Annotated in this window: 55 protein-coding genes and 1 tRNA gene (2 of these 56 running past the window's edge); 24 read left to right on the forward strand and 32 right to left on the reverse strand. The window is 67.0% G+C overall.

The annotated features are described in order from the left end of the window. The 3 genes in view from M4578_RS05545 to M4578_RS05555 are tightly spaced (at most 39 nt apart) and all read right to left on the reverse strand, a layout consistent with a single transcriptional unit that may run on beyond the window. Window positions 1-37, reverse strand: the start of a protein-coding gene (locus M4578_RS05545) for an acyl carrier protein (RefSeq protein ID WP_258092446.1). 224 nt of this gene lie to the left of the window's left edge; 37 of the gene's 261 nt are visible here — the first part of the coding sequence; the start codon lies at window positions 35-37; its stop codon lies beyond the left edge, outside the window. 39 nt (window positions 38-76) lie between these two features. After that, the gene (lpxD, locus tag M4578_RS05550) at window positions 77-1,165 is read right to left on the reverse strand and encodes a UDP-3-O-(3-hydroxymyristoyl)glucosamine N-acyltransferase (RefSeq protein ID WP_258092447.1); all 1,089 of its coding nucleotides are present in this window, start codon (window positions 1,163-1,165) and stop codon (window positions 77-79) included. A 31-nt stretch (window positions 1,166-1,196) separates the two neighbouring features. Beyond that, a complete protein-coding gene (locus M4578_RS05555) occupies window positions 1,197-2,831 on the reverse strand; it encodes a L,D-transpeptidase family protein (RefSeq protein WP_258092448.1) in 1,635 nt (544 codons plus the stop codon). Window positions 2,832-3,164: 333 nt separating this feature from the next. Between M4578_RS05555 and mepK the strand changes: the two genes are divergently transcribed. Next, window positions 3,165-3,734 carry a peptidoglycan L,D-endopeptidase MepK gene (gene mepK / locus M4578_RS05560; RefSeq protein ID WP_258092449.1) on the forward strand — a complete coding sequence of 190 codons (570 nt, stop codon included), beginning with the start codon at window positions 3,165-3,167 and terminating at the stop codon, window positions 3,732-3,734. 146 nt (window positions 3,735-3,880) lie between these two features. Here mepK and M4578_RS05565 read toward each other — a convergent pair whose 3' ends face one another. The 4 genes from M4578_RS05565 to M4578_RS05580 all read right to left on the reverse strand — a co-directional run bounded on the left by M4578_RS05565 (window position 3,881) and on the right by M4578_RS05580 (window position 6,457). After that, the gene (locus tag M4578_RS05565; RefSeq protein WP_258092546.1) at window positions 3,881-4,426 is read right to left on the reverse strand and encodes a GNAT family N-acetyltransferase; all 546 of its coding nucleotides are present in this window, start codon (window positions 4,424-4,426) and stop codon (window positions 3,881-3,883) included. Between the two features lie 134 nt (window positions 4,427-4,560). Continuing rightward, entirely contained in the window at window positions 4,561-4,830 is a 270-nt protein-coding gene (rpmA, locus tag M4578_RS05570; protein WP_258092450.1) for a 50S ribosomal protein L27, read from the reverse strand. An 18-nt stretch (window positions 4,831-4,848) separates the two neighbouring features. Beyond that, on the reverse strand, window positions 4,849-5,445 hold the full coding sequence (locus tag M4578_RS05575) for a 50S ribosomal protein L21 (protein ID WP_258092547.1): 597 nt from the start codon (window positions 5,443-5,445) through the stop codon (window positions 4,849-4,851). A 193-nt stretch (window positions 5,446-5,638) separates the two neighbouring features. Continuing rightward, the gene (locus tag M4578_RS05580) at window positions 5,639-6,457 is read right to left on the reverse strand and encodes a DUF2059 domain-containing protein (protein WP_258092451.1); all 819 of its coding nucleotides are present in this window, start codon (window positions 6,455-6,457) and stop codon (window positions 5,639-5,641) included. 169 nt (window positions 6,458-6,626) lie between these two features. Here M4578_RS05580 and M4578_RS05585 point away from each other — a divergent pair. After that, window positions 6,627-6,716, forward strand: a tRNA-Ser gene (locus tag M4578_RS05585). A gap of 258 nt (window positions 6,717-6,974) precedes the next feature. On the opposite strand, the gene M4578_RS25690 is transcribed toward M4578_RS05585, so the two are convergent. Together M4578_RS25690 and M4578_RS05595 are read right to left on the reverse strand one after the other, a co-directional pair. Further along, window positions 6,975-11,417 (reverse strand): DUF4214 domain-containing protein, encoded by a 4,443-nt coding sequence (locus tag M4578_RS25690; protein WP_274705552.1) that lies wholly within the window; start codon window positions 11,415-11,417, stop codon window positions 6,975-6,977. 152 nt (window positions 11,418-11,569) lie between these two features. Further along, window positions 11,570-12,487, reverse strand: coding sequence for a DMT family transporter (locus tag M4578_RS05595; protein WP_258092452.1), 918 nt, complete (start codon window positions 12,485-12,487; stop codon window positions 11,570-11,572). Window positions 12,488-12,583: 96 nt separating this feature from the next. Between M4578_RS05595 and M4578_RS05600 the strand changes: the two genes are divergently transcribed. Then, on the forward strand, window positions 12,584-13,450 hold the full coding sequence (locus tag M4578_RS05600; protein WP_258092453.1) for a LysR family transcriptional regulator: 867 nt from the start codon (window positions 12,584-12,586) through the stop codon (window positions 13,448-13,450). Between the two features lie 164 nt (window positions 13,451-13,614). Here M4578_RS05600 and M4578_RS05605 read toward each other — a convergent pair whose 3' ends face one another. Genes M4578_RS05605 through M4578_RS05615 form a run of 3 tightly spaced genes read right to left on the reverse strand, consistent with a single transcriptional unit; the run spans window position 13,615 to window position 15,790 of the window. After that, complete coding sequence (locus M4578_RS05605) at window positions 13,615-14,649, reverse strand: patatin-like phospholipase family protein (RefSeq protein WP_258092454.1); 1,035 nt, start codon at window positions 14,647-14,649, stop codon at window positions 13,615-13,617. Window positions 14,650-14,690: 41 nt separating this feature from the next. Then, window positions 14,691-15,020, reverse strand: a complete 330-nt coding sequence (locus tag M4578_RS05610; RefSeq protein ID WP_258092455.1) for a pentapeptide repeat-containing protein — start codon at window positions 15,018-15,020, stop codon at window positions 14,691-14,693. Continuing rightward, window positions 15,017-15,790, reverse strand: coding sequence for a 3-hydroxybutyrate dehydrogenase (locus tag M4578_RS05615; RefSeq protein ID WP_258092456.1), 774 nt, complete (start codon window positions 15,788-15,790; stop codon window positions 15,017-15,019). The genes M4578_RS05610 and M4578_RS05615 overlap by 4 nt, the downstream gene beginning before the upstream one ends. Before the next feature lie 399 nt (window positions 15,791-16,189). Here M4578_RS05615 and M4578_RS05620 point away from each other — a divergent pair, with 399 nt between their 5' ends. The 5 genes from M4578_RS05620 to M4578_RS05640 all read left to right on the forward strand — a co-directional run bounded on the left by M4578_RS05620 (window position 16,190) and on the right by M4578_RS05640 (window position 22,386). Continuing rightward, on the forward strand, window positions 16,190-18,010 hold the full coding sequence (locus M4578_RS05620) for an extracellular solute-binding protein (RefSeq protein ID WP_258092457.1): 1,821 nt from the start codon (window positions 16,190-16,192) through the stop codon (window positions 18,008-18,010). Between the two features lie 39 nt (window positions 18,011-18,049). Continuing rightward, entirely contained in the window at window positions 18,050-18,166 is a 117-nt protein-coding gene (locus tag M4578_RS05625; protein ID WP_258092458.1) for an entericidin EcnA/B family protein, read from the forward strand. Window positions 18,167-18,250: 84 nt separating this feature from the next. After that, a complete protein-coding gene (locus tag M4578_RS05630; RefSeq protein ID WP_258092459.1) occupies window positions 18,251-18,955 on the forward strand; it encodes a response regulator in 705 nt (234 codons plus the stop codon). 33 nt (window positions 18,956-18,988) lie between these two features. After that, on the forward strand, window positions 18,989-20,179 hold the full coding sequence (locus M4578_RS05635) for an FIST N-terminal domain-containing protein (RefSeq protein ID WP_258092460.1): 1,191 nt from the start codon (window positions 18,989-18,991) through the stop codon (window positions 20,177-20,179). After that, window positions 20,170-22,386: a hybrid sensor histidine kinase/response regulator gene (locus M4578_RS05640; protein WP_258092461.1), complete on the forward strand. Its 2,217-nt coding sequence runs from the start codon at window positions 20,170-20,172 to the stop codon at window positions 22,384-22,386. The genes M4578_RS05635 and M4578_RS05640 overlap by 10 nt, the downstream gene beginning before the upstream one ends. A 30-nt stretch (window positions 22,387-22,416) precedes the next feature. Here the strand turns inward: M4578_RS05640 and M4578_RS05645 are convergent, their stop codons facing one another. Then, the gene (locus M4578_RS05645; RefSeq protein ID WP_258092462.1) at window positions 22,417-24,003 is read right to left on the reverse strand and encodes a DUF853 domain-containing protein; all 1,587 of its coding nucleotides are present in this window, start codon (window positions 24,001-24,003) and stop codon (window positions 22,417-22,419) included. 405 nt (window positions 24,004-24,408) lie between these two features. On the opposite strand from M4578_RS05645, the gene M4578_RS05650 reads away from it, so the two are divergent. Further along, entirely contained in the window at window positions 24,409-25,065 is a 657-nt protein-coding gene (locus tag M4578_RS05650; protein ID WP_258092463.1) for an invasion associated locus B family protein, read from the forward strand. 105 nt (window positions 25,066-25,170) lie between these two features. Here the strand turns inward: M4578_RS05650 and lpxB are convergent, their stop codons facing one another. From lpxB to pyrH, 13 genes are all read right to left on the reverse strand, one after another. After that, complete coding sequence (lpxB, locus tag M4578_RS05655; protein ID WP_258092464.1) at window positions 25,171-26,337, reverse strand: lipid-A-disaccharide synthase; 1,167 nt, start codon at window positions 26,335-26,337, stop codon at window positions 25,171-25,173. Further along, window positions 26,337-27,119, reverse strand: a complete 783-nt coding sequence (locus tag M4578_RS05660) for an LpxI family protein (RefSeq protein ID WP_258092465.1) — start codon at window positions 27,117-27,119, stop codon at window positions 26,337-26,339. Before M4578_RS05660 ends, lpxB begins: the two co-directional genes overlap by 1 nt. A gap of 5 nt (window positions 27,120-27,124) precedes the next feature. Next, on the reverse strand, window positions 27,125-27,913 hold the full coding sequence (gene lpxA, locus M4578_RS05665; RefSeq protein ID WP_258092466.1) for an acyl-ACP--UDP-N-acetylglucosamine O-acyltransferase: 789 nt from the start codon (window positions 27,911-27,913) through the stop codon (window positions 27,125-27,127). Further along, the gene (gene fabZ / locus M4578_RS05670; RefSeq protein WP_258092467.1) at window positions 27,910-28,371 is read right to left on the reverse strand and encodes a 3-hydroxyacyl-ACP dehydratase FabZ; all 462 of its coding nucleotides are present in this window, start codon (window positions 28,369-28,371) and stop codon (window positions 27,910-27,912) included. Before fabZ ends, lpxA begins: the two co-directional genes overlap by 4 nt. A 72-nt stretch (window positions 28,372-28,443) precedes the next feature. After that, a complete protein-coding gene (locus tag M4578_RS05675; protein ID WP_258092468.1) occupies window positions 28,444-29,031 on the reverse strand; it encodes an OmpH/Skp family outer membrane protein in 588 nt (195 codons plus the stop codon). A 1-nt stretch (window position 29,032) separates the two neighbouring features. Continuing rightward, a complete protein-coding gene (bamA, locus tag M4578_RS05680) occupies window positions 29,033-31,396 on the reverse strand; it encodes an outer membrane protein assembly factor BamA (RefSeq protein ID WP_476748712.1) in 2,364 nt (787 codons plus the stop codon). An 80-nt stretch (window positions 31,397-31,476) separates the two neighbouring features. Next, a complete protein-coding gene (locus M4578_RS05685) occupies window positions 31,477-31,608 on the reverse strand; it encodes a hypothetical protein (protein WP_258092550.1) in 132 nt (43 codons plus the stop codon). A 106-nt stretch (window positions 31,609-31,714) separates the two neighbouring features. After that, on the reverse strand, window positions 31,715-33,058 hold the full coding sequence (gene rseP / locus M4578_RS05690) for an RIP metalloprotease RseP (RefSeq protein ID WP_258092470.1): 1,344 nt from the start codon (window positions 33,056-33,058) through the stop codon (window positions 31,715-31,717). A gap of 15 nt (window positions 33,059-33,073) precedes the next feature. After that, window positions 33,074-34,237 carry a 1-deoxy-D-xylulose-5-phosphate reductoisomerase gene (dxr, locus tag M4578_RS05695; protein ID WP_258092471.1) on the reverse strand — a complete coding sequence of 388 codons (1,164 nt, stop codon included), beginning with the start codon at window positions 34,235-34,237 and terminating at the stop codon, window positions 33,074-33,076. Beyond that, window positions 34,234-35,022 (reverse strand): phosphatidate cytidylyltransferase, encoded by a 789-nt coding sequence (locus M4578_RS05700; protein WP_258092472.1) that lies wholly within the window; start codon window positions 35,020-35,022, stop codon window positions 34,234-34,236. The genes dxr and M4578_RS05700 overlap by 4 nt, the downstream gene beginning before the upstream one ends. Further along, entirely contained in the window at window positions 35,019-35,744 is a 726-nt protein-coding gene (gene uppS, locus M4578_RS05705) for a polyprenyl diphosphate synthase (protein WP_258092473.1), read from the reverse strand. Before uppS ends, M4578_RS05700 begins: the two co-directional genes overlap by 4 nt. A 41-nt stretch (window positions 35,745-35,785) precedes the next feature. After that, window positions 35,786-36,349 (reverse strand): ribosome recycling factor, encoded by a 564-nt coding sequence (gene frr, locus M4578_RS05710; protein ID WP_258092474.1) that lies wholly within the window; start codon window positions 36,347-36,349, stop codon window positions 35,786-35,788. A gap of 170 nt (window positions 36,350-36,519) precedes the next feature. Then, on the reverse strand, window positions 36,520-37,245 hold the full coding sequence (pyrH, locus tag M4578_RS05715; protein WP_258092475.1) for a UMP kinase: 726 nt from the start codon (window positions 37,243-37,245) through the stop codon (window positions 36,520-36,522). 88 nt (window positions 37,246-37,333) lie between these two features. Between pyrH and miaA the strand changes: the two genes are divergently transcribed. From miaA to M4578_RS05730, 3 genes are all read left to right on the forward strand, one after another. Then, the gene (miaA, locus tag M4578_RS05720; protein WP_258092476.1) at window positions 37,334-38,242 is read left to right on the forward strand and encodes a tRNA (adenosine(37)-N6)-dimethylallyltransferase MiaA; all 909 of its coding nucleotides are present in this window, start codon (window positions 37,334-37,336) and stop codon (window positions 38,240-38,242) included. Continuing rightward, window positions 38,239-39,063 (forward strand): helix-turn-helix transcriptional regulator, encoded by an 825-nt coding sequence (locus tag M4578_RS05725; protein WP_258092477.1) that lies wholly within the window; start codon window positions 38,239-38,241, stop codon window positions 39,061-39,063. Before miaA ends, M4578_RS05725 begins: the two co-directional genes overlap by 4 nt. A gap of 116 nt (window positions 39,064-39,179) precedes the next feature. Beyond that, window positions 39,180-40,859, forward strand: coding sequence for an ABC transporter substrate-binding protein (locus M4578_RS05730; RefSeq protein WP_258092478.1), 1,680 nt, complete (start codon window positions 39,180-39,182; stop codon window positions 40,857-40,859). 21 nt (window positions 40,860-40,880) lie between these two features. Here the strand turns inward: M4578_RS05730 and M4578_RS05735 are convergent, their stop codons facing one another. Both M4578_RS05735 and M4578_RS05740 read right to left on the reverse strand, forming a co-directional pair. After that, window positions 40,881-42,029 (reverse strand): cytochrome-c peroxidase, encoded by a 1,149-nt coding sequence (locus tag M4578_RS05735; protein ID WP_258092479.1) that lies wholly within the window; start codon window positions 42,027-42,029, stop codon window positions 40,881-40,883. 137 nt (window positions 42,030-42,166) lie between these two features. Then, window positions 42,167-42,784 carry a lytic transglycosylase domain-containing protein gene (locus M4578_RS05740; RefSeq protein ID WP_258092480.1) on the reverse strand — a complete coding sequence of 206 codons (618 nt, stop codon included), beginning with the start codon at window positions 42,782-42,784 and terminating at the stop codon, window positions 42,167-42,169. A 218-nt stretch (window positions 42,785-43,002) separates the two neighbouring features. On the opposite strand from M4578_RS05740, the gene ssb reads away from it, so the two are divergent. After that, complete coding sequence (ssb, locus tag M4578_RS05745) at window positions 43,003-43,521, forward strand: single-stranded DNA-binding protein (protein WP_258092481.1); 519 nt, start codon at window positions 43,003-43,005, stop codon at window positions 43,519-43,521. A 177-nt stretch (window positions 43,522-43,698) separates the two neighbouring features. On the opposite strand, the gene M4578_RS05750 is transcribed toward ssb, so the two are convergent. Both M4578_RS05750 and M4578_RS05755 read right to left on the reverse strand, forming a co-directional pair. Continuing rightward, window positions 43,699-44,811, reverse strand: coding sequence for a Ppx/GppA phosphatase family protein (locus M4578_RS05750; RefSeq protein WP_258092482.1), 1,113 nt, complete (start codon window positions 44,809-44,811; stop codon window positions 43,699-43,701). Between the two features lie 32 nt (window positions 44,812-44,843). Continuing rightward, on the reverse strand, window positions 44,844-45,542 hold the full coding sequence (locus tag M4578_RS05755; protein WP_258092483.1) for a sulfotransferase family protein: 699 nt from the start codon (window positions 45,540-45,542) through the stop codon (window positions 44,844-44,846). Between the two features lie 188 nt (window positions 45,543-45,730). On the opposite strand from M4578_RS05755, the gene M4578_RS05760 reads away from it, so the two are divergent. The 6 genes from M4578_RS05760 (at window position 45,731) to M4578_RS05785 (ending at window position 50,217) form a co-directional block, all read left to right on the forward strand. Continuing rightward, entirely contained in the window at window positions 45,731-46,027 is a 297-nt protein-coding gene (locus M4578_RS05760; protein ID WP_258092484.1) for a virulence factor, read from the forward strand. Between the two features lie 28 nt (window positions 46,028-46,055). Next, complete coding sequence (locus M4578_RS05765; RefSeq protein WP_258092485.1) at window positions 46,056-46,979, forward strand: methylenetetrahydrofolate reductase; 924 nt, start codon at window positions 46,056-46,058, stop codon at window positions 46,977-46,979. Window positions 46,980-47,002: 23 nt separating this feature from the next. Further along, the gene (locus tag M4578_RS05770; RefSeq protein WP_258092486.1) at window positions 47,003-47,665 is read left to right on the forward strand and encodes an HAD family hydrolase; all 663 of its coding nucleotides are present in this window, start codon (window positions 47,003-47,005) and stop codon (window positions 47,663-47,665) included. Beyond that, on the forward strand, window positions 47,662-48,723 hold the full coding sequence (locus M4578_RS05775) for a dihydropteroate synthase (RefSeq protein ID WP_258092487.1): 1,062 nt from the start codon (window positions 47,662-47,664) through the stop codon (window positions 48,721-48,723). The genes M4578_RS05770 and M4578_RS05775 overlap by 4 nt, the downstream gene beginning before the upstream one ends. 194 nt (window positions 48,724-48,917) lie before the next feature. After that, the gene (gene bmt / locus M4578_RS05780) at window positions 48,918-49,934 is read left to right on the forward strand and encodes a betaine--homocysteine S-methyltransferase (protein ID WP_258092488.1); all 1,017 of its coding nucleotides are present in this window, start codon (window positions 48,918-48,920) and stop codon (window positions 49,932-49,934) included. A 52-nt stretch (window positions 49,935-49,986) separates the two neighbouring features. Next, complete coding sequence (locus M4578_RS05785; protein WP_258092489.1) at window positions 49,987-50,217, forward strand: N-(5'-phosphoribosyl)anthranilate isomerase; 231 nt, start codon at window positions 49,987-49,989, stop codon at window positions 50,215-50,217. A 65-nt stretch (window positions 50,218-50,282) separates the two neighbouring features. On the opposite strand, the gene M4578_RS05790 is transcribed toward M4578_RS05785, so the two are convergent. Further along, complete coding sequence (locus M4578_RS05790; RefSeq protein WP_258092490.1) at window positions 50,283-51,368, reverse strand: PA0069 family radical SAM protein; 1,086 nt, start codon at window positions 51,366-51,368, stop codon at window positions 50,283-50,285. Between the two features lie 163 nt (window positions 51,369-51,531). Between M4578_RS05790 and M4578_RS05795 the strand changes: the two genes are divergently transcribed. The 3 genes from M4578_RS05795 to M4578_RS05805 all read left to right on the forward strand — a co-directional run bounded on the left by M4578_RS05795 (window position 51,532) and on the right by M4578_RS05805 (window position 53,240). Continuing rightward, window positions 51,532-52,236 carry a corrinoid protein gene (locus tag M4578_RS05795; protein WP_258092491.1) on the forward strand — a complete coding sequence of 235 codons (705 nt, stop codon included), beginning with the start codon at window positions 51,532-51,534 and terminating at the stop codon, window positions 52,234-52,236. 202 nt (window positions 52,237-52,438) lie between these two features. Next, window positions 52,439-52,612 carry a hypothetical protein gene (locus tag M4578_RS05800; protein WP_258092492.1) on the forward strand — a complete coding sequence of 58 codons (174 nt, stop codon included), beginning with the start codon at window positions 52,439-52,441 and terminating at the stop codon, window positions 52,610-52,612. After that, window positions 52,596-53,240, forward strand: coding sequence for a DUF1638 domain-containing protein (locus M4578_RS05805; RefSeq protein WP_258092493.1), 645 nt, complete (start codon window positions 52,596-52,598; stop codon window positions 53,238-53,240). The genes M4578_RS05800 and M4578_RS05805 overlap by 17 nt, the downstream gene beginning before the upstream one ends. Window positions 53,241-53,258: 18 nt before the next feature. Here the strand turns inward: M4578_RS05805 and M4578_RS05810 are convergent, their stop codons facing one another. Then, entirely contained in the window at window positions 53,259-54,698 is a 1,440-nt protein-coding gene (locus M4578_RS05810) for a divergent polysaccharide deacetylase family protein (RefSeq protein WP_258092494.1), read from the reverse strand. A gap of 132 nt (window positions 54,699-54,830) precedes the next feature. On the opposite strand from M4578_RS05810, the gene M4578_RS05815 reads away from it, so the two are divergent. Together M4578_RS05815 and trpD are read left to right on the forward strand one after the other, a co-directional pair. Continuing rightward, complete coding sequence (locus M4578_RS05815; RefSeq protein ID WP_258092495.1) at window positions 54,831-55,412, forward strand: anthranilate synthase component II; 582 nt, start codon at window positions 54,831-54,833, stop codon at window positions 55,410-55,412. Next, on the forward strand, window positions 55,409-55,710 hold the beginning of the coding sequence (gene trpD / locus M4578_RS05820) for an anthranilate phosphoribosyltransferase (protein WP_258092496.1). 721 nt of this gene lie beyond the right edge of the window; 302 of the gene's 1,023 nt are visible here — the first part of the coding sequence; the start codon lies at window positions 55,409-55,411; its stop codon lies off the right edge, out of view. The genes M4578_RS05815 and trpD overlap by 4 nt, the downstream gene beginning before the upstream one ends.

Genomic DNA, 55,710 nt, shown 5'->3' on the forward strand with positions numbered 1-55,710 from the left:
CGGCGATGATCGCGATCACACGGTCCTTCACACTCATGGCGCGGCGCTCCCTCTTCGTCGCTCGATCAGCGTCCGTCTACCCATTCCCCGCCAGCTTGGAAACCGCTTTCTTCAGCTCCGCCACGTCGCGGAAGAGGCGCGGCAGACGGCGCAGCCCCTTGTAGCTTTCCACATGGCTGTCCATCTTCGTCGCGGGGTAGCCAAGCATCGCCCGGCCCGCCGGAACATTGGCCATCAGCATGGTGCCGGCGCCGGTGATCACGTTGTCGCCGACAAAGATATTATCGACCACGCCGGTCTGCCCGCCCAGCACCACGTTGTTGCCAAGCCGGGTGGAGCCGGCAATGCCCACCTGGCCGCAGAGCAGGCAGTTTTCGCCCACCACCACGTTGTGGCCGACCTGCACGAGATTGTCGATCTTGGTGCCGCTGCCGATCTTCGTATCGCGCACGGTGCCCCGGTCGATACAGGCGTTGGCGCCGATCTCCACATCGTCGCCGATGGTCACGCCGCCCAGCGAATGGATGCGCGCCCAGACCTGCGCCGCGTCATCGCCTTCGCGACCCAGCGTCTCGCGCACCTTTTCCACGCCCGAAGGTTCGGGCGTCACAAAGGAAAAACCGTCGCCGCCGATCACGGCACCCGGCTGCGCAATAAGCCGCGCGCCGATGGTGACCCGGGCGCCGATCCGCACGCCGGGATGCAGCAGCGCTCCCGGCCCCAGCTCGGCCTGCCAGCCGATATGGCATTGCGGCCCGATCACCGCGCCCGCGCCGATGCGCGCCTCGGGACCGATCACCGTGAAGGGGCCGACCGACACGTCGGCGCCCAGCTCTGCCGTGGGGTCGATCACCGCCGAGGGGTGAATGCCCGGCGCAAAGCCCGCACCGGGATCCATCATCGCCGACAGGCCCGACAGCGCGTGGCGCGGGCGCTTGGCGAGGATCGCGGCCTTGAGCCCGAAATCCCGCCAGTCGGCCCCCGCCCAAAGCATCGCCGCCTGCGCCTGCCCCTGCGCGATCTGCGCGGCGAAATCAGGCTTCATCGCCAGCGCCAGCGACTGCGGGCCGGCCATGGCCGGTTCGGCCACGCCGTTCACGCGGAGAGAGGTCTCGCCCTGCGCCTCGAGCCCGAGCGCCTTGGCGATGTCTGCGATGCTGTACATGAAAAGCCTCCGGGATCACTCCCGGAGGGATTTAGCTCCGCGGCGCGGCCAGCGCCACCCCTGCGGCAGAAAGCGCGTTCCAAAGCTTGGCGTCGCGGCCGTAAACGTCGTTGCGGTAGTTCACCTTGCCCTTCGCCTTGGTAAAGGCAGTACGGTAGATCAGGTGCACCGGCACCGGCGCGTCGAGATTGACGCGGGTCTCGGCGCCCGAACGCAGGCGGGACTGGAAGAAGCCGACCGGATCGTCGGTCTGCGCCGCCAGAAGCGCATAGGCGAAATCCTTCGGATCGCTGAGCCGGACGCAACCGTGCGAATAGGTGCGTTGCGTGTGATCGAAGAGACTTTTCGACGGCGTATCATGCAGATAGATGTTGTACTTGTTGGGGAACATGAACTTCACCTGCCCCAGCGCATTGCGCGGCCCCGGGGGCTGGCGCATGGCATAGGGGAAGCTGGCCGCGCTATATTGCGAGAATCCCCGCGACCGGTTCACCACCCGGCCCCGGCTGTCGGTGATCTGGAGATGCCCCGCCGCGCCCGGGTTGCGGCGCAGCAGCGGCAGGTATTCGTTCACGATGATCGACCGCGGCACGTACCAGGACGGGTTGATCACCATGAATTCCATCACGTCCGAAAATTCGGGCGTGCGGCGGTCGGGATCCTGATGGCCCACCACCGAGCGGGTCTCGAAGCTGACCTTGCCCGCGTCGATGATCCGGGCATGGAAATCGGTGAGATTGACCAGGATATGCCGCGTACCCAGCCCGTCGGGCAGGTTCAGCCAGCGTTCGCGCTCCATGGCGACCAGCACCGATTTCAGCCGCTCCTCGGGCGCGATGTTGATCGCGCTCAGCGTCGCGGCCCCGGCCACGCCATCGGCCTCGAGCCCGTGATCGTCCTGAAAGGCGGCAACCGCCATGCGCATCGGCTCGTCATAGCGGGCCGACAGCGAGGTGCCGAGATAGCCCATCGCGATCAGCCGGTCGCGCAGCGCCACAACCGCCGCGCCGCTTTGCCCCGGCTCCAGCTTGCCACTGCGAATCGTCTCGCCCCAGCCGCCATGCGCAATGCGGTGTTCGAGCGTGAGCTTCTCGCGCATCAGCCGGGTATATTCGGGGCTTTTGGGCGCCAGATCGCGGAAGACCGTGCGCGGATCCTGATCTGCCAGCGCCTCGAGCAGCGGCTGCGACGGCAGGCGCTGCGGCTCGCGCTTGATGCCGGAATCGACCCGGCGCCCGTCGAGCAGACCGCCGTTCAGATCGTGGGCATAACGCAGGAAGACCTGGCTGAGTTCGACTTCGAGCAGACCGCGCGCCCGGTCGCCGCGCACCGCGCGCATCTGCGCCATCAGCCCGGCGAGATCGTAGCGTGCCGCCGGAAGCCCGTGGGCATCGGCCCCCGACAGCGCCGCGATCAGCGCGGCGCGGCGGTCGGCTGCGGCGGGCGACTCGGCGGTCCAGAGAGGCTCGAATCCGCGCTCCCGGTAGAAGGCGGCAAGGCCCTCGTCCTCGGCCAGCGACTCGGCCACCGCCTGTTTGTAGGCGGTCAGCGACAGGGTCTGCGCCGCAGCGCCCTGCGGTGCGGCTGCCAGGATCCACCCGGCGGCCAGCGCCACCGCCATGCCCGCCTTCACTCCAACTGCGATCTGCCTGCGCGAATTTGTCATACCCATCCCGAAATAATACTGTCTGAAGCTCTAAACTATTCTTGTTCATCAAGCGCCTAGCCTGTCTATTCACTTTTCCGCCAAATGACAAATTATGCAAGCCGCGCGCTCTCTCTGCATCGCGCCCGTTTGCTCGGCGCATTTGCGCCACAGGTGCGCGAGGATTTGCGCAGAAAATCGCCGAAACCTCTTGATAGTTCCGATTCGCGGGAAAAGACGCTTTCGGCACGATTCGAGATATGGCATATAATTGGTGCATCTGGGGAGAGATGGCAGGTCCGTCCAACGAGGCGGCGAAACAGGTACAGCGACTATACGGGACAGGCGCTTCACATGACTGATACGACTGCAGGCGGCCTCACGCGCCGCGGCCTTCTTGGCGCATTTGCCGCCACATTCGTCACCGCAGCTCCGACTTACGCAAACGCCGCAGGATTCCTGCGCGGCGCGGGCGACATCCGGCGGCTCAGGATGTATTCCGGACGCACCGGCGAAAAGATCGACATGATCTACTGGATCGAGGGCGAGTACATTTCGGAATCCCTCAAGCAGATCAATTACTTCATGCGCGACTGGCGCACCAACGATGTCAAATCCATCGACGCGCGCACCGTGGACATCATGACCGCCGCGCACAATCTGATGGACTGCTCCGAGCCCTACATGCTGGTCTCGGGCTACCGCTCGCCCAAGACCAACGCCATGCTGCGGGCCCGCAGCTCGGGTGTGGCCAAGAACTCGCGCCACCTGCGCGGCGAGGCGGCGGATCTTCACCTCAACTCGCGCTCGGTCAACCAGATGGCCCGTGCCGCTCAGGCCTGCCGCGCCGGCGGTGTCGGCCGTTACTCCGGCTCGAGCTTCGTGCATATGGACTGCGGCCCGGTCCGCACCTGGGGGAGCTAAGCGCTCCCCCTCCCTGCCCGTCTGTACAAGAGAAACGTCCCGCGAGGCGCCCGGTTCCGGGCGCCTTTCTGTTTTTTTTGATCTTTCAAGATCCGCCTGCCGGTCACGTCGGCAGGAATCGGGGGAAACCGGGCGCTCGGCCCGGCTCAGCTCATGCGGCGCAGATAGGTCCAGGTCGGCACGGTCGCGTTGCGGGCCACCGAAAACGCCTCGGCATCGCCGATATATTCGAAACCGCTGTTGGTCAGCACCCGGGCCGAGGCCGGATTGTCCTGGAACACGCTCGCGAACATCGTGGCCGAGCCATAGGGGTTGGCTTCGAGCAGCGCCCGCACCGCCTCGGATGCGTGGCCGGTGTTCCAGTACGGCGGCGCGATCCAGTAACCGATCTCGCTCTGGTTGCGGTCGAGCCGCTCCAGCGAGATCAGCCCCATGATCTCGGCCCCGCCATGCGCCGAGGCGTCCAACACCCAGACCTCGTCCTGCCGGTCGGCCTCGCCCGCGCGGGCGATGAACGCCTCGATGGTACCGGGCGGCAGCGGATGGGGAATCGAGGTGGTCATGCGCGCCACCCGCTCGTCGCCGGCGTAAAGCGCGATCAGCCCGGCATCCGACCGGCGCAGCGGGCGCAGGACAAAGCGTTCGGCCGCGATCTCGGGCTGCAGCACGGGAGGCGCCGGCGGAACGGGCATTTTCATCTGGTCGAGGCTCATGTGCATACTCCTCTCATGCACTTGCATCGGGCAATCGGCGCCGTCCCCTCCTGAAACGCCGAAGGGGACCGGCTTGCGCCGATCCCCCTAAGTTCGCTCATCGCGAGATCGGCTTATTCGGCAGCCTCCGCCACCGGAAGCACGGATACGAAGGTGCGGCCCTTGAGGCCCTTATGGAAGGTCACGGCACCCTCTTCGGTTGCGAAGATGGTGTGATCGCGGCCCATGCCAACGCCTTCGCCCGGCCAGAACTTGGTGCCGCGCTGACGGATGATGATGTTGCCGGGGATGGCCGCCTGGCCACCGTAGAGTTTCACGCCAAGACGGCGGCCCGCGGAGTCGCGGCCGTTACGGGATGAACCGCCTGCTTTTTTATGTGCCATGGGTCAGTCTCCTATAACTTAGTTGCCGGCCAGCTCTTTGGCCTGCTCGATCCAGCCTTCGCGCTCGATGCGGCCCTTGAAGGACAGCTTCTCGTCGAATTCGGCCACATCGGCTTCGGTCCAGGCGGCGATCTGAGCGAAGCTCGTCACACCAGCGGCGATCAGTTTCTTCTGCAGCGCCGGGCCAACGCCCGAGAGCTTGGTCAGGTCGTCGCCAGCGGCAGCGGCCGGTGCGGCGGCCTTCGGCGCGGCAGCAACCGAGCCCGCGCCCACGGCGGCCTTGACGCCCGAGGCATCGGCGCCCGAGGCGAGGATTTCGGTCACGCGCACGAGCGTCAGCTTCTGGCGGTGGCCCTTGGTGCGCTGCGAGCTGTGCTTGCGGCGGCGCTTGACGAAGTGGATGACCTTGTCACCCTTCACCTGGTCGATCACCTCGGCCTGAACGGCGGCACCCGCGACCAGCGGCGCGCCCACGACGACCTGGTCGCCGCCGAGCATGAGAATATCGTTGAACTGCACGGTTTCACCCGCGTCTGCGGCCAGCTTTTCCACCCGGAGCGTATCGCCCGACTGGACCTTGTATTGCTTGCCGCCGGTTTTCATCACCGCGAACATCTGCGTCATCCTTGCGTTTCCCGCGTCCTGTGGCGCCCTTTCGGGTCTTTCCGGGCCTTTGGCCCGCCTCGGACAGCGCGCCCTTCCGGGCTGTCGTTGATATATGAATCGAAACCGGGGCCGCAATAGCCCCGTTCCGAGCCACGCTTATCGGGGCATACCCTTCAAATGTCAACCCGGCCTTTAGACCGGGCTACAAGTCCTGCGCGATCATCTGCTGCGCCGCCGCCAGACCCAGCGCGTAGGAAATATCGTCATACATCGCGTTGAACCCGGCAAAGAGCGCCTGGTTCATCGCCCTGCCCTCGGCGCTCGAGGACAGCGCCACATAGGCCTTGAGATCGGCGTCCGACACCGGGCCATAGGCCATGAGCAGATAGGCATAGAGCCATTCACGCGTGTCGGCGCGGGTGTCGGGCTCCTGCGACCAGACCTCGTCGAGAATGTCGCGTTCGGACATCTCCATCGCGCCGCCATTCACCAGCCCCAGATAGAACTGGTAGCTCGCGTTGAGCGCCCCCACCACATTCGTCTCGATCAGGTCGTTGGCCTGCACGAAGGCGCTGATCGTGCCGAGCCGCGGATCGGAGGATCCGTCGAGCCCGCGGAACGCCTCGCGCGCGGCGTTTTCGACGTCGTTGTCGATCATGGTGCGGCGCGCCGAAAGCTCGACATCGACGATGCGCGCCCCTGTCTCGCCCGAGAAGAAGGCCAGCAGCGGCGTGGCATCGGTATCGCCGAAGCTCTCGGAGAAGCGGGCGCGCACCACCTCTTCCATGGCGTCGGTGTCATAGATGGTCGAGACGGCGGCCTGCCAGCCCTGGCTGGCGCCGCCGGGCAGCAGATCGACCGCCATTTCGCGCCCGTAATCCATACCCTCCTCGCGCATGATCTGCACGATCTCGGGCAGGCCCAGAAGATCGAGCAGCGCATCCGCCGGATCGGCCGGATCGGCGGCGGCCGGCAGGGCAAGGACAGCGGCAAAGAGACAGGCGGCAAAGCGCAGGGCCATTCGGGAGATTCTCCGGTTCGCGGGTTATCCGCAGCCTAAGCCCGAGCCGGGTCTTTTCCAAGGCCGCAAGGGGCGTGCGTTGCCATGTGGCGGGTTGTGGCGCAGTTGGCGAAATTTCCCTGTTGCACCGGGCGGCGCATCCCGCTAAACGGCCCCTCACGACCCCCGCGGAGAGGTGCCGGAGTGGTCGAACGGGGCGGTCTCGAAAACCGTTGTGGGCGCAAGTCCACCCAGGGTTCGAATCCCTGTCTCTCCGCCACTTGCCCTTGGTTTCGCATCGAAATCGGGCAAGTTGCCCACACGCCAGACATCCTTGCAGCGGCGCTGTCCGCATCCTCGGGGTTCCGGAAACAGGGCCAGCGAAAAGGATGCGCCCGGCACTGTCCCGGACAGCGCGGCGATGCACCGCGCCGGAAGACCGGCACGGTCCGAAAGATCGGCCATCTCCTGCCCTGCGTGACAGGGACACAGGCGACGGCCAACCAGGGCCCCCGCCCGCAAGCGCTCAAGGCCGGGCCTAGAGGATCATCGTCGCCGTGATGTCGGTAAGATCGACGTCCACAAAGGTGACCACGACCCCCTGGTCCTCGAACACCACATCCGCGCCGACCTCGGTCATATGCGCGATGGCATCCGCACCGTGGGCATAGCCGAAGCGGCTGAAGACGAGGCTGTCCCAGCTCTCGAGATCCATCACCCGATGCGCCCCCGGCCGTTCCGCGTCGAAGACGAACGTATCGCTCAGCAGACCGCCGTACAGCGTGTTCGAGCCCATGCCGGCCTCCAGCACGTCATCGGTGCCCTGCGCGCGAATCCAGCTCTCCAGCCCGGCGGTGGTGGCGTTGATGAACTCCTGGCTCTGGATGAAGCCGCGGACCACATCGGCCCGGGACGCCCCGCTGGCCAGCTCGCCCGTCCAGCGGTCGAAACCGGCGGGATCGGGGGCGCGGTCCATCACGTTGTCATAGAGCATCGTCACAAAATCGGCGTCGTCCAGATCGCCATAGATGCTCTGGAACTCGCGGCTGTTCACGAAGCTCTCGATCACCGTGTCGAAGGACATGCCGCTGCCCAGACGGGTGCTCCAGTTCTGGAACCCGCCGAGATCGGGCGCCCGGTCGAGCGTCGCCTGATAGAGCCGGAAGACCTCGTCCGACCAGTCGGAGGCGAGATCGTCGAGCGCAAAGGCGATGGCCCGGTCGTTGGTGGCGGCGATGAATTGCGGGCTTTGCGAAAAGCCCAGCAGCACCTCGGCGCGGCTGCTCCCGCTTTCGAGCTCGCCGACCCAGCGCGCCAGCCCGGTCGGATCCGGGGCGCGGTCCAGAACGTTCTGATAGAGCAGTTCCACGAAGGCGACATCGTCGAGCGCGCCATAGGTCTTCTGGAACTGGGGTGCGTTCACGAAGCGCTCGGCCACCTGAAGCAGCGTCAGCTCGTCGGTCGCGATCCGCCCGGACCAGGCGGTATAACCGCCCGCGTCGGGGGTGCTGTCGAAGGCCGACTGGTAGAGACGGAAGACCTGGTTCGCGACGGTCAGCCCGTAAGAGGCCGCCACCGTCCCCTCGCCCGACAGCCAGTCGTTGCCCGGCCCGCCCAGCAGGTAGTCGGCACCCGAGACCCCGACCAGCACATCGTTGCCCGCCAGCCCGAAAAGCGCCTCTGCACCGGTGGTGCCGATCAGGATGTCACCGGACGGGGAACCCGAAACCGTCGCGATCTCGGTGCTCTCGAGGCTCTCGGGCGTGCCGAACCCGTCGGTATAGGAGACGGTCACGGTGATCTCATGCCCGGAATCGGCGGCAACGGGCTGGTAGGTGGCCCCCGTCGCCCCCGCGATCGGCGCGCCGTCGCGCAGCCATTGGTAGGACAGCGCGCCCAGACCGTCGGGATCCTGAAGGCCGACGATATGACTCCCCAGCCCGCCGGCCGGAATGTCATAGATCAGGATCGCGCCCGTCGGGGCGTCGTTCACATTGGCAACCGGCACGCTGGCGTCCGAGAGAACATGCTCGAGGCGCCCCGCGCCATCACGGTAGGACACCAGGACGGTGATCGCGTGGCCGACATCCTGCTGCGTCAGCTCGTAGGTCGCCGATGTGGCGCCCTCGATCTTGGTCCCGTCGCGCCACCAGTTGAATTGCAGATCGGTCATGCCATCGGCATCCACGATCTGCGAGGTGTCGGCCAGCAGCGTGTTGCCCTGCGCCAGCGCGCCCAGAATCTCGGGCTGTCCTTCCGGCGCCGCATTCAGTTCGTAGTTCTCGATGACCAGCCGGTAGGTGCCGTTCTCGGTCTCGACGAATACCGGCGACGAGAGGATCCCATCCGCCAGCAGCCCCGTGTCGCTCAGATAATCCGGGCTCGGGTCGTTGCGCTCGAACACCGGCAGCTCGAAGGAAGACACCACTTCGGGTTCGGGGCCGCTGAGGTCCAGCACCACACGCTGAACAAAAGGCGCCACGTCGTAATATGCGGTGGTCTTGGCGACATCCAGATAGTAGAGCCCGTCATCCCCTTCCTGCAGGTAGATCTCGGAGACGTGGTAGTGCTCGCCATATCTCGAAGCGGCCTGATCGCCCAGATCAATCTCGATCACCAGATCGCTGGACAGGCTCCGGATCTGCGCGGAAAAGACCGGGGTGAACCAATAGGAATTGGCAACCGCGAGAATATAGAGATCGTCCGTGAGCGGAATGACCTTCGGAGTCACATAAATGGGATCTTGCAAAAAGGTGAACGTGTCAGCGATTTCGAGCCCATCGGCACCGATCTTGACAAGCTGGGCATAAGATCCATGCGTGACGAGAAGCGCATCGTCCGAAATCGCGTTCACGAATTTCCGATCGAAGCTCAGACCGGCGAAGTCTTTGGGCACAATCCCGAGGTTGATGTCTTCGAAAACGAGCGCGCCGTCTTCGAGCGTGAAGACCCGGAGATAGGTGTCCGCAACGGCGTCGGGATCGTTTCTGTCGAACTCCCACGCGGGGTCGTCATACAGAGCGTAGCCATAGTCCCCCACACTTCCGGTGCGGCGAATGCTCATGTGAATGGGAAATTCCCACGCCGGGTCGAACGCGCCGCTTGCGAGCTCCGTCCCGGTGGTCAGGTCGAACGCCGCGAAGGTCACCTCGTTCTCGCCATAGAACAGCGCGTAGGCCGTGTCTTCCTCCGTCCGGATAACGGCGTCCGGCTCCACAGGATACAGAAGCTCGGTCTCGATCACCTCGGACAACAGCAGCTCTCGCGGTCTGTCGTCCACCGTGCCACCGCTCTGCACCTGAAAGACCGTCTCTTCGCCGGCATTGTCGATGACGGTCACGGTCGCGGTAACCTCCAGCCCGTAATGGGCTTGCAGCAGCCGCAGCATCGGTCCGGTGGCGCCCGGCAGCGGGATGTTTCCGACGGCCCAAGCGTATTGGATCTCGGCAATGCCGTCGATGTCGCTCACCGAGGACACGTCCACCGCCAGCACCTGCCCCACCCGGAGCTCACCGGTAAGCTCCGGCAGGCCCGCGCCCGGGTTCTCCACATTGACCACGCTGTCGGTGGCCGGGCTTTCGATCAGATCGACAAACCCGTCCAGATCGGTATGCGCCACCACGACCGAGATCGCCGCGCCGACATCGTCCTGCGTCAGCGCATAGGTCGCCTGGTCCGAGTCCTGTACAAGCTGATCGTCGCGATACCAGCGATAGCTCAGCGTCCCGATCCCATTGCCGTCCTCTAGCATCGCGACGGCGGTTAGAACCTGCTCTTCCTCGGCGGTCCCGGAAATCTCCACCGTGCCGGTTGTCGGTTGATTCAAAACGATAATCTGTCTGAAGATCCCGTATCCGTCGCCATCCTGCGTGTTGCTCTGCCAGCTCACCATGGCATTGCCGTCATCGAGAATATCGACCACGGGCGCGCTCTGGATGCTGCTGTCGAAACTGTTGATCTGCTGCGCCCGGCCGATCCTTTGCCCGGCGCTGTCGTAGAGCTTGCCGAAGACCTCGACATCGCCCGTGGCAGAATCGCCATCCTGATACACGACGAGGAACCCGCCGGTCGGCACCGCCACCACGCTGGGAAGCGCCGCCTGATCGCCCACATCCGAATCGATGCGGAACTCCGATCCGAGCGGCGCGCCGGACGTGTCGAACATCCGCCCGAAGATCCCTCCGGTCGTATCGTCCTGCCACACCGCGACCAGCCCGCCATCGGCCAGCACCGCGACATCCGGGGCCGCCCGCAGCCCGGTCGCGCTCTCGTTGACCTGGATCTCGGCACCGATCGGCAAGCCGTCCGCATCGAGGAACCGCGCGACGATGTCCACCGTCGTGCCATCCGCCGAGGCCGAGGACCAGACCGCCAGAAGCCGCCCGTCCGCCAGCGCCGTGACCGCCGGTTCGGCCTGGGCATTCAGGACGGTGGCGTTGATCTGATATTCGGCACCGGAGACCGCGCCCAACGAATCCACCTGCCGCGCGAAAATCCCCCAGTTCGAGCCGTCCTGATCCAGCACCTGCCAAACCACGGTCAGACCGCCATCCGCGCGTTCGATCACGCTGGGATTGCTGCGAACACTGTCCGAGGGGGCCGAGACCTCGACCGCGCTCCCGACCGCCTGCCCGTCCGCATCGAAGCGCTGAACAAGGATCGCGCCGAAGGGGCTGTCGCCGGAGCTGTCTTTCCAGGACAGGGCGAATCCACCATCCGCGAGCGGCGTGACAAAGGGCGACTGCGCGTCTTCGGACGCGCCGGCGATCGCGAATTCGCCGCCGACAGGGGCGCCCGAAGCGTCGAAAACCTGTCCAAACAGGCCCGATTGCGCCGGATCCGACGCCGCGCTTTGCCAGATTTCGACGACACCACCGCCGGAAAGAACCGTTATGGACGGCGTGCGCTGATTCCCCGCCGTTTCCGAATTGACCTGGAATTCATCCGCAACCGCGGCAAAACCCGTAAGCGATATAGACATGTCGTAAAGCCCAAACCTGAACAAAACCCTAATTTCCAATTATGGGTATAATTCAGCCTATTGTCGCGCAACTTATAATAGAGGGCTGAGCGGGTTCCCGCTGTTCCGCTTCCGGCACCCATCCGGCCTTAAGGACGACAGGACACGCCCGCTCATCGCCTGAGACGGGGCCAGGCGCCGCTGGCCAGCAGCACGCCGCCGATGGCCAGCGCCACACCGGCCCATTGCGACAGCGCGGGCATCCTTCCGAACCCCATGGCGATCAGCAGCGCCGAGACCGGCACCAGATTGAACAGGACCGAGGTCGGGCCCGGGCCGCGCTGGCGGATGCCGGTCTGCCAGAAGGCGAAAGCGGCGGTCGATCCCGCCAGCGCCATCCAGAGCGTGGCCCCCCAGACGGCGGGCGCCGCCGAGGCGAAGGTGGTCAGCGGCGCCTCGAAGATCCAGGCGGCGAGGCCAAGCGCCGCCGTGCCCGACAGCATCGTCCAGGCGGTGGTTTCCAACGGCGTCGCCTCGTGAACCCAATGGCGGCAGCCCACCGTGTAAAGCGCCCAGCACAGGCTGCCCGCGAGGATGATCAGGTCGCCGCCGGTCAGCACCGCCCCCGAGAAGGCCCCGACCGTCAGGGCGATGCCGCAGAGGCTGATGGCCATACCCAGCAACATGCGCGGCGCCGGGCGGCGGCGCAGCAAGAGCGCCTCCATCAAGGTCGTCGTCAGTGGGCTGGTGCCCATGATCAGCGCCCCCGTCACCGGGCTGGCGCTGCGCATCCCCAGGAAAAGCGCCGCATTGAACGCCGCGATCCCGATCAGGCCAAGAAGCGCGAAAGCCGCGAGATTGCGGCGCAACGCGCCCAGGCCCGGCCCGACCGAGAGCCGCATCCAGAGCAGCGTCACCACAGCCGCCAGCGCAAAACGCCCTGCGGCGGCACTCAAAGGCGGGCTGCCCTCGAGCACGATGCGGGTGGCCTCGAAATTCGAGCCCCAGAAAATCGCGGCAAGCGCGCTGAGAACAAAGGCCCGGCGATCGGCCCCGCCTCCGCGCGGTGCGGTCAGGTCGGCATTGGTCATAAAGACTCTCCTGCAAGATCGCGGCCAGGCTCGCATTCCGAAAATCGTGCGGATATAGCCAGAATACCCGATCCGTTTTCCAAAAATGGAACACTCATGGACCGATTGAACTGGGACGATGTCCGTCTGTTCCTTGCCCTGGCCCGCGAGGGCACGCTTTCCGGGGCCGCCCGGCAGCTCGGGCTGGGGGTCGCGACGATGTCGCGGCGGATCGAGCGCATGGAACAGGTGATGCAGAGCCCGTTGTTCCTGCGTCATCAGCAGGGCGTGGATCTGACGGATCAGGGGGCGGCGCTGCTGCCGCGCGCCGAGGCGGTGGAGCTTTCCATGCTGGCACTGCGCCAGGATGCGGCGGCCGAGGCGGAGATCCGCGGAATGGTCCGGCTTGCCAGCATCGAGAGCCTGATTTCGCCCGTGGTCCTGCCGGCGCTGGCGCCCCTGCTCGCGCAGAACCCCGGGCTCGACATCGAGGTGCGCTATGGGCCGGGGCCGGTCAACCTGCACCGGCACGATGCCGATCTCGCCCTGCGCATGATCGCGCCGGACAGCGGCAATCTGACGGTGCGGCGGGTGGCCACGGTGGGCTTCGGCCTTTACGGCCCGCCCGATGCGCCGCGGCCCACGCGCGGCGTGACCTGGCCCGACACCGAAACCTTCGACCTGCTGAGAACCTGGACGCGGGCCATGCTGCCCGACGCGGCGGGGCAGCTCATGCTCAACACGCTGGAGGCGCAGGTCGCGGCGGTGCGGGACGGGCTTGGCATCGGCATCCTGCCGCATTTCCTTGCGCGACGGGCAGGATTGCACCTGCTGGCGGCTGCGCTGCCGGACGGCAGCCTCATGGAGCGCCCGGTGCTGCTGGTCACCCATGCCGACCTTGCCGCCTCAAGGCGCATCCAGGCCGTCGCCGAGGCGATCACGCGGCAGCTTCGGGAGATGCGGCAGGAGCTGATAGAAGGATAAAAGGTATTAAAAAATCATATAAAACAGAATGTTGAAACGAAAATCTCATCTATCAAACTCAATTTCCAACATAACAATCTGAAAATGCGTTATTATGTGGCGAATACGGTCTCTCCGCCCGGAAGATCCGACGCAGGCGGATCGCGCCCCGGACCGCCCGAGCGTCAGGAGAACATCGCGCGCAGATCGGCGGTCTGGCGTTCGCCCAGATGCGCGCCGTGATCGGTGAGGAACGATCCGGCGGCGCGGCGTCCCGCGGCCTTGAGCTGCGCGATGACCGAGGGCAGCGGCACCATCTTGGTCGCCACCGAAAGCTCGTTCATCAGCGTGTCGTCGGCGATCATATGCACGCGCAGACGCTTCATCGCGCCCTTCTTGATCGCGCCGCTTTCGATCAGCCGCTGCACGAATTCGATGGCCCGCAGGTCGCGCAGGAGCCCCGCGTTGAAGCTGATCTCATTGATCCGGTTCTGGATTTCCGGCGGCGTCACCGGCAGCGCCTCGCGCTCGAGCGGGTTGATATTGACGATCACCAGATCCTCGGGCAGCTCGGGCTTGTAGAGCGGGAACAGCGCCGGGTTGCCGGTATAGCCGCCGTCCCAGAACGCCTCGATCACACCGGTCTGCGGGTCCTCCAGCTCGACCGCCTGGAACAGCGTCGGCAGGCAGGCAGAGGCGAGGATCGCCTTGGGGCACAGCTTGTCCCCTTCAAAGACCCGCACCTTGCCGTCGCGCACCGAGGTCGCGCAGACAAAGAACTCGGGGCCCTCATGGGCGCAGATCGACCCGAAATCGAGCTTCTCCACAATCCGTTCCAGCGGGTTCTGGTAGAGCGGCCCCCAGATATAGGGCGAGAGCATGCGCCCCACCGCCTCGCCGGCAGTATAGGGCAGCGAATATTGCACTGTCCGGCTGACCAGCCCGGGATCCGGCAGCCAGGCATGCATCCAGTCCGGCACCGACATGTCGCGCAGCCCCGCCACCTCGTGCCAGAGCCAGTCCAGCGTCTCGCGCGCGCCGGCGCGCCCGCCGCGCACCAGCCCCGCCTTCAGCGCGGCGCCGTTCAGTGCCCCCGCCGAGGTGCCCGAGATCGCCGCGATCTCGATCTCTTCCTCTTCCAGAAGCCGGTCGAGGACTCCCCAGGTGAAGGCGCCATGCGCACCGCCACCTTGCAGCGCGATCGTAATCCGCAACGTCATCTCTTACCCCTAACAGATTGAACCAGCGCGGGAATCGCGCCTCATCCCTGTTCCCATTTCTCGAGCAATGCGGTCACCGGAATACCGTTGATCGTCATCCCCTCGAGATTGGCGTCGGTGATCGCCAGCCCCGTCAGGTTGGCGTTGCTGATCTCGGCCCCCTGAAACGAGACATTGGCGAACCGTCCCTCGGCGAGCGTGACATTCTCCACCAGGACGCCCGCCATGTTCACATCGTTGAACCGAGCGCCCGCGAGCACGGATTCCGAAAAATCCGCGCCCTTCAGGCTCACGCGGCTGAAGCGCGACCCGCAGAGATACATATTGTCGATCTCGAGCCGGTCGCGCCCCGCCTCGGCCTCGCCGCTCAAAGCGCCGTCCAGCCGCCGTCCACGCTGATCGTGGTGCCGGTGATCTGCGCTGCCGCGTCGGAACACAGGAACACCGCCGTGCCGCCGATCTGTTCGACGGTGGCGAATTCCTTGGAGGGCTGGCGTTGCAGGATCACCTGTTCGACCACCTCTTCCTCGGTCATGTTGTATTCCTTGGCGGTGTCGGGGATCTGCGCCTCGACCAGCGGGGTCAGCACATAGCCCGGGCAGATCGCGTTGCAGGTGATCTGCTCTTTCGCCGTCTCCAGCGCCACCACCTTGGTCATGCCCACCACGCCGTGCTTGGCCGAGACATAGGCGGATTTGTAGGGCGAGGCGGTCAGCCCGTGCGCCGAGGCGATGTTCACCACCCGGCCCCAGCCGGCCTGGCGCATCAGCGGCAGTGCGGCGGCGGTGCAATGGAAGGCCGAGTTCATGTTGATCGCGATGATGCGGTCCCAGGTCTCGACCGGGAATTCGTCGATCGGCGCCACGTGCTGGATGCCGGCGTTGTTCACCAGGATGTCGCAGGCGCCCGCCTGTTCGATCAGCGCGCGGCATTCGTCGCCCTTGGACATATCGGCCTTGATATAGCGGACATCGACGCCGAATTCGCGGCCCATATCCTCGGCCAGCTTGTGATCCTCGTCGCGGTCGGTGAACGAGTTCAGGACGACCGCGGCCCCGGCCCGCGCCAGTTCGCGCGCGACGCCCAGACCGATGCCGGAATTCGACCCGGTGACGATGGCGGTTTTGCCTTTGAGCGACATGGTGGAAAACTCCTCAATGATTTGCGGGCAGCATACCATGCTGCACCTGCAAGATAAGGGGGCTTTTGACGCGCGGGTTCCCGCCTCCGCGTTCACGGTTTCGGGATTGGACCCGCGGCACCGACCCGCTTACACGGCGCAGGGCCGGTACGGGTCCGGGCACCGGCCCCCCGGCCACCAGCGGCACAGCAAAGATGGCGTGAAACCCAAAAAAAACGCCGGCACGAGGCCGGCGTTCAGTCATTGAGGCAGGTTTCATACAGGCAAGAAACCTATCGAGCAGTGCCCTCTTTATACGCGCTTCTCCGCCGGAGTCCAAGCTAAAAGTTTGAAAAGACGTAAAAGCCCCGGTACGCTCCGGACCCAAGAAAACAAGGGCAGATTGGGATTGTTTCGAAAATGATGGCTGATTTTTTCCGCCGCCGCACGCTCGGCACGGCGCTTTTGACGCTGGGACTCGGCCTTTCGGGATTCGCCTGGGCCGAGCCGCAGCATGGCATAGCTATGTATGGCGCCCCTGCCCTGCCCCCAGATTTTGATCACCTGCCCTATGCCAACCCCGATGCCCCCAAGGGCGGGCGCATCGTCACCGGCGAGGTGGGCAGCTTCGACAGCCTCAATCCGCATATCCTCAAGGGCTCGGTGCCCTGGCAGCTTCGCTTCCTGGCCTATGAAAGCCTCATGGGCCGGAGCTGGGACGAACCCTTTACCCTTTACGGTCTGCTGGCCGAATCCATCGAGACCGGCCCGAATCGCGAGTGGGTTGAGTTTACCTTGCGGGAAGACGCGCGATTCTCCGATGGCAGCCCCGTCACCGTCGAGGACGTCATGTGGAGCTACGAGACCCTCGGCACCGAGGGTCACCCGCGCTATCGCGGCTCGTGGGAGAAGATCGAGAGCATGGAGCAGACCGGGCCGCGCTCGCTCCGCTTCACCTTCAATGTCGAGGACCGGGAGCTGGCGCTGCTCATCGGGATGCGCCCGATCCTCAAGAAAGCGCAATGGGAGGGCAAGGATTTCGCCTCCAGCGGGCTGGATGTGGTGCCGATCACCACCGCCCCTTATGTGATCGACGCGTTCGAGGCGGGCCGCTACGTCTCGCTCAAGCGCAACCCCGATTACTGGGGCAAGGATCTGCCCTTCATGAAAGGCCAGGCCAATCTCGACGAGATCCGCATGGAGTTCTTCGGCGACGGCACCGTGCAGTTCGAGGCGTTCAAGGCGGGCGCGCTGAATTCGATCCGCGAGAACAACGCCGAGAAATGGGAAACGCAGTATGATTTCCCTGCCGTGCAGCGCGGCGATGTGGTGAAATCCGAGATTGCCCATGGCCGCCCCACCGGTATGACCGGTTTCGTCATGAACACCCGCCACGGCGCCTTTGCCGACTGGCGCGTGCGCGACGCCATGCTGCACGCCTTCAACTTCGAATATATCAACGAGACGATGACCGGCTCGAAGCAGTCGCGCATCGCCTCCTATTTCTCGAATTCCGAACTGGGCATGCAGGCGGGCCCCGCCACCGGCCGCGTGCGCGCGCTGCTCGAGCCCTTCGCCGACACGCTGCTGCCCGGCGCGCTCGACGGCTATGCGCTGCCCGAGGGCGACGGCAGCGCGCGCAACCGCGCCAATCTCCGCGCCGCCATGGCGCTTATGGAGGAGGCCGGCTGGACGGTGCAGGACGGCACCATGCGCAACGCCGAGGGCCGGCCTTTTACGTTCGAGATCGTGCTGAGCCAGGGCGCGGGCGAGGAACAGTCGATCATCGACATCTTCACACAGGCGCTGACACGCATGGGGATCGCGCCGCAGGTGACCGTGATCGACCCGGCGCAATATAACGAGCGCATCAACGGCTTCGATTTCGACATGACCTTCTTCCGGCGCGGTCTGTCGCTCAGCCCCGGCAACGAGCAACGGCTCTATTGGGGCAGCGCGGCGGCGGATCAGCAGGGGTCGCGCAACCTGATGGGGATGAAATCGCCCGCCGCCGATGCGATGATCGACGTGCTGCTGAACGCCGAGAGCCGCGAGGATTTCCTCGCCGCCGCGCGCGCGCTCGACCGCATCCTGACCACCGGGCGTTACGTGATCCCGATCTATCAGTGGAACGTCTCGCGCATCGCCCATGTGAAAGAACTGCACTACCCCGCGCATGTGCCTGTCTATGGCGACTGGATCGATTGGCAGCCGAACGCGTGGTGGTGGGAAGAGAACTGATCCCTTAAGATAACAGCAACCAAAAAACGAGCATACACGATGAAACAGGTGATTCTTCTGGCGGCGCTGGCCGCGGGTCTGGCGGGCTGCGGCACGGTCGATGGCATCGGTCAGGATGTGTCGGCGGCCTCGCGCACGGTACAGAGCTGGTTCTGACCCCGCTCTCCGACCTTTTGGCACGTTACGCAGCCGCGCCGCCGCGCTATCCTGTAGCACACGAGCGGAGAAGAGAGCGGCGGCATGACGGAACCTGCACATATCCTGTCCGAATCCGGTCCGAACCGGGCACTGGTGGTCGATGATCACCCGCTGTTTTGCGATGCGCTGACCCTGACGCTGCAATCCATCGCCGATTTCGACGAGATCGCCACCGCCGGCACGCTGGAACGGGCGCTCGAGATCGCGGCGCAGGAAGGCGCGCCCGGGCTGATCATCCTCGACCTGAACCTGCCCGATGTGAACGGGCTCGACGGGCTGGTGCGGCTGCGCACCGCGGCCCCCAGGGCGGCGATCCTCATCGCCTCCTCGATGGCCGACAACCGGATGATCTCGCACGCGCTCAAGGCCGGGGCGAACGGTTTTGTGCCGAAACATTCGCAGCGCGCAGTGTTCAACCGCGCCCTGGAAACGGTCGCGCGGGGCGAAGCCTTTGTGCCCGACGGCTATATCGACCCGCACGCGCCGGGCAACGATCCCGGACCCGACGACGCGCTGGCGCGGCTGTCCTCGCTCACCAACCAGCAGGCGCGCATCCTGTCGCTGATCTGCGAAGGCAAGCTCAACAAGCAGATCGCCTACGATCTCTCGATCGCCGAGACCACGGTCAAGGCACATGTCACCGCGATCATGCGCAAGCTGGGGGTGCACAGCCGCACCCAGGCCGTGCTGATTGCACAGGAGGCGCGTTTCGCCCGGGTCTTGCCAAGCGAGGGCGCCGCGCCGTAATCTGCCGGGCACGTCGGCAAAAAGGACGATGTATTGGACGGAGCACAGACTGGCTCCGCAGGGGAGGAGACATATCGGGCCGGTGCCCTGCGTGTCGCGCAGGTCTGCTGCGGCGCCCCGGACCCGATCACCGCGATCTCGGAGCAGCTTGGCTCCGGGCCTTTTGCGCTTGTGTGTCTCTTCGCATCGCCGCAGGCGGATTTCACCGCGCTGAACGTGTCCGCCATCGGCGCCTTCGGCGGGGCCGAGGTCTTTGCCTGCACCACCGCCGGCGAAATCGGCCGCCAGGGCTATGAAGAGGGCCAGATCATCGCGGTGGGCTTTCCTGCGGCGCTGTTCTCGGTCGATGCCTTCGCCATCGACGATCTGGATTCGCTCGACGACCGCACGATGATCGACAAGATCATCCAACGCCGGATGGCGCTGAACATCGCCGCCCCCGACAAGGGCGCAGAATTCGCCTTTCTTCTGGTCGACGGGCTGTCCTTGCAGGAAGAGAACGTCGCCTCGATCCTGGCCTCGGGCATGGGGCCGATGCCGCTTTTCGGCGGCTCCACCGGCGACGGGGTCGATTTCGCCACCACCTGGCTGTCGCATAACGGCGTCGTGCGGCGCAACGCGGCGCTGCTGGCGCTGGTGCGCTCGCGCTGCCCGGTCAAGGTGTTCAGCCTCGACCACCTGCTGCCCACCGGCACCCGCATGGTGGTGACCCGCGCCGACCCCGACCGCCGCATCGTGCAGGAGATCAACGCCGAGCCCGCCGCCGCCGAATACGCAAGGCTACTTGGCAAGGATCCCAACCAGCTCGACACCTTCACCTTTGCCGCGCATCCGGTGGTGGTGCGGCTGGGCGACAGCCACCATGTGCGCTCGATCCAGAAGGTGGACGAGGACGGCAGCCTCGTCTTCTTCTCGGCCATCGACGAGGGCATGGTGCTGACCCTCGCCGAACATCAGGACATGGCCCGGCATCTCGACGAGGGGCTGGCCGCGCTGTCCTCCGAGCGGGGCGCGGCGCAGATCCTGGGCTGCGACTGCCTGCTGCGCCGGGTCGAGGCCGGGCAGTTCCAGCAGACCCGGGCGATTTCGGACATCCTGTCGAAACACAATGTGGTGGGGTTCAACACCTATGGCGAGCAGTTCGGCGCGCTGCATGTGAACCAGACCCTGACCGGGGTCGCCTTCTACCCACCCGACGAGGAGGAGGCGCCGGAATGTCGCTGATCAACCCGGCGGATTCGCTCGAACGGCAGAACGAGAAGCTCCAGCGCATCGCCGAGGCGCTGATGAACCATGTGGAGCACGGCCATTCGCAATCGGGCGAGGCCTATGCCCAGTTCGAACGCGCCGCGCTGCTGGAGAAACGGGTGCGCGAACGGACCCTGGAGCTCGAGCGCACGCTGAACCTGCTGCACGAGTCCAATGCCCAGCTCGCCCGCGCCAATGACGAGACCGAGGCCGCACGGCGCAACCTCGCGGATGCCATCGAAACCGTTTCCGAGGGCTTTGCACTGTTCGATGGCACCGACATCCTGGTGATGTGCAACTCGCGCTTCTGCCGCGATTTCCGCGACACGGTGCGCGATCTGCGCCCCGGCCTGCCGTTTGCGGGCTATGTGGACCGGGTGAGCCGCTCGCGTTACCTGTCGCTGCCCGAGGGCATCAGCGCCGGGGCCTGGGCCGAGGACCGGATGCGCAAGCACACCGACCGGCGGGTGCTGTTCAACGTGCGCCACGGTCAGGACCGCTGGCTGCAGGTCTCCGAGCATCGCACCGCCAATGGCGGCACCGTGGTTCTGCAGACCGATGTGACCGACATCATCCGGCTGGAGCGGCAGGAGCGGCTGAAGCTCAAGGACAAGCAGACGCGGATGATCCGGGCCACGCTCGATCATCTCGATCAGGGGGTCTGCATCTTCGACGAGAACGCCCGGCTGGTGGCCTGGAACGAGAAGATCGGCACGCTGCTCAACCTCACCGCGCGGCGGCTGCATCTGGGCGCCTCCTTTTCCGGGCTGCTCGAGCGGCTGGAGCAGGAGCTGACCTTTACCTATAACAGCGACCGCGACTGTTTCCGCCGCTGGGCCGCGACGGACGGCCATCGCGGCCCGATCAGCTTTGAGCTGACGCGCGACGGCAATGTCGTCCTGCAGGTCTTCGGACGCGGCATGCCCGATGGCGGATTCCTGTTCTCTTGCACCGATGTCACCGCCGAGCGCGAGGCGGCGCGGCGGCTGACCGAGGTCAACGAGATGCTGGAACAGCGGGTGATGGAGCGCACGCTGGAGCTGGAGGACGCGCTGTCGGCGGCGGAGCGGGCCAATGCCTCGAAATCGCGCTTTGTCGCGGCAGCCAGCCACGATCTGCTGCAACCGCTCTCGGCGGCGAAGCTCTTTGTCTCGTCGCTCGCCGACCGCTGCGCCAATGCCGCCGACCGGGCGGTTCTGGACAAGACGGAATCGGCGCTGACCTCGGCGGAGCACCTGATCGACGCGCTGCTCGACATCTCGAAGCTGGAGTCGGACGGGCTGAAATTCGACATCCGGCCGGTGGCACTGCGCGAGATCTTTCAGCCGCTGCGCGACGAGATGGAGGTTCTGGCGGCGCGCAAGGGGCTGCGGCTGCGGATGATCGACAGCGCGCTGACGGTCGAGACCGATCCGGGCTATCTGCGCCGGGTGGTGCAGAACCTCGTGGCCAACGCGATCCGCTACACCGAGCGCGGGCGCGTGGTGGTGGGCGTGCGGCGGCGCGGCGGCACCGCGCGGATCGAGGTCTGGGACAGCGGACCCGGCATCGCCGAAGAGGACCAGTCGGCGATCTTCGAGGAATTCCGGCGGCTCGACACCCGCGCGTCGAGCAATGACGGGCTGGGGCTGGGGCTGGCCATCGTGGAGCGCGCCTGCGCGCGGCTGGGCCATCCGCTGGGGCTCTGGTCCGAGCCCGGGCGCGGATCGTGTTTCATGGTGAGCCTGCCGGTGGTGGGCGCGACCGCGCCGGCGCGGCCGGCGGCCTCGGGCCCGGCACGGCCGGTGGGGCTGGCGCAGGCCGGGCTAATCGTGCTGCTGGTGGAGAACGAGCCGCAGCTTCGGCGGGCGATCACGGTGCTGATGGAAAGCTGGGGGGTCAGCGTGATCGAGGCGGAAGACGCGGAAAGCGCGTTGCTGCTGCTGGAGGATCTGGAGCTGACGCCGGACGCGCTGCTGCTGGATTATCAGCTTGGTCCGGGGCTGACCGGGACCGGGCTGTTCCGCGAGATCACCGCGCGGCTGGGCCGCCTGCCCTGCGCCATCGTCTCGGCGGACCGCTCTGCCGCGCTGCGCGAGGACTGCGCGACGCTGGAGATCGAGCTGCTGATGAAACCGGTGGACCGGCACCGGCTGGGCCGGTTCTTCGACGCGGTGGCGCGCGGGGTGCTGGCGGCGGAGTGAGCCGCCGCCGGTCCGCCCTGCCCCGCCCTCTCAGCGCGCCTTAAAGAGCGAGCCCAGGATGCCGCGGACGATGCGTTTGCCGGTGGTGCCGGACAGTTCCTTGAGCACCGCCTGCCCCAGCGCCTCGCCGATGGAATTGGGGGCCGAATAGCGGGTGCTGCTGCGCTTGGTGGCGGGTTTGCGCGGCGGCGTGGCGCGCGGGGTCGGATCGTAGCGACGGGCGCGATTGTATTCGCGGATCATCTCGGAAGCGTCCTCGGTCTCTTGCGAGCCCTCCTCCGCCTTGCGCTCGGCCTCTTCGGCGGCTTTCGCCGCCGCCTCGGCCCGGGCCATCAGGATCTCGTAGGCGGATTTGCGGTCGAGCGTCTCGTCGTATTTGCCCGCAAGCGCAGAGCCGGCCATCACCGCCGCCCGCTCCGTGGCCGTAATCGGCCCGAGCTGCGAGGACGGCGGCCGGATGAGCGTCCGCTGCACGATGCCCGGCACGCCCTTCTTTTGCAGCATCGAGGTCACCGCCTCGCCCGTGCCGACCTCGCGGATCGCCTCTTCGGTGTCGAAGGCGGGGTTCGGGCGATAGGTCTCGGCGGCCATGCGCAGCGCCTTCTTGTCGCGCGCGGTGAAGGCGCGCAGCGCATGCTGCACGCGGTTGCCGAGCTGGCCGAGGATGTCCTCGGGAATGTCGTCGGGGTTCTGGGTGATGAAATACACCCCCACCCCCTTGGACCGGATGAGCCGCGCCACCTGCTCGACCTTGTCGACCAGCGCCCGGGGCGCGTCGTCGAAAAGCAGATGCGCCTCGTCGAAGAAGAAGACCAGCTTGGGTTTGTCCGGATCGCCGACCTCGGGCAGTTCCTCGAAAAGCTCGGAGAGCAGCCAGAGCAGGAAGGTCGCGTAAAGGCGTGGCGAGGCCATGAGCGCGTCGGCGGCAAGGATATTGACCTGCCCGCGCCCCTCCGCATCGACGCGCATCAGATCGGCCAGATCCAGCGCCGGCTCGCCGAACAGCTTGGTTCCGCCCTGGTTTTCCAGCACCAGAAGCCGCCGCTGGATCGCACCCACCGAGGCGGTGGAGATATTGCCGTAGCGCAGGCTCAGCTCCTTGGCGTTTTCGCCCACCCAGACCAGCAGCGCCTGAAGATCCTTGAGATCGAGCAGCGGCAGCCCCTGTTCGTCGCTCAGACGAAAGGCGATGTTGAGAATGCCCTCCTGCGCCTCGCTCAGCTCCAGCAGACGCGCCAGCAGCAAGGGTCCCATCTCAGCCACGGTGGTGCGTACCGGGTGGCCCTGCGCGCCGAAGAGATCCCAGAACACCGCCGGAAAGCCCTGATAGGCGAAATCGTCAAAGCCGATCTTGCCGTTGCGCTCCATGAAGGCGCCATGCAGCTTGCCCGTCTCGGCGCCCGGTCGCGCGAGCCCCGACAGATCGCCCTTCACATCGGACAGGAACACCGGCACGCCGGCGTTGGAAAAACCTTCGGCCAGGATCTGTAGCGTCACCGTCTTGCCCGTGCCGGTGGCGCCGGCCACCAGCCCGTGCCGGTTTGCATATTTTAGCGCCAGATACTGCTTTTCCCCATAGGCATCGCCGCCACCGCCTATAAAAACGCCGTTTTCCATGCCTCACCTCCACAAGCGCGCGCCGCGGAGCATACATTCTTAACCATTTGATGCCAGTATCCATTTTGTCCGAAGCAACATGTCCTCTCCTGCTTCGGGCAGACTTCCTCCCTGTCAGACTGGCCGCGCCCTTCGGGTGCGGCCTTTTTCTGCAAAAAGTGATCGCGGAAGCGTGAGAAACCCTGTTGACCGTTGCAAAAGAGTTTCGTAGCGTTCGGCCAATGACAAAGCCGGCCGGTCCGGCAGGGAGCAAGGGGGAAGGGACCGTTCGGTCCCTTTTCTCTTTTTCGCCCCCCCTCTCGCGGCTTTTCGCCACTGTGTCCAGGCAAGGTTTTTCTGGCCTGACACCGCCGCGGCACCGTGATAATCGGGCGGGGACCAAGACCAGAGCTTAGGGGAGTTTCCATGACCAGACCGCTTTCCGTCCTGTGGGCATTGCCGATGCTGGCAAGCCTTGCCGCCGCACCCGCGCTGGCCCAGGACGCAGGCCAGACCACCGCAGACACCGAAGAAAGCGCCCCCGCAGGCGGCAGCAACATCGGTGGCGGTCTGACGCTGGGTGAGCCCGAAACCACGACAGAGGCCGCACCGCAGCAGCAGCAGCCCGAAACCTACATCAAGGCCACCCATGGCGACTGGCAGTTGCAGTGCCTCAAGGTGCCCGCCGGTACGGATGCCGAAGACCCCTGCCAGATGTACCAGCTTCTCAAGGACGGCAACGGCGGCAATGTCGCCGAGGTCAGCGTCTTCCGGCTGGAGAATGGCGGCCAGGTCGCGGCAGGCGGCACTTTTGTCGTGCCGCTCGAGACCCTGCTGACGCAAAAGCTCAGCATCTCGGTCGATGGCGGCCAGGCCAAGCGCTATGATTTCTCCTTCTGCACCCCGGTGGGCTGCTATGCGCGCGTCGGCTTCACCGGCGACGACATCGCCCGGTTCCGCGCCGGCAATACCGCCAAGGTGACCATCGTGCCGGCGCTCGCACCCGACCAGAAGGTCGAGCTGGAGATGTCGCTGTCGGGCTTCACCGCCGCCTATGAGGAAAGCTCGGCACTGCGCCAGTAAGCGCTGTATCCGGGATACCGACCGGGGCCGCGAGGGGATGACCTTCGCGGCCCTTTCTTATGCGTGGTATTGCGCCCTGGTGCCGGGCTGCCGTCGTGACCGGGCTCAGCCCCGGCCGGCCTCGGCCAGCCCCGCCAGCACCGCCTCGGCGGCGCGGTCTCCGGGCGGCGGGCCGCCACGGCCCAGCCGCTCCATGGTGAGCCGCATCGCCCGGGCCTGCTCCTGCGGGGCATCCAGTACCCGCAACAGCTCTGTCGCGATCGGATCGGGGCGGCAGGCCTTGCCGATGAATTCCGGCACGACGCGGGTCTCGGAGACCAGATTGACCAGCGTGACCGTGTCCACCCGCAGCATCCGCCCGATGATCTGCCGCGACAGCCAGCCCATGTCATAGGCCACCACCATCGGCGTGCCCGCCGCCGCCAGCTCCAGAGAGACCGTGCCCGAAGCCGCCAGCGCCACATCCGCCGCCGCAAACGCCGCCCGTTTCTCGGCCGCCGCCGCATCGCCTAGGTGGCGCGGATCGAGGATCAGCGGCGCGCCGGGCCAGCCGGCACAGAGCTCCTGCACCATCGGCGCCACCGGCTGCGCCGCGGGAACCACCAGCCGCAGCTCGGGGCGGTCCGCGTGCAGCCGCGCTGCCACCGCACCGAACACCGGCGCCAGCCGCGACACTTCGGAGCGGCGCGAGCCCGGCAGGATCAGCGCCATCGGCGCATCGCCGATGCCGTGGCGCAGGCGGAACTGCGCCTCTTCGGCGGGGCTGGCCTGCGCTTCGGTCACCACCGGATGGCCGACGAAATCGCAGCGCATCCCCGCAGCCTCCATATAGGGCGGTTCGAAGGGCAACAGCGCCAGCACCTGATCCACATGCGCCGCCATCTTTGCCGCGCGGCCCGGACGCCAGGCCCAGACCGTCGGTGCCACGTAATGCACCACGCGGATGTCGGAGGAGGCTTTGACCAGCTTCGCCACGCGCAGCGAAAACTCCGGCAGGTCGACGGTGATCAGCACATCCGGTTTCGCCGCCACGATCGCCTCGGCGGTCTGCCGAATACGGGCCTTGAGCGCCCCGTACTGGCGCAGGATCTCGGTGATGCCCATGACGCTGATCTCGTCCATGGGAAAGAGGCTGTGGAGCCCCTGCCCGATCATCCGCTCGCCGCCGATCCCGGTGAACTGCACCTCCGGCACGCGCTTGCGCAGCCCCTCCATCAGCGCCGCGCCCAGCTTGTCGCCCGAAGGCTCTCCGGCGGTGATAAAGACCCGCATCAGCCGCGCTCCCGCACCCAGAGGAATTTGCCCGCCGCGTCGAGCGCCGCGAGGGTTTTGTCGCGGTCGAGCACCATCACGCCGCCCGCCGAGATCACGATCCCGTCGAGCCCCGCGCGAATGACGCCCTCGGCGGTCCGTGGCCCGATCACCGGCAGATCGGCGCGGCGCTCCTGCCCCGGCTTCTCGGCTTTGTAGAGGATCCCGCCCGCGCCGGGCGCCAGCGCGGCCAGCATCGCATCGGTGCCGGCCTCGCCTTCGCGCGCAATCACCTGCGCCCCCCGGATCACGCAGGCCTGGCCCAGATCCTGCGCCGCCTGCGCGGCACTCACCGTATCGCCAAGCGCAGCCTCCGCCGGAGTGTCGGACCCGGGCTGCGCCTCCGTCGGCACACCCGCCGCAGGCAGCAGGCCCGGCGCCGCCTCATGCGCGCCGATCACCGCGATCCCTGCGGCCTCGAAAATCCCGATCACCGCGCGCAGCGCGCCGTCGTCACCGAGTTGCAGGGCCTGCATCAGCAGCGGCACCAGCGGCGCAGTGGCGGCGTCGATGCGGGCGGGGTCGATCTGCGGGCGGCGGATCGCGCCGCACATGCAAAGCCGCGTGACCCCGCGGACCTTGAGTTCCGCCAGCAGCGTGCCCAGCGTCTCGAGGCGGAAGCTCAGATCGGGGCGCAGCGTGTCGGGCGGAAACCCATCCAGCGCGCAGACGAGGGGCGCCTCTCCGGCGGCCTCCGCGACCGCGCCGGGCAAGGCGCCCTGCCCTGCGATCAGCGCCAGCATCCGGCTTAGCCCGGCGTCAGGAAATGGCGGTCGCTGTCGCCGAGGATGAAGGCGACGATCTCGCGCACATACTCGCTTTGCGTCTCGTCGCCCAGCCGCCGGGCACGGTCGGCAAAGGCGCCTTCGCCTTGCGCCAGCATCTGGAAGGCGGCACGCAGCGCGGTGATGTCGGCGCGGCTCACGCCCTTGCGCTTGAGCCCCACGAGGTTCAGCCCGTCGAGCTTGCCGCGCGGCGCCTGCACCAGACCGTAGGGGATCACGTCATTGGTCACCATGGTGACCGCACCGATGATCGCCCCGCGCCCGATGCGCACCCATTGGTGCACCCCCGACAGCCCGCCGACGATCACGTCGTCCTCGATGATGCAATGCCCCGCCAGCGCCGAGTTGTTCACCAGGATCACCCGATCGCCCACCTGCGCGTCATGGGCCACATGGCAGCCCGCCATGAACAGACCGTCATCGCCCACCCGGGTCACGCCGCCACCGCCTTCGGTGCCGCAGTTCATCGTGACATGCTCGCGGATGCGGTTGCGCTTGCCGATCACCAGCCGGGTGGTCTCGCCCCGGAACTTGAGATCCTGCGGGATCTCGCCGATCACCGCGAAGGGAAAGACAACCGTCTCTTCGCCGATCTCGGTGACCCCGCTCACCACCACATGCGATTTCAACTCGACCCGCGGCCCCAGAACGACCTCGGGACCGACATGGCAGAAGGGACCGATGCGGCAGCCTTCGCCGATCTGCGCCCCCTCTTCGACATAGGCGCTGGGGTGGATCGAGGTCTGGGTCACGACGGCAGGTCCATCATTGCGGTGAATTCGGCCTCGGCGGCCATCTCGCCATCGACCTCGGCGACGCCGCCGAATTTCCAGATCTTGCCGCCCGGCTTGCCGCGCAGCGTCGTCAGCTTCATGCGAAGCTGGTCGCCCGGCTTGACCATGCGGCGGAACTTGCACTTGTCGATGGCCATGAAATAGACCTTCAGGTCCTTGTCGGCGAGATCCATCGCCACACCGACCATCACCGCCGAGGTCTGCGCCATCGCCTCGATGATGGTGACCCCGGGCATGATCGGAAGACCGGGGAAATGGCCCTGGAAATGCGGCTCGTTCATGGTGACGTTCTTGATGCCGACCGCCGATTGATACCCGTCGATCTCGACCACCTTGTCCACCAGAAGGAACGGGTAGCGATGCGGCAGGATGCGCTGGATAAGCTGGATGTCCGCGGAAAGCAGCGTTTCGGTCATTCTCGGCCTTTCATGTCCCAAAGTCGCCCTGTCCCTAGCAATCCGGAGACAAAGGGGCAAGCGGCGCGGAGGTCACTCCTGCGGCGCGGCGGGCACCCCGCTTTCGCCGCCGTCCCCGCCATCGCCGATTTCCGCGTCGATGCGGGCAATGGCGGTGTCGGTGATGTCGATCACCCCCGCCGCCAGAAAGACCGTGCGCTTGTCGAGGATCACCGCGGCCCCGGCCTCGCGCATGAGCCGCGCCAGCACCGGCTCGACCACCGTGACGAACTGCCGCCGCCGGTCCTCGGAGAGATTGCCAAGCGCGCGCGCCTTGGCATCCTGCTCGCGGCGCAGCGCCTGCACCTTCTCGTCGAAGGCGCTGGCGAGCGCGCGGAATTCCGACGGGCTGAGCGTGGCGCGTTTTTCGGTCAGTGCCTTTTCCTCGGCGGTGAGCTCGGCCTCGAGGCGCCGGTTCTCGGCCGCGATGGCCGCGCCCTCTTCCTCAAGCGTCGCCGCCACCCGCCGCCCATAGGCGCTTTCCGCGAACAGACGGTCGAACTCGACGGTCAGGATGGCGCTTTGCACCACCCCCGGTCGCACCGCGTCCTGCGCGGTGGCGACCGAACCGGCGAGGCCCAGACCGAGAGCCAGCGCGCAGATCTTCAGCGCGCGGACCATCTCAGAACTCGGTCGAGACCGACAGGCTGAAGTTCTGCTCGCGGTCGTGTTTCTCGCGTTTCATGGGCTGCGAGAAGTTCAGACGCAGCGGACCGAAGGCCGAATCCCAGAAGATCGAGAAGCCGACCACATGGCGGGCGCTGAACTCGTCATAGAGGATCTGGTTGGTGGTCGCGCTCTTGGTCATGTCCGACAGGCCCCAGACCGAGCCGATGTCGTAGAACACGCCGCCGCTGATGCCGTATTCCTCGGGCAGACCGAGCGGGAATTCCGCCTCGAACCGGGCCACGGCAAAGAAGTTGCCGCCAAGGGAATCGTCCACATCGGTGGCGGGGTTGTATTCGCGCGGGCCGATGCCGCCGTATTCGAAGCCACGCAGGGTGGAATCGCTCAGACGGTAACGGTCGGTCACACGGCTCTCGCCGCTGGAGTAATGCAGCGCGCCGGCTTCGAAGGAGGCCCGCAGCGTGACCTCTTCGTTCCAGATCTTGGTCTGCGCCACAGCCCGCAGGTTGGTCTTGATAAAGCTGGTGTCGCCACCCAGCCCGCCGATGTCCTGGCCGAACTCCAGCAACACCCCGGCGTTGGGGTTCAGGCCCGTGCGCCGCGTGTCGTAGCTGAACGTATAGCCGAAGCTGCTGTCAAAGCGGCTGCCCTCGGCCTCTTCGGCGCGGATGATCTGGCCGGCATCGCCATCCGAGGTGTTCATGATCTCGGTGTAGCGCGCGGTATAGTTCAGCCGCAGGCGGCCGTTCTCCGAGATCGGGAAGGCAAAGCTCGGGCGGAACGCCCCTTCGGCGGTATCGTAATCGGCGTAGCGGTTGTCGGTCTCGTTGTAGTTGAGCCCGATGCCGAAGGCCACGTCGCGGCCCAGAAAGGCCGGCTCGACGAAGTTGAAGCTGTAGCTCGACGCCGACGCGGCGGTATTGATGCCCAGCGACAGGATCTGCCCGCGCCCGAGGAAGTTGCTTTCGCGGAACGAGATCGCCGCGCCAAAGCCGCTCGACGTCGAATAGGAGCCGCCAAAGCCCAGCGAGCCGGTGGGCTGCTCTTCGACGTTCACATCGACGATGACCTGCTGCGGCGAGGTGCCCTCGCGCGCTTCCACATCGGCATTGACGAAATACCCCAGCGCGCGGATGCGCTCGGCCGCCTCGCGGATCGCGCGCGGATTGAAGGGATCGCCCTCGGCGGTGTCGAACTGGCGCCGCACCACGCGGTCGAGCGTGGTGGTGTTGCCCTCGATGTCGATGCGCTCGACAAAGACGCGCGGACCGCGCGTCAGCATGAATTCTACGTCCAGCGTCAGGTCGCGGTCGTTGCGGGTCACGCGCGGCTCGACCCGCACAAAGTTCAGACCTTCCTGGATCGCCAGTCGCTCGAGCCGGGCGATCTCGTTCTCGACCAGCGCGGGCGAATAGGTCTTGCCCGGCTTGAGCTTGATCACCTGGCGGAACGCCTCGGCATCGACCTCGGGCAGATCCGATTCCACGGTGACCTCGCCGAAGGCGAACTGCTGCCCCTCTTCGACGTTGAAGGTGACGAAATATCCGTTGCGCTCTTCGGCCAGCTCGGAGTTCACGCCGGTGATGCGGAAATCGACATAGCCGCGCGAGGCATAGAAATCCTGCAGGAGCTGGCGGTCAAAGGCGACGCGGTCCTCGATGAACGTGTCCGAGCGGATGATCGACCGCAGAAGCCCCGCCTGCTTGGTGCTGAGCACCCGCCGCAGCCGGCGGTCGGAAAAGGCCGAATTGCCGACGAAGCCGATGCGCTCGATCTCGGTCACGTCGCCTTCGAAGATCTCGTAAACCAGATCGACGCGGTTGTCCGAGCGCTTGATCAGCTTCGGCGCCACCCGTGCCGCGATGCGGCCCTGCTGGGTATAGGCGTCGGCGATGAGCTGCGCGTCCTGCTCGGCCACACGCGGGCTGTAGACGCGGCGCGACTGCGAACGGACGATCTGTTCGAGATCCTCGTCCTTGATGCGGCGGTTGCCCTCGAAGACGATGCGGTTGATCGTCGGGAACTCGACCACCTTGATCACCAGCGTGTTTCCCTGCGGCACGATCTCGACGCTCTCGAACAGGCCGGAGGCGAGAATCCGCTGGTAGGCATCGTTGAGCTGGGCGGCCGAAACCGGCGCCCCGCGCGCGATTCCGGCATAGCTCAGAATGGTGCCCGGCTCGATGCGCTGATTGCCCTCGATGGACACGTTGCTGAAGGAAAAGGTCTGCGCCATCACCGGCGCGGGAAGCGCCGTGAAAGCCATTGAAAACGCGACGGAAATTGCCGCGAGAGACACGTTCGTCTTGAAAATGCGTGCAACACGCGGGAGCCTATCCCCCGAAAGCCCGTCGGTCATACCGCCAATCCACTCCGCCATATTTTTCAACGTGAGTATCGGGATTGGGGAGGCTTGTCAAAAGCCGAAGACGGGCCCTGTTACAGCGATCCCAGAAAGGCGCCGAAATACAACGCGAAGGTGATCGCGGCGATATACAGCAGGCGATCCCAATTGATGCTGAACAGAAGGCCGAGGCCGCGGTATCCGGACTGAATCGTTTGCATGGTCACACACTGGATCGTTAGAAGTTTCCAGAATGTTGCTACGCCCCCAATGTGGCTGAATTAGGGCGTTTGCGCGTGCAGAATCGAGAGTTTCCGAAGACGCGCGAAACGATCACGGACAGAACAGGTCGTTTGTCAGCGCAAAGGCCATCAGCCCCAGGATCAGCACCAGACCGATCGACATCATCACGTTCAGCGCCCGGTCCGAAGGCGGCCGGCCGCGCACCGCTTCCCAGGCGTGGAACACCAGGTGCCCGCCGTCGAGCACCGGCACCGGAAACAGGTTCAAAAGCCCCACAGCGGTCGACAGAACGGCGATGAAGGTGATGAAGCTCTGCCCGCCCTGGCTGGCCATGGCGCCCGAGGTCTGGGCGATTCCGATGGGCCCCGACAGGTTGCAGGACGAGATATTGCCCACCACCATGTTCCACAGCCCCGAGAGCGATCCGGTGACGATCGACCAGGTGCGCTGCACCCCGCCCGAAAACGCCTCCCACGGCCCGACCATGCCGGTGGCCGGCTCGAAGGCCAGACCGCCGATGATGCCGATGCGATAGACGGTGTGATAGCCGCCGTCCGGCAGCGGTTCGTCGGTGCGCTTGGGGGTCAGTTCGATGGCCAGTTCCGCGCCGTCGCGCCAGACGGTCAGCGCCAGCGGCGCCCCTTCCGAGCCCTCGACCTTTTCCTTGAGCTGTTCAAAGGCATAGGCCTGCGCGCCGTCGATGGCGAGAATGATGTCGCCCGGCTCCAGCCCGGCCTCATAAGCCGCCGAGCGCGGTACGATCTGGGTGGCGATGGGCGGATAGACATAGGGGCCGCCGACCTCGGTCACCTGCCCCGCGCGCTCGACCGTGTAGGGCAGCACCGGCTGATGCGGCAGCGCCTCCATGAAGGCGCCAAACGCCTCGCCATCGGTGAAATCGGGCAGCGGTTCGCCGCCGATCTCGAGGATCACATCCCCTTCGCGCAGGTCCTGCGCCACCGGCAGCGCGCGCAGCTCGCCCACGGTAAAAGGTTCGGTGACCTTGCCCTGCACCATGTAGATGCCCGTGAACAGCAGGATGGTCAGCGCGAAGTTGAACAGCGGTCCCGCCGCCACCGTGGCCGCCCGCGCCCAGACCGGCGCGCCGTTCATCGTGTGGCGCAGCTCTTCCTTGGACATATGCGACAGCGCGTCCAGGTCGGCACCGCCGCTGGCATTGGCATCGCCCTTGAATTTCACATAGCCGCCAAAGGGAAGCGCGGCGATCTGCCAGCGCGTGCCGCGCTTGTCGTAGCGCGACCAGATCACCGGCCCGAAGCCCAGAGAGAAGACATCCGCCTCGATCCCGGTCCAGCGCCCGACGATGTAATGGCCGTATTCGTGAATGGCCACGATCACCGAAAGCGCGACGACGAAGGCGAGCAGCGTGTAGAGCAGGCCTCCGAATTGCGGGATCAGTTGAGTGATGTCCAAAAGCTCTGCCTCTTGCTATTTTTTCATGATGTCGTCAGCGGTCACACGGGCGAGATGGTCCACATTGTGCACGTTATCAAGAGTGATCCCGGCAGCAATGAGGCCGCTTTGGGCCGAAACACGGTTAAGTGTTTCTTCAACCACCTCCGCCATGCGCTGAAAGCCGATGCGCCGGTCGATGAAGGCATCGAGGGCGCGTTCCTTGGCCGCGTTGAAGACCGCACCGGCCAGCCCGCCCGTCTGCATGACCTCGCGCGCCAGCCGCAGCGCCGGCCAGCGGGTCTCGCAAGCAGCGCGAAAGGTGAATTGCCCCAGCTTCGCGAGATCGAGCCGCGCCACCGGCAGCGTCTTGCGCTCGGGGTAATGCAGGGCAAAGCCGATGGCGTGGCGCATGTCGGGCGGGCCCACATGCGCCATCAGCGCCCCGTCGCGGAACCCCACCAGCGCGTGGATCATGGATTCGGGATGCACAAGCACCTCGATCAGCGCCGGGTCGATGTCGAAAAACTCTTTCGTCTCTATGACTTCCAGAGCCTTGTTGAACATCGACGCGCTGTCGATGGTGATCCTCTGGCCCATGTCCCAATTGGGGTGTTGCGCCGCCTGTTCCGGCGTCGCCTCGGCCAGCTTTTCCAGTGGCCAGTCGCGGAAGGCGCCGCCGCTGGCGGTGATGATCACCCGCTCCACCGCGCCCAGATCCTCGCCGATCAGCGCCTGGAACACCGCCGAATGCTCGCTGTCCACCGGCAGCACCGCGCCGCCATGGGCCCGCGCGGTCTGCATCACCAGCGGTCCGGCACAGACCATGCTTTCCTTGTTGGCCAGCGCCAGCGTCGCGCCCTGCTCCAGCGCCGCGAGCCCCGGCGGCAGCCCCGCCGCGCCCACGATCGCCGACATCACCCAATCCGCCGGACGCCGGGCCGCCTCGATCAGCGCATCCGCACCGGCGGCGGCCTCGACACCGCTGCCGGTCAGCCGCGCGCGCAGCTCCGGCAAAAGCGCCGCGTCGGCGGTCACGGCGATCTCGGCACGCAGCTTGCGCGCATCCTCGGCCAGTTGCGCGACGTTCTTTCCGCCGCTCAGCGCGACCACCCGATAGGCCTCCGGATCGCGGGCGATCAGGTCGATGGTGTTCTGACCGATGGACCCGGTGGCGCCGAAAATCGAGACCCGTCTCATTCCACCCCCGGCGGAAAATCCACGATCTGCCCCGCGATCAGCAGGAACAGCGCCGCGCCCAGCATGCCGTCGAACCGGTCGAGCAGCCCGCCATGGCCCGGCAGCAGCGCCGAGCTGTCCTTGACCCCGGCCCGCCGCTTGATGGCGCTTTCGGCGATATCGCCGATCTGGCTGGCCATGGAGATCGCGATGGAGACCCCCGCGAGCCCCGGCCCCGCATGGGTGGTGCCCGCAAACAGCAGCCCGACGATGGCAGCCCCGATCCAGCCCGCCACGGTGCCCGACCAGGTCTTCTTGGGGCTGACGCGCGGCCAGAGCTTCGGCCCGCCAAGCGCGCGGCCCGCGAAATAGCCCGCCACATCGGTCACCACGACGACGACCACCATCCAGAGCATCCAGGTCAGCCCGAAATCCGACCGCAGCGCCATGATGCCATAGCCCGCCAGCATGATCAGCGCGGTGAAGACCGAATAGGTCACCCCGCCCCGCTCCATCTGGCCGAACCCCGCCATCGAGGGCAGCATCAGAAGCGGTAGCGCCAGCGCCGCCGGCAGGTAGATCGCCGCCAGCGCACAGCTTCCCGCCACCAGCGCCAGCACCTTGGCCGAGCGCTCGCGCGCGGTGTCGAGCATATGGACCAGTTCCCAGACCATCACGCCGCAGCTCAGCGCGATCACCACGCGCCAGACCGCCCCGCCCAGCCAGACCGCCGCCAGACCGACGACGATCAGCCCCGCCGCCGAGATCACGCGCGGGCGCAGGTCCGTCCAGCGGGTCGAGGTCATGCCTTCACGCCCCCGTAACGGCGCTCGCGCGCGCCGTAGGCGCCGACCAGCTTGCCGAATTCCAGCGCGCTGAAATCGGGCCAGAGCGTATCGACGAACTCGTATTCCGCATAGGCCGACTGCCAGAGCAGGAAGTTGGAAATCCGCGCCTCGCCGCTGGTGCGGATCACCAGATCGGGATCGGGCAGCACGCAGGTATCAAGGTATTTCGGCAGCGTTTCCTCATTGACCGAGGCCGGGTCGAGCCGCCCCGCCGCGACATCCTCGGCCAGCCGCTTGGTGGCGCGGGCCACCTCGTCGCGGCCGCCGTAATTGATCGCGATGGTCAGGTTCACGCCGGTACACTCGGCGGTCATCAGCTCGAGCTCGTCCATCAGCGTGACCAGCTTGGTGTCGAGACGGACCCGGTCGCCGATAAAGCGCACCCGGACATTCTCGTCCTTCAGCGCCCGCGCCTCCTTGGTGATATAGCGGCGGAACAGGCTCATGAGCCCCGCCACCTCGGTCTGGGTGCGGCGCCAGTTCTCGGTCGAAAAGGCGAATATCGTCAGGTACTTGACCCCAATATCTGGGCAAGCCTCGACAATCTCGCGGACCCGGCGCGCGCCGGCGTGATGGCCGAACAGCCGTGGCCGGCCGCGGCTTTGCGCCCAGCGGCCGTTGCCATCCATGATGATCGCCACATGGCGCGGACCGGCGCCGTCGCGGATCGGTTTGGGCATACCGGCCCCTCCCTTTACCTCTCTGGCACCGCCGGTCCGGATCAGACCTGCATGATCTCTTCCTGCTTGTGCTCGAGCGCCTCGTCCACCTTCTTGATATAGGTGTCGGTCAGCTCCTGCACTTCGGTCTCCCAGAATTTCTGGTCGTCCTCCGACATGCCGTCGGCCTTGGCCTTCTTGACCTGATCCATACCGTCGCGGCGCACGTTGCGCACCGCCACGCGGGCGTGTTCGGCATATTGCCCCGCCACCTTGGTCAGCTCGCGGCGGCGTTCCTCGTTCAGCTCGGGGATCGGCAGCATGATGATGGTGCCGTTGAGCTGCGGGTTGATCCCCAGCCCAGATTCCCGGATCGCCTTCTCGACCTTGCCGACCAGACCCTTGTCCCAGACATTGATCGTCACCATGCGCGGCTCGGGCACGTTCACGGTGCCCACCTGGTTGATCGGCGTCATCGCGCCATAGGCATCCACCATGACCGGCTCGAGCATGCTGCCCGAGGCGCGGCCGGTGCGAAGCGAGGCGAATTCCGTGCGCAGATTCGACATGGCGCCATCCATGCGGCGCTTGAGATCGTCGGTATCGAGTTCGAAATCGTCTGACATGATGGTCTTGCCCGCTCAGGTGTGTGTCGTTCCGCCCGCTTTCTAAGGCAGGCGTGTCCGGATGTATAGCGCTTTGCCGCCGGCGCCTCCGCCCACGGCAGGCCCGCGTCTTTCATCTTTCTGAAAATACGCGAAAAGACCCGTCCGGCAGGCGCCGGCGCCGGGCCCGTTCAGCCATGCACCGTGGTATAGGTGCCCTGCCCGCCCAGAATGCCCCGGAACCCGCCCGGCTCGTCCAGCGAGAAGACGATGATCGGCAGATGATTGTCGCGCGCCAGCGCGATGGCCGAGGCATCCATCACCTTGAGATGCTTGGTCAGCACATCGTCATAGCTGATCCGGTCGAAGCGCACCGCATCGGCGTGTTTCACCGGATCCTTGTCATAGACCCCATCCACCTTGGTGCCTTTGAAGATCGCCTCGCAGGCCATCTCGTTGGCGCGCAGGGTCGCGGCGGTGTCGGTGGTGAAATAGGGGTTCCCGGTGCCGGCGGCAAAGATGCAGACCCGCTTCTTCTCCAGGTGGCGCACCGCGCGGCGGCGGATATAGGGCTCGGCCACCTCGTCCATGCGAATGGCCGAGATCACCCGGGTGAACACCCCCAGCCCCTCCAGCGCCGACTGCATCGCCAGCGCGTTCATCACCGTGGCCAGCATCCCCATATAGTCGGCGGTGGTCCGCTCCATCCCCTGCGCCGAGCCCGCGAGCCCGCGAAAGATGTTGCCGCCGCCGATCACCATGCAGATCTCGACGCCCATGTCATGGACCGATTTCACCTCCTGCGCGATGCGCTCCACGGTGGGCGGGTGCAGCCCGTATCCCTGGTCGCCCATCAGCGCCTCGCCCGAGATTTTCAGCAGGACGCGTTTGAAGGTGGTCTGCGGGATCTCGGTCATGTTGCACTCCGTCGTCGAGGGGGTCTAGGATCGGCGCCATATGTGGCGGAAAACCGGTTCGGCTGCAATGCCGCAGGAGAGGCACGCTATGGAGGACGCCGTGGCCGACAAACTGACCCGGCTCGCCCCCGATCCGGCGCGCCCGGTGCTGATCGCCGGGCCCACCGCCAGCGGGAAATCGGCGCTGGCGCTGGAGATTGCCGAGCGTCAGGGCGGCGTGATCGTCAATGCCGATGCGATTCAGGTGTTTTCCGACTGGCGCGTGCTCACCGCGCGCCCGTCAGAGGCCGAGGAATCGCGGGCGCCGCACCGGCTTTACGGCCATGTTCCCGGCGATTGTGCCTATTCCGTGGGCGCCTGGCTGCGCGATCTCGCGCCGCTGCTCGCCGGCCCCGACAGGCCGATTATCGTGGGCGGCACCGGGCTCTATTTCTCCGCGCTGACCGAGGGGCTGGCCGAGATTCCCGCCACCCCGCCAGAGATTCGCGCCGCCGCCATGGCGCGGCTCGCCGCCGGCGAGCAGGCCGCCATGGCGGTCGAGCTCGATCCCGAGACCCGCGGCCGCATCGACCTGGCGAACCCCATGCGCGTGCAGCGTGCCTGGGAGGTGTTGCAGGCCACGGGGCGCGGCATCGCCGCCTGGCAGGCGGACACCCCGCCGCCGCTGCTGCCGCTCGCGCAGGCGCAGCCGATCCTCTTCGACGCTCCGAAAGACTGGCTGAACGCCCGAATCGAGCGCCGCTTCCGCCAGATGGTCGCCGCCGGCGCGCTCGAAGAGGCGCGCGCCAACCTGCCGGGCTGGTCCCCCGCCCTGCCCTCCGCCAAGGCCATCGGCGCGGCAGAGCTCATGGCGCATCTGCGCGGCGAGATCGCGCTGGACGAGGCCATCGCCCGGGCGACCGTCCTCACCCGGCAATTCGCCAAGCGCCAGCGCAGCTGGTTCCGCGCCCGGATGAAATCCTGGCCGGTGCTCGCCCCCGCGGAGGCGGGCACATGAGCGCCGGGGACGAGACCGCTGCGACGATCCACGTCGCCTCGCTGGGGCAGTTGCCGGGCTGGCAGTACCGGCTGCTGCACGACCGCGCCGAACACACGCTGATCTGGCTCACCCGGGGCCAGGGCCGGGTGATCGTCGATGGCACGCGCCGGGGCATGGGCCCGCATAATGCGCTCTTCCTGCCGGCGGGCACGCTGTTTTCGCTCGACATCGGGCCGCAATGCCTGGGGCTGGTGATGCACAGCCCCGCCGGTCAGACGGGGATTCTGCCGCAGGATCCGCTGCATCTGCGAATCCGCGAGGGCTTTGCCCAGGCCGAGCTGACCGGCGAACTCGATGCGATGATGCGCGAACAGAGCCAGGGCCGCGCGCTGCTCTCCGAGGCGCTGGAGGCGCATGTGCGGCTGGTGGCGGTCTGGCTGCAACGCCAGGTCGCGGCGGGCCTGCAGGACAAGCCGCGCGACAGCGCGGCGCAGCGGCTGATGCGGCTTTATTCCGGTGCGCTTTGCGCCGGGTTCCGCAGCGACCGCGGCATCGCCGATTACGCGGCGGCGCTTGGCGTGACGGGCACCCATCTCACCCGCACCGCCCGCGCCGCCTGCGGGCGCACAGCCGCCGCCATGCTGGCCGAGCGCAAGCTGCACGAGGCACGGCGCCTGCTGATGCAGCCGGCGCCGCCGGTGAACCGCATCGCCACAGATCTGGGCTTTCACAGCGCCCCCTATTTCACCCGCTTCATCCGCAGCCACACCGGCATGTCGCCGACCGAGATCCGCCGCGGCACGCGACCGCCCGGCACGCGCTCCGCCGCGCATTCCTGAGCGCGCGAGGTGGAAAACCCCTTGCCCGATCGGGGGATGTGGTCTTTCATTGCACCGGGTGGCAGAACCGGCACCGCTCTGTCCAGAACAGGGCGCGGGGCCAGGAAGGATACGGGATGACGCAGACGGGCGATCCGGACCGGATACACCCCGCCGCGCGGCTCTTCGCCCGCGAACTGGCGGCGGGCCAGATGGACCGCCGGGAGTTTCTCACCCGCGCCACGGCGCTGGGTCTCAGCAGCGCCGCCGCCTATTCGTTGGGCGGGCTCGCCCGTCCTGTCCGCGCGGAGGAGGCGCCGCAAGGGGCCGAGGACGCGACGCTGCGCATCCAGATGGAGGTCCGCCCGGTCAGCGATCCGCGCACCGCCGACTGGGCGGAGATCGCCAACTTCACCCGCGGCTGGCTGGAATATCTGGTGGAATACAACCGCGACGGCAGCGTGCGCGGCATGCTGCTGGAGCGCTGGGAGGTCAGCGACGACGCCACGGAATACGTGCTGCATGTCCGTCCCGGAGTTGTGTGGAACAATGGCGATCCCTTCACCGCCGCCGATGTCGCCCGCATGTTCCGCTACTGGTGCGACCGCGATGTCGAGGGCAATTCCATGGCCGGGCGCCTCGCCTCGCTGGTCGACCGCGAGACCGGCCAGCTCCTCGACGGCGCCGTGACCGTCGAGGATCCGCTGACCCTGCGGCTGCATCTGCCCACCCCCGACGTGACCCTCATCGTCGGCCTCTCCGATTACCCCGCCGCGGTGGTCCATGCCAGCCACAGCCCCGAAACCATGCTCACCGCGCCCATCGGCACCGGCCCCTACCTGCCCGAAAGCCATGTCGTCGGCGAACGCGCCGTGCTGGTGCGCAACCGCGCTCATGACTGGTGGGGCGCGCGGACCGACGGCATCGGCGGCGCCACGCTCGGCCGCATCGAATTTCTGGATTACGGCACCGACCCCTCGAGCTGGCTCGCCGCCGCCGAGGTCGGCGATGTCGATATGCTCTACGAGAACATCGGCGATTTCATCGCCGTCGGCGACGCCATCGGCTGGGACCGCTCCGAGGTGGTCACCGGCTCGACGGTGGTGCTGCGGGCGAACCAGACCGCGCTGGTCGAGGGCCGCACCCCCTATGCCGACCGCCGCGTGCGCAAGGCGCTGCAACTCGCTGTGGACAACGCCATCTGCCTCGAGCTCGGCCATGCCGGGCTCGGCACGGTGGCGCAGAACCACCATGTCGCCCCGGTGCATCCCGATTACGCCGATATCGGCCCCGCCGAATACGACCCCGAGGCCGCCGCCGCGCTGATGGCCGAGGCCGGGATGATGGCGTTCGAGCACGATCTGGTTACGCTCGACGACGGTCTGACCATGCGCACCGGCGACGCCGCGGCGGCGCTCATGCGCGACGCGGGGTTCAAGGTCCGGCGCACGGTGCTGCCCGGCTCGCGTTTCTGGACCGACTGGAAGAGCTTTCCGCTCTCCATCACCGAATGGAATCACCGCCCGCTCGGTATTCAGGTGCTGGCGCTCGCCTATCGTTCGGGCGAACCCTGGAACGAGGCCGGCTACGCCAACCCGGCGTTCGATGCGCTGGTGACCGAGGCGCTGGCCATCGCCGACGCCGCCGAACGCCGCAGCGTGATGGCCCGGATCGAAGCCCTGCTGCGCGAGGATGCGGTGATCATCCAGCCCTACTGGCGCTCGCTCTACCGCCATGTCCGGCCTGGGGTGACCGGCGCCGAGATGCATCCCTCTTTCGAGATCCATCTCTACAAGCTGGGCCTTTCCGCCCCCTGATCCGCCCTCGCGGCCGGCCCGCTACTCCTCCAGAAGATCCTCGTAGCGCCGGTCGGTCAGCGTCTTCAGAAACGCCACCAGCGCATCGACCCGCGCATCGTCCAGTGCCGGGCCTTCCGTCAGCTCGGACATGGCGACGGTCCCGGGCACTTCCGGCGGACCAAAGGCCGCGCCGGTCTCGGGGTTGATCTTCCGCGTCTCGTTGCGGGTGTTGTAGCTGTTGTAGAACAGGATCACCGTGCGCAGATCCTCGAAGACCCCATTGTGCATATAGGGCCCGGTCACCGCCACGTTGCGCAGCGTCGGCGTGCGGTAGCGCCCCGCCGTCTCCGGCGCCGCCGCAACCGCGGGATTGGCCTGCAACCCGCCATCCACCGCCGTCACGCCGTTCAAGCCGCGCAGCGCCTCGTTCGCCGGCACCCCGAGATTGTAATAGCGGTAATCCGAAAAGGTCTCTTCGGGGTCGATGGCGCTGCGCTGAAGCTGATGGCACAGGTTGCAGTTGGTGAATTGCTGCGAGAAGAACAACAGCCGGCCCAGCTCTTCCTGCTGCGTAAGCTCGGCCTCGCCGCGCAGGAAACGGTCGTATTTCGAATCGAAGGGCGCGAAGTCCGGCTGCCGCTCATAGGCGGCCAGGGCCCGGGTCATCGCATCGTAAGCCGCCTCCGTATCCTCCAGAACCCCCGCGCCGAACAGCGCCGGAAACGCCTCGGTATAGGCCGGATCCTCGCGCAGCCGCGCGACGATCGCCGCCTTGTCCGGCATCCCCATCTCGATCGGATTGAGCGGCGGCTGGCCGGCCTGCTCTTCAAGCGTGGCGGCGCGCCCGTCATGGAACAGCCCGCCGATCCACTGCCCGTCCTTGTCCTGCCCGAAGGCCGGCGCATAGGCCGCATAGGTCACGGTGGGCGCGTTGCGGTCGCCAAGAGAGTGGCCGTCATCGCCGGGAGAGGCCGCCCCGCGCGGATCTGCGAACCCGTAGGCCGGATCGTGGCAGCTCGCGCAGCTCTGGGTGCGGTTCATCGACAGGTTGGTGTCGAAGAACAGCGCCTCGCCAAGCGCCTCCAGGCTCTGCGACGGATCGGCGGGCGTCGAGCGCAGCGCGGTCGCCCCCAGCCCCGCGGCAAGCGCGGCGACAACGGCAAGGCTGAGGATCGGAGCGGATTTCATGCGGCTGCCTCCTGTAGCTGCACGGAGAATGCACGCGGTCCTACGCCGCTCCTTGACCTGCGTCAAATTCCCGAGCGTTTTTATCGGACTTCATCACGAAGATGTGCGCCCCCGGGGCGGACCCGGCGGCGGGGGTGTTAGCTGCCCCAGATCTTCTTCACGTAGTTGCGGGTTTCGCGATAAGGCGGCACGCCGCCATGTTTCTCGACCGCGCCGGGCCCGGCGTTATAGGCCGCCAGCGCCAGCCGCCAGGAGCCGAACTTGACGTATTGCGCCTTGAGATACCGCGCCCCGCCCTCGAGATTCTGCGCCGGATCGTGCGGATCGACCCCCAGCGACTTGGCGGTAAAGGGCATGAGCTGCGCCAGCCCGATGGCGCCCTTGTGCGACTTGGCCGAGGCGTTGAAACCCGATTCCTGCTGCACCAGCCGCAGGAACAGATCCTCGGGCACGCCGTGGCGCCGCGCCGCGGTGCGGGCCATGTCGGTATAGGGGCCCTTGTAGCGCCCGCGATAGACCGGCGTATTGCCCTCGTCGCCGCCCATGGGGCCCCATTTCGTCGGGGTGACCACCTTCGGAGGCTGCAAGCGCACCGAGTTGCGGTATTGCTCGGCCGCGCGCGTGTCGAGCACATTGGTCTGCTTGCGGAACAGCTTGACCCGGTTTTTGGTGGAAAGCGTTTCGGCCTGAACGGCGGTGACGGAAAGCGCGGCGCAAAGCAGCGTCGCAAACGCATGACGTGGCAGAACTCGCATCGGCACCCGTATCCTGTCCCTTCTTCCTTTCGCGGGACTATACAGATCGCGCAGGAATTCGCCAGCCTCGAACCCAAGCGCACGCAATCCGCCGCTTACCCGCCATTAACCAGGTTTCGGGCAGGATGCGGTGGCGCTGCGGCGCGGGGCTGTGTAAGGCTCCTTGAAACCCGCCGGAGCGGGAAGAATCGGAACCAGAACGAAACAGCGAGGACGATATGGCCGGCTCTGTGAACAAGGTGATCCTGGTGGGCAATCTGGGCGCGGACCCGGAGGTGCGCTCCTTCCAGAACGGCGGCAAGGTCTGCAACCTGCGCATTGCCACGTCGGAAAACTGGAAAGACCGCAACACCGGCGAACGGCGCGAGCGCACCGAATGGCATTCGGTGGCGATCTTCTCGGAACCGCTGGCACGCATCGCCGAGCAATATCTGCGCAAGGGCTCCAAGGTTTATATCGAGGGCCAGCTCGAAACCCGCAAATGGCAGGACCAGTCCGGCCAGGACCGCTACAGCACCGAGGTCGTACTGCGCCCCTATCGCGGCGAGCTGACGCTGCTCGACAGCCGCAGCGGCGGCGGTGGCGGCGGCGGTGATTTCGGCGGCTCAGGCGGCGGCTACGGCGGTGGTGGCGGCGGCGGCGGATATGGCGGCGGTCGCGACGATTATTCCGGCGGCGGCGGCTCCGGCCCCTCGCGGGCGCCCTCGCGCGATCTCGACGACGAAATCCCGTTCTGAGCCGATCCGCAACTTGGCAGACATCCCGGCCCGGCGTTCCTTATCGGAGCGCCGGGTGTTTTTTGTCCGCCTGACGCCGCGGCCTGCGCAGGCGGGGGCAGAATGCCCCACTAAAAAGACAACATCGTCAGATCGTTATATCCGAAATCTGAAGCGCCACCTTCACGGCGGAACGGCTCAGAGCGGCCCGTCTTCCAGCACGCCATCCGCCGACATCTGGGCATAGAGCAGCCCTTCGCGCAGCCCGCGGTCGGCCACCGAGAGCCGGTCGGTGGGCCAGAGCCGCAAAAGCGCCTGAAGGATCGCCGCGCCGGACATGATCAGCGCCTGCCGGTCCTGGCCGATGCGCGGATCGCGCCGCCGCCCCGCCGGGCCCATATCGAGATAGCGCTGGATCACCGCCTCGATCTGGTCCGAAGACATGCGCAGCCCGTCCACCTTGGTCCGGTCGTAGCGCCGCAGCCCCAGATGCGAGGCCGCCACCGTCGTCACCGTGCCGCTGGTGCCGACGATCTGGAACCCCTCGCGCGCCTGCACATCCTTGTAAGGCGCGAATTCCGAAAGGTTTTCCTCGAAATACCAGCTCATCAGCGCATAGCGGGCGGCATCGTCCTCGACATCCGAGAACTGGTCGCGCAGCGTCGCCACCCCCAGCGGGACCGAGATCCAGTCCACCACCTTGGCCGCCGGAAACGGGCTTTCGGGCGGGTGGAACCCCGCGTGCAGCCGCATGATCGCCGCCGGACGGTCGCGCCGCGGCACGCTCGACAGGTCGATCCACACCAGTTCGGTCGAGCCGCCGCCGATGTCCACCACCAGCAATTGCTCGGTCTTGGTCGAGACCAGCGGCGCGCAGGAGATCACCGCCAGACGCGCCTCCTCCTCGGGCTGGATGATCTCGAGCTGCAACCCGGTCTCGCGCCGGACCTGACGGATGAACTCGCGCGCATTCTGGGCACGGCGGCAGGCCTCGGTGGCAACCAGCCGCATATGCACCACCTTATGGCGCTTGATCTTCTGCTGACAGACCCGCAGCGCACCGATGGTGCGCGTCATCGAGGCACGAGAAAGCCGCCCGGTCCGCTCGAGTCCCTGACCGAGCTGGACGGATTTCGAAAACGAATCCACCACATGAAACTGGCTGCCCTTGGGTTGGGCAATCAACATGCGGCAACTGTTGGTACCCAGATCCAGCGCCGCATAAAGCGCGTTGGGATCGGGCGGTTGCGGCGCGGGGCTCTCGACCGGTCTCGGGAAAGCGCCCGCACCTTTGGGACGCCTTGGCGCCATTTTTGTGCGCCTTTCCGAATTTCAAGTTACCTCTAGGATACGCGCCGCCGTGGCACCGCGCAAGAGACATGCAGGCCCGTTTCAAAGGGATTTTCGAAGAACGCCGAAAGATAGTCGTATTCCCCGGCAAGATAGTCGCGCAGCGCTCCGACGGTCGCGGGTGCCAGCGTCGCAAGGTCGAGCCTCTCGTCGCTGGAATTCTCGCGCGCGATATGCACCTCCTGCCCGGTGCGCCGCGCCAGATCCTCGCCGAATTGCGGCAGTTCGGCGGTGCGGTAGATCCGGTCGTAGCGGCGCAGGTCGGGCCCGAGAAAGAGCCAGGCGGGCAGGATGTGATGTTTGATCGCCGACGATGCCTCGAGATAGGCGCGCAGGTTCTGGAAGAAGAAATCCGGATCGGGATCCATCGGCAGATCGACCCGCCCGCGCAGGATCTTGCGGCAATTGTGCAGATCGCGGAACGCCACCACCCGGTTGGTATAGACCGACAGCAGCCGCTTGAGCGGATCGCGCACCACGCAGAAGCGCCAGTACGCCTCGTATTGCTCCCAGCGATGCGGGCGAAAGCGCTTGGTGGGATAAAGCGCGTGCCAGGTCATCACGTCGCGCTCGGCCTCCGGCGGCAGCTCTGCCGTGGGATCGACCTGTGCCAGCGCCGCCTTTACGGTCGAGCAGCCCGCCTTGGGCAGCGCCATATAGGCGATCTTATGCGCGTCGATCGCGATAACCATGAAGCGGCCCGGCCCTCTTGCTCTCTCGTGTGGCGATGCCCGAACCTACCATAGCCGCCCGACGTGGCACAATCGCAAGCAAGCGCCGGCGGCGAGGTCGCTCCTTGCGCCGCTTGTGTCGAAATCCGACCCTGCGGCATCGGACGGGACGGCTAAACAGGGTCTACCGGATCAGGGGAATCGTCCAAATGCCCGAGGTCACCATCGTTTACTGGCGCGACATCCCGGCGCAGGTCATCGTCGGACGCGGCCGGCGCGGCGCCAAGGCGGCGCTGCCCGAACGCTTCGAGCAGGCCATCGACCGCGCGGCGATGAAGGTGGGCGCGTCGGATAGCAACGCCTATCTCGCCGAATGGCGCAGGGCCGATCCCTACCCGGCGGAGGGCGATCCGCAGACCGTGGCCGAGACCGAGGCCGCGCGGATCGACCGCGAGTACGATCAGACGCGCCTGATGGCGCTGATCGCCAATGACGGCCGGGCATGATGCCCCGATGAGCATGAGGAACCGCTGGATGGCCCTTCTGAACTTTCGCAAACCGAAGCCCGTGCCCCCCACCGCCGCGCTGGAGCGCTTCCTTGCCGGCTATTCCATCGAGGTGATGCCCCGCACCGCCGCCAAGATCGAGGATTTCCGCGCGCTGCTGCCCGAGGGCACCCGCGTCTACATCGCCCATATCGACGGCACGCCCATCGACGACATGGTCGCCACTGCCCGCCGTCTGGCCCGCGACGGGTTCGAGGTGATGCCGCATTTCCCCGCCCGCATCATCGCCGACGCGGCGACGCTCGGCGACTGGATCGCGCGCTATCAGGGCGAAGCCGGTGTGCGCCAGGGGCTGATCCTCGCCGGCGGCGTGGCCGAACCGGCGGGCGCCTTCGACTCCTCGATGCAGCTTCTCGAGACCGGGCTCTTCGACAAGGCGGGCTTTGCCCGGCTGCATGTGGCCGGCCATCCCGAGGGCAACCGCGACATCGACCCCGAGGGCGGCGAGCGGGCGGTGATGGAGGCGGCGCGCTGGAAGCAGGCGTTCTCGGAACGGACCGACGCGCAGATGGCGCTGGTCACCCAATTCGCCTTCGAGGCCGCGCCGATCCTCGCCTGGGGCACCCGGCTGCGGGAAGCCGGGGTCGCGCTGCCCATCCATATCGGCCTTGCCGGCCCGGCCAAGCTACAGACGCTGATCAAATACGCGGTCTCCTGTGGGGTCGGCCCCTCGCTCAAGGTGTTGCAGAAACGCGCCCGCGACGTAAGCAAGCTGCTGCTGCCCTACGAACCCACCGAGCTGGCGCAGGACCTGGCCGCGCGCAAGGCCGCCGACCCGGCGTTTCCCATCGAACAAGCGCATCTGTTCCCGCTGGGTGGGCTGCGGAGCTGTGCCGACTGGGCCGCCAGCCATGGCGGAACCGCGGCCCGTCCCGCCGCGCGCGCGGTCTGAGCCGCGCCGGACGGAACGGGCAGATGGCCAAGGCGCTTCTCTTCGATCTCGACGGCACGCTGCTGGTCTCCGATCCGCTGCATTACGCGGTGTTCGAAGAGCTGTTCGCCGAGCGCGGCAAGGCGCTCACGCCCGCGATCTACGACCGGCACATCCACGGCCACCACAATCTCGACAGCTTCCCCCTGCTCTTCCCCGGCGAGGATCCGCAGGCGCTGTCCGAGGAGAAGGAGGCGCGGTTCCGCGCGCGGCTTGTCTCAGGCACCCCGCCGATGCCCGGCGCCGAAGCGCTGCTCGACCGCGCCGGGCAGGCCGGCTGGCGCTGCGCCGTGGTGACCAACGCGCCGCGCGCCAATGCCGAACACATGCTGGCGGCCATCGGGCTGCGCGACCGGTTCGAGAGCGTGATCATCGGCGACGAATGCCCCCGGCCCAAGCCGAACCCAGCGCCCTATCTCGCCGCCATGGCGCAGCTCGACGCCCGGCCCGGCGACTGCCTCGCCTTCGAGGACAGCCAGAGCGGCATGCGCGCGGCGGCGCGCTCGGGCGCCTTCGGGATCGGCGTCTGTTCCGGCCTCGCCCCCGACCGGCTGCGCGAGGCCGGCGCCAGGGCCACGATCAAGGATTTCACGGATGACGCGCTGCCGGCGCTGCTGGCGCGCCTTGAGGGAGGGAGCCCCCAATGACCAGGACCGTACTCGAGTCGAAAAGCAAGACCGTCACCATCGGCTTTGACGAGCCGTTCTGCGTGATCGGCGAGCGCATCAACCCCACCGGCCGCAAGAAGCTGGCGGCGGAGCTGGAGGCGGGCGATTTCTCGACCGTCGAGAAAGACGCGCTGGCCCAGGTCGCCGCCGGGGCGGCTGTGCTCGATATCAACGCGGGCGTGGTCTATAACTCCAACCCCAACCCCAACGAGACCGAACCGCCGCTGATGCGCAAGGTGGTGGAGCTGGTGCAGGGGCTGGTGGATGTGCCGCTCTGCATCGACAGCTCGGTGCCCGGCGCGCTGGAAGCGGGGCTGGCGGCGGCCGAGGGGCGCCCGCTGCTGAACTCGGTCACCGGCGAGGAAGAGCGGCTGGATCTGGTGCTGCCGCTGGTCAAGAAATACAACGTGCCGGTGGTGGCGATCTCGAACGACGACACCGGCATTTCCGAGGACCCGGACGTGCGCTTTGCGGTGGCGAAGAAGATCGTCGAGCGCGCCGCCGATTTCGGCATTCCCGCCCATGACATCGTGGTCGACCCGCTGGTGATGCCCATCGGCGCCATGGCCACCGCCGGTCAGCAGGTCTTTGCCCTCGTCCGCCGCCTGCGCGACGAGCTGGGGGTGAACACCACCTGCGGCGCCTCCAACATCTCTTTCGGCCTGCCCAACCGGCACGGGGTCAACAATGCCTTTCTGCCGATGGCGATCGGCGCCGGCATGACCTCGGCGATCATGAACCCGGTCGCCCTGCCCGTCGCCCAAAGCAAGATCGCCGCCAAGAAGGCCGAACTGGAGGCCGCCGGCGTGATCCTGCCCGCCGAGATGGAGGACGAGACTTTTGTCACCCTGTTCGGCATGGGCTCCACCCGGTCGAAGCCGGGCTCCGAGATGGCCGCGATCCGCGCCGCCAACCTGCTGGTGAACCAGGACCCGCATGGCGGCGCCTGGATCGCCTTCAACGCGGCGCTCGAGGCCGGCGGCGACGGGACGGCCCGGGGCGGACGGCGCGGCGGCGGACGGCGGCGACGGGGCTGAGCCCCGGGCGCCGTCAGAAAACCGGCGGAGGAGGCCCGATCTTTGCGTTTTCTTATGAAAACCACATATAGGAGCGAAGGGCATGGCACCGGCGCCGCGCGGCTCCGGCCCCGCACGCTTTCGACCGCCACGTTCAGAACCACCACGTTCAAGACCGCCAGATACAAGACCGGAACCGATCAAAGGCAGACCCGATGACCGACGCGCTGACCGAATTGCTCTCCACCCGCGACTGGCTGATGGCCGATGGCGCAACGGGCACGAATCTCTTCAATATGGGGCTCGCCTCGGGCGACGCGCCGGAGTTCTGGAACGAGACGCATCCGGACCGCATCCGCAAGCTCTACCGCGACGCGGTGGAGGCCGGATCGGACCTGTTCCTGACCAACAGCTTCGGCGCCAACGCCGCCCGGCTGAAGCTGCACGACGCCGCCGGTCGCGCCCGCGACCTGTCGCGCATCGCCGCCGAGCTGGGCCGCGAGGTGGCGGACGCCGCGGGGCGCAAGGTGGTGGTCGCGGGCTCGGTCGGCCCGACCGGCGAGATCATGGGCGCCGCCGGCACGCTCGGCCACGCCGAGGCCGTGGAGATCTTCGAGGAGACCGCCGCCGGGCTCAAGGAAGGCGGCGCCGATGTGCTCTGGGTCGAGACGATCTCGGCCCCGGAAGAGTTCCACGCCGCCGCCGAGGCCTTTGCCAATCAGAACATGCCCTGGTGCGGCACCATGAGCTTCGACACCGCCGGGCGGACCATGATGGGGCTGACCTCGGAGGGGTTCGTGAAGCTGGTGGAGGCGCTGCCCAACCCGCCCATCGCCTTCGGCGCGAATTGCGGCGTGGGGGCCTCGGACCTGATGCGCACGGTGCTGAGCTTTGCCGCCACCGGCACCGAGAGGCCGATCATCGCGAAGGGCAACGCCGGGATCCCGCGCTATGAGGACGGGCATATCCATTACAACGGCACCCCCGAGCTGATGGCGGACTACGCGGTGCTGGCGCGCGATGCCGGCGCCCGGATCATCGGCGGTTGCTGCGGCACGATGCCCGAACATCTACGCGCCATGCGGGCGGCGCTGGAGACGCGGCCCAAGGGCCCGCGCCCGACGCTGGAGACCGTTGCGCAGGCGCTTGGCGGGTTCAGTTCGGAGAGCGATGGCACCGGCGACAGCGGCAGCGCGCCGCGGCGCGAGCGCCGCGGGCGGCGCCGGGGATGAGGCGCGAAAGGCGGGTGACGGAAAATTAACCCGCTTCGGCGAGGCTGCGGCCATGAGACAGGCCCCGATCCCCATCAGCCCCGAACGCTGGCTGCGCCATCTGTTTTCCTCGCGTGCCGCAGCCGAGGGCGGCGTCGTCCGGCGCAAGCCCCGTGACATCGACCGCATCGTCGGACAGGAGCGGTTTCTGGCGGAGCTCGACCGGCGCGGCTTTCGGGCGGTGGAGAATGCCGGGCAGACCGTGATCTTCTGCAACCGCGATCCGCTGCGTGTGCTGCGATGAGGCTGGCGGGCAAATTCCTTCAAAGGAATTTGCAACTCTCTTCCAAGAGAGTTGCCGCACCGACCTCAGAACAGATCGAGCTGGTCCCCGGCCCGCGCCGGCGCCCGGAACAGATCGCAGCGCAGGGGCGGCAGCTCGGCGTCCAGCCCCAGCCGCCGCACCGCCTTGCGAAACCGCTGCGCGATGAGCCCGGCATACTGCCCTTCGCCGCGCATCCGCCGGTGCCACTCCGCGCTGTACTCCCGCCCGCCATGCATCTCGCGCAGCCGCGCCATCACCCGCGCCGCGCGGTCGGGATACTGCTCCGCCAGCCACGCCTGCCACAGCGGCGAGACCTCCAGCGGCAGCCGCAGCATGATCCAGCTTGCCGCCACCGCCCCGGCCTCGGCCCCCGCCTCGAGAATGCGCTCCAGCTCCGGATCGGTGAGCGCCGGCACGATGGGCGAGACCATGATGCGCACCGGAATGCCCGCCGCGCTCAGCCGGCGGATCGCCGCCAGCCGCCGCCGCGGCGACGGCACCCGCGGCTCCATGCGCCGCGCCAGATCCGCGTCCAGCGTGGTGACCGAGATCCCCACCCGCACCAGCCCCTGCGCCGCCATCTCGCCCAGAATGTCGATGTCGCGCTCCACCAGTGTGCCCTTGGTCACGATGCCCAGCGGATGGCGGAACGCGCGCAGCACCTCGAGGCAGCCGCGCATGATCCCGCGATCGCGTTCGATCGGCTGATAGGGGTCGGTGTTGGTGCCGATGGCCAGCGGCGCGGCCACATAGCGCCGGGCGCGCAATTCCCGGTCGAGCACATGCGGCGCCTCGGGCCGCGCCACCAGCCGGGTCTCGAAATCGAGCCCCGGCGACAGGCCCAGATAGGCATGGGTCGGCCGCGCGAAACAGTAGATGCAGCCATGCTCGCAGCCGCGATAGGGGTTGATCGTCCGGTCGAAGGGCAGATCCGGCGAGCGCACATAGGTGATCAGGCGGCGCGGCAGCTCGTCCCGCACCTCGGTGCGCAGCACCGGCAACGCTTCGGGAATGTCCCATCCGTCATCGGCCCGCTCGTAGCGCAGCCGCTCGAACCGGCCGCTTTCACGGCTGGCGGCGCCACGGCCACAGCGCTGCTCTTTCGGCACGGAAGACCCCAGATCACTCATGCCAAAAAATTAGAACATAAAGCGAACATTAACAAGGCACCCCGACCGCAGGTCGCAGCCGGCGCGGCGCAGGTCGCAAATATCCAAGCACCCCCGCCCCGAAAGCCGCAGGAAAAGACAGACCGCCCCGTGGCACGCCACGTCAGACCGGAGGGAGACCCGCATGTCCGACGACGAAGACGACCTCATCCTCAGCGAGCTCAATGACGAAGAGCTGGTCGAACAGATGTTCGACGACCTCTATGACGGCATGAAGGACGAGATCGAGGAGGGGGTGACCATCCTGCTCGAGCGCGGCTGGGCGCCGTACCGCGTGCTCACCGAGGCGCTGGTCGGCGGTATGACCATCGTCGGCCACGATTTCCGCGACGGCATCCTCTTCGTGCCCGAGGTGCTGCTGGCGGCCAACGCGATGAAGGGCGGCATGGCGATCCTCAAGCCGCTGCTGGCCGAAACCGGCGCGCCGACCATAGGCAAGATGGTGATCGGCACGGTCAAGGGCGACATCCACGACATCGGCAAGAACCTCGTCGCGATGATGATGGAGGGTGCCGGGTTCGAGGTGATCGACCTCGGCATCAACAATCCGGTGGAAAGCTATCTCGAGGCCGCCGCCGCCGAAAAGCCGGACATCATCGGCATGTCGGCGCTGCTGACCACCACCATGCCCTATATGAAGGTGGTCATCGACGCGATGATCGAACAGGGCATCCGCGAGGACTACCTCGTGCTCGTGGGGGGCGCGCCGCTCAACGAGGAATTCGGCAAGGCGATCGGCGCCGACGCCTATTGCCGCGACGCCGCCGTGGCGGTGGAAACCGCCAAGACGCTGATCGCGCGCCGGCACAACCAGCGCGCCGCGGGCTGACCCTTGGCGGCGCTCCCGCGCTGCCCGATCCCGACCGGCGGCCGCCCCGGCCTCCGGTCGGGATTTGTTTCCATTTTCCTGAAAATGACCGCGTTTCGCCCCGCGCTTTCACCCGAAATCGGCGGAATTCACCGTCTGGCAGGGATTTGGCTTTATTCTCAAACGCCAAGCCCCTATCCTTTCCCCTGCAAAGGAGTCGATCATGCCGGTGACACATTTCGTGACCCTGATCATCGCGGTTCTGGCACTTGCGGGGCTGACGATCTGGGCGTTTCTGTCCTGGGGCGCGGGAACGGTGATCCCGCTGCTGCTGGCGCTGGCGCTTCTGGCCCGCTGGGCCATGGCCCCGGTCGCCACGGATGACGGGCACGCCTGACGACGCCACGCTGACCCGGCGTGGGCTCGCGGCCGAGGGAACGGGCCGCATCCTGCTGATCGCCTGCGGGGCGCTCGCCCGGGAAATCCTCGATCTCAAAGCGCGCCACGGCTGGGACCATCTCGATCTCACCTGCCTGCCCGCGATCCTGCACAACCACCCCGACCGTATCACCGACGCCGTGCGCAAGGCGGTCGACAACCATCGCGCGCGCTATGCGCGGATCTGCGCGGTTTATGCCGATTGCGGCACCGGCGGTCTGTTGCAGGCCGCCTGCCGGGAGCTCGGGGTCGAGATGGTGGCCGGCCCGCATTGCTATGCGTTTTACGAGGGGCTCGACCGTTTCGCCGCGCGCGACGAACCGGCGAGCTTTTATCTCACCGATTTCCTGGTGCGCCAGTTCGACGCCTTCGTATGGAAACCGCTGGGGCTCGACCGGCATCCGGAGCTGCGCGAGATGTATTTCGGCAATTACGAGGCGCTGGTCTATCAGGCGCAGACCGACGATCCGACGCTGACCGCGCTGGCGCAATCCCACGCCGCCCGGCTCGGGCTGCGCTTCGAGCGGCGCGTGACCGGCTATGGCGATCTGGAAACCACGATGGCGGACTGGGCGGCGCGGCCCTGACGGGCCGGCGCGGCGGCGTCACCGGTCGTCGAGGCTTTCGCGCAGGATGACCGAGACCGGCACCAGCGCCACGCTGTTCGCCCGGTCCTGGAGCCCCCAGAGCAGCAGTGCCGAGACCGTGTCGGCGCGCAGCCGGCCCAGCATCACCACCGCGCCCTCCTGCCGCGCCTTGAACGCGGCCTGATCGAGAAACCGCCGCATGACGCGCGGGTCCTGCCCCTCGCCATCGAAATCGCGGAACACGGTGGCCGAGGGCACGCCGTCGCGCAGCGCCAGCGCCTGCCCGGTGTTCAGCCCCTTGGGCAGCATCACCAGCCCGTGGCCCGAGGCCAGCAGGAACTGCGCCGCCTGGTCCGAGATCGCGCGCGCGCCCTGAAGCCCCTGCCCGGGATCTTCCAGCACCCCGATGGCCTCGGGCACCGCGCCGAGCGCGCCTTCCAGCGCCACCTCCACATCGGTGGCCTGCGCGGCCTCGGGAACGCCCGCCATGGCCAGCACCTCGAAGCCCCGCGCCCGGTAAGCGGCGGCGGTGGCCGCGGCATCCGGGTGCGAGGATGCGATGGCAAAGCTCACCGGAAAGGGAAATTCGCCGACCGTATCGGGGCCGAGCGGGCCCGCCCCATCGTCGATCAGCACGATCGCCATGCGCGGCTCGCCCTCGGGCACCGCGGCATCGGCGGCGAAGCGCACCAGCGGCGCGCTTTCCTGCGCGCCGTCGGTCGCGGGCGTCTCCGGCGCGCCGATGCTGGGCAGGCGCCCGGTGGGCACTGCATCGTCACGGTCGAGCAGCGAGCCCGCGGGATTGCCGAGCCCCGGACGCACAAGCGGCGCCGGCGCTTCGGGCGCGGCCTGCGGCAGCACCGCGACCTCGGCCGGGGCCGTCTCCTCTTCAGCGGGGGCTTCGGCAGCCTCCGCCTCGGCGGGCGTCTCGAAGGGTTTGGGCAGCGGCGGGTTGGCCGCCTCCGTCGGCAGGGACGGCACCGCCTCGGCCTCGGGCGCCTCCGGCACGGCGGCCAGGGCCTCGTTGCGCGGCGGGCTCTCCACCGCAACCGCTCCGCCCTCGGGCGCGTCCACGCCGGGCGTCTCGGGCGCCACCGGGGTTTCAAGTTCGGTGGTCGTCTGAGGCGCGGTTTCGTCGATCTCCGGCATCTCCGGTTCGGCGGCGACCTCCTCAGGTTCGGCGGTGGCCCCTTCGGACTCGGACGCCTCCGCCGCCGGTTCCGGCGCGGCCTCAGCGCGCTCCGGAACCGGCGCCTCCGATACGCTTTCCGGCGCGGCGGGCGCCTCGGCCACCGACTCGGGCGCCGGCGCGGCCTCGGCCTGCGCCTCCGCCGGGGGCGTGGCGGGCGTCGGCGTCAGAGGCGCCTGCGGCGGCCCCATCGCCACCGAAAGCGCACCGGCGCCCAGCCCCGAGACCACGACGCCCCAGATCGCACCTGCCAGAAACCCTCGCGACATCGCCTCTGCCCTTCTTTGCCCGATGGCCCTTCTTCGCGGGCCTTTGCCGCGGCGCATGCCCTTGACGCTGCACCGCCTCCGGGCGCATGTATACCCCGGACACCACCCTGCCTTCCAGCCCGAGAATGCCTCATGCTTCTGCTCATCGACAACTATGACAGCTTTACCTACAACCTCGTTCATTACGTGGGCGAGCTGGGTGTCGAGGCACAGGTCTGGCGCAACGACGCGCTGAACGTGCAGGAGGCGATGGCGATGAAGCCCGCGGGCATCCTGCTGTCGCCCGGCCCCTGCGATCCGGATCAGGCGGGGATCTGCCTGGCGCTGACCCAGGCCGCCGCCGAGACCGGCACGCCGCTCTTCGGCGTCTGCCTCGGCCACCAGACCATCGGTCAGGCCTTCGGCGGCAAGGTCATGCAGCATTCCGAGATCGTGCATGGCAAGATGGGCACCGTGCATCACGACGCCACCGGCGTTTTCGCGGGCCTGCCCTCGCCCTTCGAGGCGACGCGCTATCACTCGCTCGTGGTCGACCGTGATACCCTGCCCGACGCGCTGGTGGTCAACGCCTGGCTCGAGGACGGCACGATCATGGGGCTGCGGCACCGCGACCTGCCGATCCACGGCGTGCAGTTCCACCCCGAGAGCATCGCCTCGGAGCATGGCCATGCGCTGATCAAGAACTTCCTGGATACGATGAAAGTCCCCGCATGAGCGACCGCCTGAAGCCGTTGATCGGCACCGCCGCCACCCGTCCGCTGACGCAGGAAGAGGCGGAGACGGCCTTTGAAGTGCTGTTCGAGGGCGAGGCGACGCCCGCGCAGATGGGCGGTCTTCTGATGGCGCTGCGCACGCGGGGCGAGACGGTGGACGAATACGCCGCCGCCGCCGGCGTGATGCGCGCCAAATGCAACCCGGTGGTGGCGCCCGCAGGCGCCATGGACATCGTCGGCACCGGTGGCGACGGCAAGGGCACGCTGAACATCTCGACCGCGACGGCCTTTGTGGTGGC

Origin of the sequence: Salipiger pentaromativorans (genome assembly GCF_024721115.1) — a bacterium.
In the GTDB taxonomy this organism is placed as follows: Bacteria; Pseudomonadota; Alphaproteobacteria; order Rhodobacterales; family Rhodobacteraceae; genus Salipiger; species Salipiger pentaromativorans.

Coding starts and splice junctions, on each gene's coding strand:
- M4578_RS05625 (WP_258092458.1), top strand. CDS start 18,050: ATGAAACAGGTGATTCTTCTGGCGGCGCTGGCCGCGGGTCTGGCGGGC.
- bmt (WP_258092488.1), top strand. CDS start 48,918: ATGACCGACGCGCTGACCGAATTGCTCTCCACCCGCGACTGGCTGATG.
- M4578_RS05795 (WP_258092491.1), top strand. CDS start 51,532: ATGTCCGACGACGAAGACGACCTCATCCTCAGCGAGCTCAATGACGAA.
- M4578_RS05725 (WP_258092477.1), top strand. CDS start 38,239: ATGAGCGCCGGGGACGAGACCGCTGCGACGATCCACGTCGCCTCGCTG.
- M4578_RS05565 (WP_258092546.1), bottom strand. CDS start 4,426: ATGCCCGTTCCGCCGGCGCCTCCCGTGCTGCAGCCCGAGATCGCGGCC.
- M4578_RS05805 (WP_258092493.1), top strand. CDS start 52,596: ATGACGGGCACGCCTGACGACGCCACGCTGACCCGGCGTGGGCTCGCG.
- M4578_RS25690 (WP_274705552.1), bottom strand. CDS start 11,417: ATGTCTATATCGCTTACGGGTTTTGCCGCGGTTGCGGATGAATTCCAG.
- M4578_RS05650 (WP_258092463.1), top strand. CDS start 24,409: ATGACCAGACCGCTTTCCGTCCTGTGGGCATTGCCGATGCTGGCAAGC.
- ssb (WP_258092481.1), top strand. CDS start 43,003: ATGGCCGGCTCTGTGAACAAGGTGATCCTGGTGGGCAATCTGGGCGCG.
- M4578_RS05775 (WP_258092487.1), top strand. CDS start 47,662: ATGACCAGGACCGTACTCGAGTCGAAAAGCAAGACCGTCACCATCGGC.
- M4578_RS05620 (WP_258092457.1), top strand. CDS start 16,190: ATGATGGCTGATTTTTTCCGCCGCCGCACGCTCGGCACGGCGCTTTTG.
- M4578_RS05800 (WP_258092492.1), top strand. CDS start 52,439: ATGCCGGTGACACATTTCGTGACCCTGATCATCGCGGTTCTGGCACTT.
- M4578_RS05700 (WP_258092472.1), bottom strand. CDS start 35,022: ATGACCTCGACCCGCTGGACGGACCTGCGCCCGCGCGTGATCTCGGCG.
- M4578_RS05790 (WP_258092490.1), bottom strand. CDS start 51,368: ATGAGTGATCTGGGGTCTTCCGTGCCGAAAGAGCAGCGCTGTGGCCGT.
- M4578_RS05760 (WP_258092484.1), top strand. CDS start 45,731: ATGCCCGAGGTCACCATCGTTTACTGGCGCGACATCCCGGCGCAGGTC.
- M4578_RS05605 (WP_258092454.1), bottom strand. CDS start 14,649: ATGACGTTGCGGATTACGATCGCGCTGCAAGGTGGCGGTGCGCATGGC.
- dxr (WP_258092471.1), bottom strand. CDS start 34,237: ATGAGACGGGTCTCGATTTTCGGCGCCACCGGGTCCATCGGTCAGAAC.
- M4578_RS05810 (WP_258092494.1), bottom strand. CDS start 54,698: ATGTCGCGAGGGTTTCTGGCAGGTGCGATCTGGGGCGTCGTGGTCTCG.
- M4578_RS05730 (WP_258092478.1), top strand. CDS start 39,180: ATGACGCAGACGGGCGATCCGGACCGGATACACCCCGCCGCGCGGCTC.
- M4578_RS05750 (WP_258092482.1), bottom strand. CDS start 44,811: ATGGCGCCAAGGCGTCCCAAAGGTGCGGGCGCTTTCCCGAGACCGGTC.
- frr (WP_258092474.1), bottom strand. CDS start 36,349: ATGTCAGACGATTTCGAACTCGATACCGACGATCTCAAGCGCCGCATG.
- M4578_RS05645 (WP_258092462.1), bottom strand. CDS start 24,003: ATGGAAAACGGCGTTTTTATAGGCGGTGGCGGCGATGCCTATGGGGAA.
- lpxB (WP_258092464.1), bottom strand. CDS start 26,337: ATGCGGGTCTTTATCACCGCCGGAGAGCCTTCGGGCGACAAGCTGGGC.
- rpmA (WP_258092450.1), bottom strand. CDS start 4,830: ATGGCACATAAAAAAGCAGGCGGTTCATCCCGTAACGGCCGCGACTCC.
- pyrH (WP_258092475.1), bottom strand. CDS start 37,245: ATGACCGAGATCCCGCAGACCACCTTCAAACGCGTCCTGCTGAAAATC.
- M4578_RS05660 (WP_258092465.1), bottom strand. CDS start 27,119: ATGCTGGCGCTGATCGCAGGGCAGGGCGCCTTGCCCGGCGCGGTCGCG.
- lpxD (WP_258092447.1), bottom strand. CDS start 1,165: ATGTACAGCATCGCAGACATCGCCAAGGCGCTCGGGCTCGAGGCGCAG.
- M4578_RS05640 (WP_258092461.1), top strand. CDS start 20,170: ATGTCGCTGATCAACCCGGCGGATTCGCTCGAACGGCAGAACGAGAAG.
- M4578_RS05735 (WP_258092479.1), bottom strand. CDS start 42,029: ATGAAATCCGCTCCGATCCTCAGCCTTGCCGTTGTCGCCGCGCTTGCC.
- M4578_RS05740 (WP_258092480.1), bottom strand. CDS start 42,784: ATGCGAGTTCTGCCACGTCATGCGTTTGCGACGCTGCTTTGCGCCGCG.
- miaA (WP_258092476.1), top strand. CDS start 37,334: ATGGAGGACGCCGTGGCCGACAAACTGACCCGGCTCGCCCCCGATCCG.
- M4578_RS05755 (WP_258092483.1), bottom strand. CDS start 45,542: ATGGTTATCGCGATCGACGCGCATAAGATCGCCTATATGGCGCTGCCC.
- M4578_RS05615 (WP_258092456.1), bottom strand. CDS start 15,790: ATGTCGCTCAAAGGCAAAACCGCCATCGTCACCGGGTCGAATTCCGGC.
- M4578_RS05815 (WP_258092495.1), top strand. CDS start 54,831: ATGCTTCTGCTCATCGACAACTATGACAGCTTTACCTACAACCTCGTT.
- M4578_RS05580 (WP_258092451.1), bottom strand. CDS start 6,457: ATGGCCCTGCGCTTTGCCGCCTGTCTCTTTGCCGCTGTCCTTGCCCTG.
- M4578_RS05575 (WP_258092547.1), bottom strand. CDS start 5,445: ATGTTCGCGGTGATGAAAACCGGCGGCAAGCAATACAAGGTCCAGTCG.
- M4578_RS05675 (WP_258092468.1), bottom strand. CDS start 29,031: ATGGTCCGCGCGCTGAAGATCTGCGCGCTGGCTCTCGGTCTGGGCCTC.
- M4578_RS05765 (WP_258092485.1), top strand. CDS start 46,056: ATGGCCCTTCTGAACTTTCGCAAACCGAAGCCCGTGCCCCCCACCGCC.
- M4578_RS05555 (WP_258092448.1), bottom strand. CDS start 2,831: ATGACAAATTCGCGCAGGCAGATCGCAGTTGGAGTGAAGGCGGGCATG.
- M4578_RS05595 (WP_258092452.1), bottom strand. CDS start 12,487: ATGACCAATGCCGACCTGACCGCACCGCGCGGAGGCGGGGCCGATCGC.
- mepK (WP_258092449.1), top strand. CDS start 3,165: ATGACTGATACGACTGCAGGCGGCCTCACGCGCCGCGGCCTTCTTGGC.
- M4578_RS05600 (WP_258092453.1), top strand. CDS start 12,584: ATGGACCGATTGAACTGGGACGATGTCCGTCTGTTCCTTGCCCTGGCC.
- uppS (WP_258092473.1), bottom strand. CDS start 35,744: ATGCCCAAACCGATCCGCGACGGCGCCGGTCCGCGCCATGTGGCGATC.
- bamA (WP_476748712.1), bottom strand. CDS start 31,396: ATGACCGACGGGCTTTCGGGGGATAGGCTCCCGCGTGTTGCACGCATT.
- M4578_RS05770 (WP_258092486.1), top strand. CDS start 47,003: ATGGCCAAGGCGCTTCTCTTCGATCTCGACGGCACGCTGCTGGTCTCC.
- M4578_RS05785 (WP_258092489.1), top strand. CDS start 49,987: ATGAGACAGGCCCCGATCCCCATCAGCCCCGAACGCTGGCTGCGCCAT.
- fabZ (WP_258092467.1), bottom strand. CDS start 28,371: ATGACCGAAACGCTGCTTTCCGCGGACATCCAGCTTATCCAGCGCATC.
- M4578_RS05630 (WP_258092459.1), top strand. CDS start 18,251: ATGACGGAACCTGCACATATCCTGTCCGAATCCGGTCCGAACCGGGCA.